This window comes from Pseudonocardia lutea, from assembly GCF_042658055.1.
GTDB classification, from domain to species: Bacteria; Actinomycetota; Actinomycetes; order Mycobacteriales; family Pseudonocardiaceae; genus Pseudonocardia; species Pseudonocardia lutea.
Genome location: NZ_JBHSQK010000004.1, coordinates 1 through 43,423, shown reverse-complemented (window position 1 = coordinate 43,423; position 43,423 = coordinate 1). Strand labels below are relative to the sequence as shown.

General features: G+C 75.2%; 37 protein-coding genes. 14 read left to right on the top strand and 23 right to left on the bottom strand.

Translation table 11 applies throughout. From position 1 onward, the window contains the following. Positions 1 to 97: 97 nt before the first annotated feature. Positions 98 to 514, bottom strand: coding sequence for an ester cyclase (locus ACFQH9_RS01290; protein ID WP_379563256.1), 417 nt, complete (start codon positions 512 to 514; stop codon positions 98 to 100). Between the two features lie 250 nt (positions 515 to 764). Between ACFQH9_RS01290 and ACFQH9_RS01285 the strand changes: the two genes are divergently transcribed. Next, entirely contained in the window at positions 765 to 1,880 is a 1,116-nt protein-coding gene (locus tag ACFQH9_RS01285; protein WP_379563254.1) for an NDMA-dependent alcohol dehydrogenase, read from the top strand. A gap of 3 nt (positions 1,881 to 1,883) precedes the next feature. On the opposite strand, the gene ACFQH9_RS01280 is transcribed toward ACFQH9_RS01285, so the two are convergent. Then, positions 1,884 to 2,522 (bottom strand): biliverdin-producing heme oxygenase, encoded by a 639-nt coding sequence (locus tag ACFQH9_RS01280; protein WP_379563252.1) that lies wholly within the window; start codon positions 2,520 to 2,522, stop codon positions 1,884 to 1,886. A 66-nt stretch (positions 2,523 to 2,588) separates the two neighbouring features. Beyond that, positions 2,589 to 3,191 carry a TetR/AcrR family transcriptional regulator gene (locus ACFQH9_RS01275; RefSeq protein WP_379563250.1) on the bottom strand — a complete coding sequence of 201 codons (603 nt, stop codon included), beginning with the start codon at positions 3,189 to 3,191 and terminating at the stop codon, positions 2,589 to 2,591. A gap of 180 nt (positions 3,192 to 3,371) precedes the next feature. Between ACFQH9_RS01275 and ACFQH9_RS01270 the strand changes: the two genes are divergently transcribed. Then, positions 3,372 to 3,740: an STAS domain-containing protein gene (locus ACFQH9_RS01270; protein ID WP_379563248.1), complete on the top strand. Its 369-nt coding sequence runs from the start codon at positions 3,372 to 3,374 to the stop codon at positions 3,738 to 3,740. A gap of 96 nt (positions 3,741 to 3,836) precedes the next feature. Here the strand turns inward: ACFQH9_RS01270 and ACFQH9_RS01265 are convergent, their stop codons facing one another. After that, positions 3,837 to 4,544, bottom strand: a complete 708-nt coding sequence (locus tag ACFQH9_RS01265; protein ID WP_379563246.1) for a dienelactone hydrolase family protein — start codon at positions 4,542 to 4,544, stop codon at positions 3,837 to 3,839. Positions 4,545 to 4,985: 441 nt separating this feature from the next. Here ACFQH9_RS01265 and ACFQH9_RS01260 point away from each other — a divergent pair, with 441 nt between their 5' ends. Continuing rightward, positions 4,986 to 5,879 carry an acyl-CoA desaturase gene (locus ACFQH9_RS01260; RefSeq protein WP_379563258.1) on the top strand — a complete coding sequence of 298 codons (894 nt, stop codon included), beginning with the start codon at positions 4,986 to 4,988 and terminating at the stop codon, positions 5,877 to 5,879. A 3-nt stretch (positions 5,880 to 5,882) separates the two neighbouring features. Here the strand turns inward: ACFQH9_RS01260 and ACFQH9_RS01255 are convergent, their stop codons facing one another. The 4 genes from ACFQH9_RS01255 to ACFQH9_RS01240 all read right to left on the bottom strand — a co-directional run bounded on the left by ACFQH9_RS01255 (position 5,883) and on the right by ACFQH9_RS01240 (position 8,753). Then, positions 5,883 to 6,125: a hypothetical protein gene (locus ACFQH9_RS01255; protein WP_379563244.1), complete on the bottom strand. Its 243-nt coding sequence runs from the start codon at positions 6,123 to 6,125 to the stop codon at positions 5,883 to 5,885. A 71-nt stretch (positions 6,126 to 6,196) separates the two neighbouring features. Next, entirely contained in the window at positions 6,197 to 7,348 is a 1,152-nt protein-coding gene (locus ACFQH9_RS01250) for a polysaccharide pyruvyl transferase family protein (RefSeq protein ID WP_379563242.1), read from the bottom strand. 35 nt (positions 7,349 to 7,383) lie between these two features. Continuing rightward, positions 7,384 to 8,181, bottom strand: coding sequence for an SDR family NAD(P)-dependent oxidoreductase (locus ACFQH9_RS01245; RefSeq protein WP_379563240.1), 798 nt, complete (start codon positions 8,179 to 8,181; stop codon positions 7,384 to 7,386). Between the two features lie 68 nt (positions 8,182 to 8,249). Further along, the gene (locus ACFQH9_RS01240) at positions 8,250 to 8,753 is read right to left on the bottom strand and encodes a mycothiol transferase (protein WP_379563238.1); all 504 of its coding nucleotides are present in this window, start codon (positions 8,751 to 8,753) and stop codon (positions 8,250 to 8,252) included. 91 nt (positions 8,754 to 8,844) lie between these two features. Here ACFQH9_RS01240 and ACFQH9_RS01235 point away from each other — a divergent pair, with 91 nt between their 5' ends. The 3 genes from ACFQH9_RS01235 to ACFQH9_RS01225 all read left to right on the top strand — a co-directional run bounded on the left by ACFQH9_RS01235 (position 8,845) and on the right by ACFQH9_RS01225 (position 12,850). After that, a complete protein-coding gene (locus ACFQH9_RS01235) occupies positions 8,845 to 9,474 on the top strand; it encodes an L-threonylcarbamoyladenylate synthase (protein ID WP_379563236.1) in 630 nt (209 codons plus the stop codon). A gap of 430 nt (positions 9,475 to 9,904) precedes the next feature. Continuing rightward, positions 9,905 to 11,515, top strand: coding sequence for a hypothetical protein (locus ACFQH9_RS01230; protein WP_379563234.1), 1,611 nt, complete (start codon positions 9,905 to 9,907; stop codon positions 11,513 to 11,515). Between the two features lie 111 nt (positions 11,516 to 11,626). Then, positions 11,627 to 12,850, top strand: a complete 1,224-nt coding sequence (locus tag ACFQH9_RS01225; protein WP_379563232.1) for a cytochrome P450 family protein — start codon at positions 11,627 to 11,629, stop codon at positions 12,848 to 12,850. A gap of 66 nt (positions 12,851 to 12,916) precedes the next feature. Here the strand turns inward: ACFQH9_RS01225 and ACFQH9_RS01220 are convergent, their stop codons facing one another. The 4 genes from ACFQH9_RS01220 to ACFQH9_RS01205 form a co-directional block, all read right to left on the bottom strand. Next, the gene (locus ACFQH9_RS01220; RefSeq protein ID WP_379563230.1) at positions 12,917 to 14,416 is read right to left on the bottom strand and encodes a CoA transferase; all 1,500 of its coding nucleotides are present in this window, start codon (positions 14,414 to 14,416) and stop codon (positions 12,917 to 12,919) included. Beyond that, on the bottom strand, positions 14,413 to 16,158 hold the full coding sequence (locus ACFQH9_RS01215) for an acyclic terpene utilization AtuA family protein (protein WP_379563227.1): 1,746 nt from the start codon (positions 16,156 to 16,158) through the stop codon (positions 14,413 to 14,415). The genes ACFQH9_RS01220 and ACFQH9_RS01215 overlap by 4 nt, the downstream gene beginning before the upstream one ends. Positions 16,159 to 16,236: 78 nt before the next feature. Next, complete coding sequence (locus tag ACFQH9_RS01210; RefSeq protein WP_379563226.1) at positions 16,237 to 16,974, bottom strand: COG4315 family predicted lipoprotein; 738 nt, start codon at positions 16,972 to 16,974, stop codon at positions 16,237 to 16,239. 264 nt (positions 16,975 to 17,238) lie between these two features. Beyond that, on the bottom strand, positions 17,239 to 18,168 hold the full coding sequence (locus tag ACFQH9_RS01205; protein ID WP_379563224.1) for an RluA family pseudouridine synthase: 930 nt from the start codon (positions 18,166 to 18,168) through the stop codon (positions 17,239 to 17,241). Between the two features lie 122 nt (positions 18,169 to 18,290). On the opposite strand from ACFQH9_RS01205, the gene ACFQH9_RS01200 reads away from it, so the two are divergent. Together ACFQH9_RS01200 and ACFQH9_RS01195 are read left to right on the top strand one after the other, a co-directional pair. Beyond that, on the top strand, positions 18,291 to 20,063 hold the full coding sequence (locus ACFQH9_RS01200; RefSeq protein WP_379563222.1) for a SpoIIE family protein phosphatase: 1,773 nt from the start codon (positions 18,291 to 18,293) through the stop codon (positions 20,061 to 20,063). 50 nt (positions 20,064 to 20,113) lie between these two features. Continuing rightward, entirely contained in the window at positions 20,114 to 21,541 is a 1,428-nt protein-coding gene (locus tag ACFQH9_RS01195; RefSeq protein ID WP_465269507.1) for a cobalamin-dependent protein, read from the top strand. A gap of 191 nt (positions 21,542 to 21,732) precedes the next feature. On the opposite strand, the gene ACFQH9_RS01190 is transcribed toward ACFQH9_RS01195, so the two are convergent. Continuing rightward, on the bottom strand, positions 21,733 to 22,071 hold the full coding sequence (locus ACFQH9_RS01190) for a nuclear transport factor 2 family protein (protein ID WP_379563218.1): 339 nt from the start codon (positions 22,069 to 22,071) through the stop codon (positions 21,733 to 21,735). Positions 22,072 to 22,073: 2 nt separating this feature from the next. Then, complete coding sequence (locus ACFQH9_RS01185) at positions 22,074 to 22,940, bottom strand: helix-turn-helix transcriptional regulator (RefSeq protein ID WP_379563216.1); 867 nt, start codon at positions 22,938 to 22,940, stop codon at positions 22,074 to 22,076. A 236-nt stretch (positions 22,941 to 23,176) separates the two neighbouring features. Between ACFQH9_RS01185 and ACFQH9_RS01180 the strand changes: the two genes are divergently transcribed. After that, complete coding sequence (locus tag ACFQH9_RS01180; protein ID WP_379563214.1) at positions 23,177 to 23,662, top strand: peroxiredoxin; 486 nt, start codon at positions 23,177 to 23,179, stop codon at positions 23,660 to 23,662. A gap of 69 nt (positions 23,663 to 23,731) precedes the next feature. Further along, positions 23,732 to 24,706 carry an NADPH:quinone oxidoreductase family protein gene (locus ACFQH9_RS01175; RefSeq protein WP_379563212.1) on the top strand — a complete coding sequence of 325 codons (975 nt, stop codon included), beginning with the start codon at positions 23,732 to 23,734 and terminating at the stop codon, positions 24,704 to 24,706. Here ACFQH9_RS01175 and ACFQH9_RS01170 read toward each other — a convergent pair whose 3' ends face one another. Genes ACFQH9_RS01170 through ACFQH9_RS01155 form a run of 4 tightly spaced genes read right to left on the bottom strand, consistent with a single transcriptional unit; the run spans position 24,707 to position 31,429 of the window. Then, entirely contained in the window at positions 24,707 to 26,998 is a 2,292-nt protein-coding gene (locus ACFQH9_RS01170) for a DEAD/DEAH box helicase family protein (protein WP_379563210.1), read from the bottom strand. It lies immediately after the preceding gene. Continuing rightward, positions 26,999 to 28,621 carry a site-specific DNA-methyltransferase gene (locus tag ACFQH9_RS01165; protein WP_379563208.1) on the bottom strand — a complete coding sequence of 541 codons (1,623 nt, stop codon included), beginning with the start codon at positions 28,619 to 28,621 and terminating at the stop codon, positions 26,999 to 27,001. A 7-nt stretch (positions 28,622 to 28,628) separates the two neighbouring features. Continuing rightward, positions 28,629 to 30,608: a M13 family metallopeptidase gene (locus ACFQH9_RS01160; RefSeq protein WP_379563206.1), complete on the bottom strand. Its 1,980-nt coding sequence runs from the start codon at positions 30,606 to 30,608 to the stop codon at positions 28,629 to 28,631. Next, complete coding sequence (locus ACFQH9_RS01155) at positions 30,605 to 31,429, bottom strand: LLM class flavin-dependent oxidoreductase (protein WP_379563204.1); 825 nt, start codon at positions 31,427 to 31,429, stop codon at positions 30,605 to 30,607. The genes ACFQH9_RS01160 and ACFQH9_RS01155 overlap by 4 nt, the downstream gene beginning before the upstream one ends. 384 nt (positions 31,430 to 31,813) lie before the next feature. Between ACFQH9_RS01155 and ACFQH9_RS01150 the strand changes: the two genes are divergently transcribed. Together ACFQH9_RS01150 and ACFQH9_RS01145 are read left to right on the top strand one after the other, a co-directional pair. Then, positions 31,814 to 32,719 (top strand): TauD/TfdA dioxygenase family protein, encoded by a 906-nt coding sequence (locus tag ACFQH9_RS01150; protein ID WP_379563202.1) that lies wholly within the window; start codon positions 31,814 to 31,816, stop codon positions 32,717 to 32,719. A gap of 63 nt (positions 32,720 to 32,782) precedes the next feature. Then, positions 32,783 to 33,721: an NADP-dependent oxidoreductase gene (locus ACFQH9_RS01145; protein WP_379563200.1), complete on the top strand. Its 939-nt coding sequence runs from the start codon at positions 32,783 to 32,785 to the stop codon at positions 33,719 to 33,721. Between the two features lie 33 nt (positions 33,722 to 33,754). Here the strand turns inward: ACFQH9_RS01145 and ACFQH9_RS01140 are convergent, their stop codons facing one another. Then, positions 33,755 to 35,464, bottom strand: coding sequence for a flavin-containing monooxygenase (locus tag ACFQH9_RS01140; protein WP_379563198.1), 1,710 nt, complete (start codon positions 35,462 to 35,464; stop codon positions 33,755 to 33,757). A 137-nt stretch (positions 35,465 to 35,601) separates the two neighbouring features. Continuing rightward, positions 35,602 to 36,093: a nuclear transport factor 2 family protein gene (locus ACFQH9_RS01135; protein WP_379563196.1), complete on the bottom strand. Its 492-nt coding sequence runs from the start codon at positions 36,091 to 36,093 to the stop codon at positions 35,602 to 35,604. A gap of 151 nt (positions 36,094 to 36,244) precedes the next feature. Here ACFQH9_RS01135 and ACFQH9_RS01130 point away from each other — a divergent pair, with 151 nt between their 5' ends. Continuing rightward, positions 36,245 to 37,462, top strand: coding sequence for a CoA transferase (locus ACFQH9_RS01130; protein ID WP_379563194.1), 1,218 nt, complete (start codon positions 36,245 to 36,247; stop codon positions 37,460 to 37,462). 92 nt (positions 37,463 to 37,554) lie between these two features. Next, positions 37,555 to 38,601 carry an alcohol dehydrogenase catalytic domain-containing protein gene (locus ACFQH9_RS01125; RefSeq protein WP_379563192.1) on the top strand — a complete coding sequence of 349 codons (1,047 nt, stop codon included), beginning with the start codon at positions 37,555 to 37,557 and terminating at the stop codon, positions 38,599 to 38,601. Between the two features lie 67 nt (positions 38,602 to 38,668). Here ACFQH9_RS01125 and ACFQH9_RS01120 read toward each other — a convergent pair whose 3' ends face one another. The 3 genes from ACFQH9_RS01120 to ACFQH9_RS01110 all read right to left on the bottom strand — a co-directional run bounded on the left by ACFQH9_RS01120 (position 38,669) and on the right by ACFQH9_RS01110 (position 43,421). Further along, positions 38,669 to 40,063 (bottom strand): amidase, encoded by a 1,395-nt coding sequence (locus tag ACFQH9_RS01120; protein WP_379563190.1) that lies wholly within the window; start codon positions 40,061 to 40,063, stop codon positions 38,669 to 38,671. Between the two features lie 219 nt (positions 40,064 to 40,282). Continuing rightward, positions 40,283 to 40,879: a sarcosine oxidase subunit gamma gene (locus ACFQH9_RS01115; protein ID WP_379563188.1), complete on the bottom strand. Its 597-nt coding sequence runs from the start codon at positions 40,877 to 40,879 to the stop codon at positions 40,283 to 40,285. Then, entirely contained in the window at positions 40,872 to 43,421 is a 2,550-nt protein-coding gene (locus ACFQH9_RS01110) for a glycine cleavage T C-terminal barrel domain-containing protein (RefSeq protein WP_379563186.1), read from the bottom strand. The genes ACFQH9_RS01115 and ACFQH9_RS01110 overlap by 8 nt, the downstream gene beginning before the upstream one ends. Between the last annotated feature and the right edge of the window lie 2 nt (positions 43,422 to 43,423).

Here is a 43,423-nt window from a genome sequence, read left to right as displayed (position 1 = left end):
CGCCAGCTGAGCCGGTCAACAACCTGCTGAGTCACCACAACTAGCGCCTCGTCGCTCTCGTTCCCGTCGAGCTTCGGGTCATGGGGCCACTCGCGGATCAGGTCGGGACGACGCCGAGCTGGCGGAGAGCCGACAGAGCGTCCTCCTCGCCCCACTCCTTGACGACCTTCCCGCCGGCCACCTCGACGACGCTGATACCGGACCACCGCACCTCACGGCCGGTGGCCGGGATTCCGAGCAGTTCACCCGTGTGCGTGCCCGAGCCGTCCCAGCGGAAGATCGCTGTGCCGTCCTGGGTGGCCAGGTGCCGGAACGCGAAGGCGAGGTCCGGCATGCCGGCTCTGAACTCGGCCAGGAGCTTCTTGAAGTCGGACGCCCCCTTGACGGGCGCGGGGAACAACGGGTAGTAGACGGAGAAGTCCGGAGCAGCGAGTTCGTCGAGCGTGGCGAAGTCATGTCGATTCCACGCCGCATCGACGAACCGCTCCGCGAGGGCAGTCGTCTCGTCAATCACGATGGACCTCCTCAAATCGGCGTGAGCCGTGTATCCACCCGGCCCCATTCCTTGTCAAGGGATCCGCGCGTCGTGCATCCGACCGGCGGTCATGCGCTCCCCCGCTCCACATGCCCCGCTACGCCTCCCACTGATCGGGCCGACCTTCTCGACGCGGGAGGCGCCCCGCCAGCTCAGCGCCTCGTCCGACCGGCGTGACGCGGGCCGCGGCGCGGGTGGGTCGAGCCCGGACCTGGCGTAGCGTGATCCCGTGTTGACGCGAGGCGCGGTGCTGCGCGAGGTCCCGGGCCGGTTCGAGGTCGTCGAGCTCGAGGTCGACGACCCCCGGCCGGGCGAGATCCGGGTGAGGATGGTGGCCAGCGGGCTGTGCCACTCCGACGACCACCACGCCACCGGCGACCAGAAGGTGGGGATCCTGCCGTTCGCCGGTGGGCACGAGGGGGCCGGGATCGTCGAGGCCGTCGGGCCGGGGACCGCCGGGTTCGCCGAGGGCGACCACGTCGTGTTCTCCTTCCTGCCCGCGTGCGGCCGGTGCCGCTGGTGCGCGCACGGCATGCAGAACCTCTGCGATCTCGGGGCCTCGCTGGCCACGAACGCGCGCTGGGAGGACCCGACGTCGTTCCGGCTCAGCCTCGACGGCCGGCCGGTCGGGCAGATGTGCGGGTTGTCGACCTTCTGCGAGTACACGACCGTCTCCACGGCCTCGGCGGTGAAGGTCGACCCGTCGGTCCCGCTGGAGATCGCCTGCCTGACCGGCTGCGGCGTGGGCACCGGCTGGGGCGCGGCCGTCAACTCCGCGGAGGTCCGGCCGGGCCAGGTCGTGATCGTGATGGGGATCGGCGGGATCGGGATCAACGCCGTACAGGGCGCGGCGCACGCCGGTGCGTCCGCGGTGATCGCCGTGGACCCGGTCGCCTTCAAGCGCGAGCAGGCCCTCGGCCTCGGCGCGACGCACGCCGTCGAGGACATCCGGGAGGGCGCCGACCTCGCCCGCTCGATGACCAACGGGCAGGGGGCCGACGCGTCGATCGTCTGCGTGGGGGTGACCCGCGGCGCGCACGTGGGGCAGGCGCTGCGGGCGGTGCGCAAGGGCGGGACGTGCGTGGTCGTCGGGCTGGGCGACGTGCGCACCCGCGAGGGCGACATCCCGCTGATGGAGCTGACGCTCTACCAGAAGCGGCTGCAGGGCTCGCTGTTCGGCGCCAGCGCCCCGACCGCGGACATCCCGGCGCAGCTGGAGCTCTACCGGCAGGGGGCGCTCAAGCTGGACGAGCTGATCACCACCCGGTACACCCTCGACGAGGTCGCCGAGGGCTTCGACGACATGCACGCCGGGCGGAACCTGCGCGGCGTGATCGTCTTCTGAGGCCTACGCGGCGGCCGGGAGCCCGGTCGCCGCGGCCAGCTCCTCGAACACCGCGATGTTCAGCTCGAAGGCGCGGACCGCCTCGTCCGCCACCCGGCGCTGCTCGATGTCGTCCCACGGGGCGGCGTCGAGCAGCGCGCGGTAGCGCGCGCGGAACCGCGACGGGCTGCCGAGCGCGGAGAAGTCGTAGAACAGGGCCCCGGGGCCGGTGACCCCGTAGGTGCGCTCCAGGACCTTGCCGACGACCTGCCCGCCGGCGAGATCGCCCAGGTACCGGGTGTAGTGGTGGGCCACGAAGACCGGCCCGTCGCCGGCCGCCGCGCCCAGCCGGGCCACGTAGGTCGCGGTCGCGGGCAGCACGCGCGGCGCCTCGACGGAGCCGCCGAGGGCCTCGACGTCCCGGCGCAGCGCGGGCAGCCGGCGGAGCTCGTCGATCACGAACGGGCCGGCGGCGGGGTCGCCGGCCAGCGCGTCCCCCGCGGCCTCGAGCGCGCCGTAGATCGCGAGGTACTGCTCGGCCAGCAGGGTGTAGGCCGACAGCGGGAGGCGCCCCGCGAGCAGGGCGGCCATGTAGGTGGAGCGGTGGGCACGCTCGTGGACCTCGGCCGTGGCCTGGCGCAGACCGGTGGAGAGCTCGCCCATGGGTGTTCCTCCCGCATCTTCCTGACGCCGTGTCAGAAAGATGCTAGGGCACCCGGCCGACTGAGGCTAGCCTAAGTTCGAGGCCCGGACCATACCCAGCACGATCCGCACCGCGGCCTCCACGGAGTCGGCCAGCTCCTCCGCCGGCACGTCCACGATCTGCCGGGCGGACAGCGCGGCGCCGATCATCGCCACCAGGACCGCGGGGTCCTCGGCGGCCATCTCGCCCGCCTCGATCCCCTCCCGCACGATCCGCGCGAGCCGGTCGCCTATCGGGTCCGCGTGCGCCGCGATCCGCCGGTAGGCCTCGGGGTCGAGGGCCCCGGCGAGGCCCTGGCCCGGCGGGAGGTGGAACTCCGCGAGCCGGTGCAGCTGCAGCCGCGCGAACACGGCGAGCCGCTCGGTGGGCGTGGCCGCTCCGGCGAGCGCCCGCTCGAGGTCGGCCACGTACCGGTCCGCCTCGTGCTCGACGAACGCGACGAGCAGCGCCTGCCGGTCGGGGAAGTGGTTGTAGATCGACGTCCGGCCCACCCCGGCCGCGGCGGCGACCCCGGAGAGCGTGACGGCGTCGAACCCCCGCTCGTAGAGCAGCTCGCGCAGGGCGGCGAACACGCGGGCGCGGACCTCGTCGCGATGGGCGGCGAGCGACCCCCCGAGCACCTTCGGCACGCCGGCCTCCTCCCGCCGTCGACGCCCAGGGTAGGGCCGGTGCCGGCAGCGGACACGGGTGTCACGTGTAGCCCGTGCCGCCGTCGCGCAAACGTGGTGATCACGTCACCCACCCGCCGGTTGACCGCCCGCCAACCTGACGGGAAGGTGAGGGCCGGCGGTGAACACGAGGAGGCCACGGTGACCCGGGCTCTGGATCGCTCGCCCAGTACCTTCGCGGCCGAGAGCAGGACCCTGGACCACGGGGTCGTCGCGCTCCGGCTGGTCGGCGAGCTCGACGCGGACTCCGCGGCGCGGCTGCACGACGCCCTGCACGCAGCGGCGGTCGGGGCCCGCGCGGTGGTGGTGGACCTGTCCGAGGTCACCTACCTGGGCTCGGTCGGGGTGAGCGCCCTGCTCGGCGTCTACACCCGCTCCGGCGGCCGGGTGCACCTGGCCGGGCTGCACACGAACCCCGGCGTGAGCCGGGTCGCCGTGCTGCTCGGGCTGGACCGGCACTTCGTGGTCCACCGGGACGTCACGGCGTTCCTGGCGGCCGTGCGGGGCTGACTCCAGACCCGCCGTCCGGAGCAGCCCGGGCGCATCGCCGCCGGACCCGTGCTGCCACGTTGGTCGCACGGGGCGCACAGGACGGCGAGTAGTGCCCTACCGCAGGTGCCGGGCGAGGAACGCGGTGGTGTTTCCCCACGCCTCGGTGGCGGCCTTCTCGTCGTACATCGAGGGGGCGTCCCAGTTGGAGAAGGCGTGCCCGGCGTCGTAGTGCCGGACCTCCACCTGCGGCTTCCCGGCCACCGCCGCCTCGACCCGGGCGATCTGCTCCGCGGGGATGAACGGGTCGTCGTCGCCGTAGTGGAGGAGCGCCGGGCACTCGAGGGCGTCCGCGCGGTCGAGCATGTCCTGGATGCCGGAGCCGTAGTAGGGGACGGCGGCGTCGACGCCGGCGCCGTCGACCCGGGCGGTCGTGGCGCAGAGCCAGGTGAGGGTGCCGCCGAGGCAGAAGCCGATCGCACCGACCTTACCGGTGCACCCGGGCAGCGCGCGCAGGTGGGCGAAGGCCGCGGTGATGTCGCCGGCCGCGGCGGCGAAGTCCAGCCGCTGCACCATGCCCATGCACTCGGCCATGGCGGACTCGTCCTTGCGCTCGAACCGGCGCTCGAGCCGCCAGAACATGTCCGGCGCCAGGGCCACGTACCCCTCGCCGGCGAGCCGGTCGCAGATCCCGCGGATGTTGTCGTTGACCCCGAAGATCTCCTGGAAGACGAGCACGCCCGGGCCCCGGCCGCCCTCGGGCAGGGCGAGGTAGGCGTCGAACTCGTCGCCGTCGGGGGCGGGCACGCGCTCGTAGCGGGTCATGGGCTCCTCCTGGTCACCGGCGGCGGGCCCGATGATCCTGGCACGCCGGCGCCGGTGGACCCGACCCGGTGGATCCGGCACGGGAGGTCCGACACGACGCGTCCGACGGCGCGTCCGACACGGCCCGTTCGACACGGTGGCCCGGCGGTTCCGGGCCGGTGACACGCGAAGGGCGGGCGAATGAGGACTGCCCGTGCGCTCTGCGGGTACAAGGACTACGCCCTTAGGCTTCGGTGAAGGCCGGGCCCGATCCCGGTCCGGCACCGCCCCCGACCCCACGAGGTGACCCGCTTGACCGTCGAGGCCCCCGACCTCCCCGCCCCCGAGCCCGCTCCCGGGCCCGCTCCCGGCACCGCCGCCTCCGCCGCCTCCGCCGCCTCCGCCGCCTCCGCCGCCTCCGCCGCCTCCGCCGCGGACGACGGCCCGCGCGGCGCGAAGCCGATCGTCGGCGAGTACCGCAGCACCTGGCAGCAGGGGCTGGTCTGGGCCTTCGTGGTGGTCCCGGTGCTCGCGCTGCTGGCGACCGTCCCCGTGGCGTGGGGCTGGGGCCTGGGCTGGTGGGACATCGTGATCGCGGCGGTGTTCTACACCGTCGGCATCCTCGGCGTGACCGTCGGCTACCACCGGCACTTCACCCACCGCTCCTTCAAGGCGCGGCCGTGGCTGCGGGTGCTCCTGGCGATCAGCGGCTCGATGGCGATCCAGGGGTCCGTGCTGGCGTGGGTCGCCGACCACCGCCGCCACCACGCCTACTCCGACAAGGAGGGCGACCCGCACTCGCCGTGGCGCTACGGCACGTCCCCCTGGGCCGTCGCGCGCGGCTTCGTCTGGGCGCACATCGGCTGGATCTTCGAGCGGCGCAAGACGAACTGGGAGCGGTTCATCCCCGACCTGCTCGCCGACCGGGTGCTGCGCCGGGTGAGCGGGCTGTTCGGGCTGTGGGTGATCGTGAGCCTGGCGCTCCCGGCCCTGCTCGGCGGGCTGCTCACCTGGTCCTGGACGGGCGCGCTGACCGGGTTCTTCTGGGGCGGCCTGGTGCGCATGGGGGTGTGCATGCACGTGACCTGGTCGATCAACTCGATCTGTCACATGATCGGCGCGCGGCCCTTCCGCTCGCGCGACCGCTCCCGCAACTTCTGGCCGCTGGCGATCCTGTCCATGGGGGAGAGCTGGCACAACCTGCACCACGCCGACCCCACCTGCGCGCGGCACGGCGTCCTCAAGGGGCAGATCGACATCTCCGCCCGGGTGATCTGGCTGTTCGAGCGGCTCGGCTGGGCGCACGACGTCCGCTGGCCGACCACCCGCCGCCTGACCCAGCTGCAGCGGGTCTGACGCTCACCTGCGGGGACAGCGGCGCCGCCGGCCGCTGCGCCCGGTCCGCGGCAGCCGCATCACCTGGCGCCAGAGCACGAGGGCGCGGACGAGGGGATCGGTGTCGTCGAGGCCGCGGCGATCGGTCCTGATCTCCTCGATCAGCCGGTCGTCGGCCGCGACCGGGTCCGTTCGGTCCTCGGGGGCCGGACGCCGCGCGGGCACCGGGACGGCGGCCGCCCCGTGGTCGTTGCTGATCGCGTCCATGCCCGGTCCATCGCCGCGGTCGTGGCGAACGTGTCCCTCCGACCGGGTGATCATCGGCACGTTCGCGCCGCTCACACAGACCGGCGGAGCTCCGGCCCGGCGCGTTTGTACACCCGGTCGGCAAGGGCCGCCTTCCGCTCCCGCAACCCGGCCACGACCTCCCGCGCGAAGCCGCCCGGGGCCGGCCGGTCCGGCGTGGTGTCGAGGTCGGTGACCAGCTCCCAGCCGCTGCCGAGCGTGGTCAGGGAGCGGTGCTTGGTGGGGTAGTAGTCCCCGTTCAGGCTGACGGCGAGCCCGCCGGCGCCGACCGCGGCCGCGACGAGGTGCGGGTGGAACCGGGTGGAGATCCACGTCTGGTCCGCCGCGACGGGCAGCCCGCCGCGCCACACCCGGTCGAACGGCAGGAACCGGGCGCCGGGCAGGTCGTGCTCGAGCAGCGCGTACACCACGCGGTCCTGCCCCGGGATCCCCTCGACGACCGCGATCTGCTCCGGGTCGACCTCCCACCGCCGCAGCGCCCCGAGCACGAAGGTGGCCAGGGCGTCGGCCGGCCGCTCGCTGAGGTCGGACTGCAGGCAGAGCACCACCTCCGGCGCCTCGGTGACGGCGGGGACCGCGGCGGCGGGGAGGAAGGCGTCGTCGAGCCCGAGGGTGCCCGGCCGGTCCAGCAGGCGGGCCGAGGCCTCGTCGCGCACCTCGACCAGGGCGAACCGCTCCAGCAGCGAGCGGAGCTGCGGCCCGGCCCCGTCGGCCTCCGGGGTGAGCCCCTGCCCGGTCGCGACGGCCCGCCCGCCCGAGTGCTCGGTCGCCGCGACCGCGGCGGCGAGCACCCCGGCGTGCCGCGGCCAGAGCCCGTTGACGTACCCGCCGCCGATCACGTGCACGACGTCGGCCCGGCGCAGCAGCTCGACGCCGGCCACCCAGCGGGGCGCCAGGCCCGGATCGGCGATCGCGCCGCACACCCACGCCGCCGTCTCCCGCGGCCCGCCCTCCGGCGCCGCCCGGCACAGCCGCCACACCGTGTCGGTGCAGCGGACCCGCGGGTGCAGCCCGTCGAGCAGCGTCGCGGCGGTGCCGGGGGAGGGGCAGTCCAGCCAGACGTCCGCCTCGGGCGCGGTGCGCGCCAGGTGCCGCAGCCAGCCCGCGGCGATCAGCTCGTCGCCGTAGTTCGGGAACCCCGCGGCCCCGACGAGGTGGTACAGGGGGCGCCGGTCGTCCGCCACGGGCCGAGTATCCCGCCCGGCCCGTCGGGCGAGGGTCAGTAGTAGGTGACCCCCGGCTGCCCGCCCCCGGCCGCGACCGCGTCGCCGTTGATCGCGACGCTGCGCGGCGAGGCGAGGAACGCGACGACGTCCGCGACCTCCTCGGCGGTGATCATCCGGCCGACCGTGGTCGTCCGGCCGAGGGCGCGCTCGGCCTCCTCCTCGGAGGTGCCGTCGGCCTCGGCCTTCGCGGCGATCATCCCGGGGGTCCGCTCGGTGACCGTGAGCCCGGGGTGCACGACCGTGACGTTCACGCCCTGCGGACCCAGCTCGTCGGCCAGGGCGGCGGTCATCGCGGCGACGGCGACGTTGCGCACCGAGCCGACCAGCGACGACGAGCCGCGGGCGTTGAGCCCGCTGACGTTGACGATCCGGCCCCAGCCCTGCGCGGTCATCAGCGGGGCGACGGCGCGGGCGCACCGCAGGTAGCCCAGCACCTTGGTCTCGAACTGCTCCCGCATGAGGTCGTCGCCCGTGCTCGACGCCCCGGCCCCTGCGCCCGCCGACGCGGGCTTGGCGGCCGCGTTGACCAGGATGTCGACGCCGCCGAGCGCGGTCACGGCCGCGTCGACCATGGCGCGCACGGACCCGTCGTCCGTGGTGTCGGCGACCAGGGGCACGATCCGCGTGCCGTGCGCGGCGAGCCGGGCCGCCGCCTCGTCGAGTGCCTCCTTGCCGCGCGAGACGATCGCGACGTCGCAGCCCTCGGCGGCCAGCGCCGCCGCCACCGCGAGCCCGATGCCGCGGCTCCCGCCGGTCACGACGGCCCGTTTCCCGGTCAACTGGAGATCCATGTCCCCACCTCACACGAGGACGCGCGCGGCGGCCAGACCGGGCCGGATCTCGCGGCCGAGCGGTCGGGTCAGTCCGGGAGCAGGCCCCGGACGTACTCGGCCTGCCCGAGGTGCCTGGCATCGTCGTCGACGACCGAGACGAGCCGGACGCCGCGGGTGACCGGCGGGTCCCACCGGTCGTCGATCACCTCGTCGAGCTGTTCGGGCGTGACCTTCGCGATCAGCTCGACGGTCCGCCCGGCGACGGCGGCGTGGTAGTCGGCGAGCAGCTCCGCGGGTGCGCGCACCGCCGCGACCTGCTCGGGGCCGTGCCCGTACCCGGTGTCCGTCGGCGGCAGGTCGAGGCCGAAGCGCTGCTGCCAGCCGTCCGCCAGCCACACCTGCTCGGTGCCGAACGCGTCGGCGAGGTGGTCGTCCTGCACCCGGGTCAGGTGCCACACGAGCCACGCGATCGAGTTGCCCTGGCCGTCCGGCCGCAGCGCGAGCTGCTCCTCGGTCAGGCCCGCGACCACCGCGGGCACGCCTTCGGAGATGCGGCCGAAGGCGTCGGTGAGCAGCTCGGCTGGGGTCACGGCGTCCTCCTGGGGGTAGGCCCGGGTTCCGGTCGCCGACGACGCTAGGCGATTCCCGCCCCGGCGCGCACTCCGGCGATACGCTCCTCCCGTGGCCCGGTACATCGACGTGCACCCGGACAACCCGCAGCGGCGGGCGATCGGCCAGGCGGTGGAGATCGTCCGCGGCGGCGGCCTGATCGTCTACCCGACCGACTCGGTCTTCGCCCTCGGCTGCCAGCTCGGCAACAAGGAGGGCCTCGAACGGATCCGCCAGATCCGCCGGCTCGACGACCGCCACCACTTCACCCTCGTCTGCCGCGACTTCGCGCAGCTCGGCCAGTTCGTGCAGGTCGGCAACGCGGTGTTCCGGGCGGTCAAGGCCGCGACGCCGGGGCCGTACACCTTCATCCTGCCGGCGACCAAGGAGGTGCCGCGCCGGCTGATGCACCCGAAGAAGAAGACGGTCGGCGTCCGCATCCCGGACCACCTGGTCGCCCAGGCGCTGCTCGCCGAGCTCGGGGAACCGCTGCTCTCCTCGACGCTGCTGCTGCCGGACTCGCCGGAGCCGGACGTCCCGCCGACGCAGGGCTGGGAGATCAAGGAGCGGCTCGACCACGCCGTCGACGCCGTCCTGGACTCGGGGGAGTGCGGCACCGAGCCGACGACCGTCGTGGATCTCTCCGGACCGGAGCCCGAGATCGTCCGCAAGGGCGCCGGTGATCCGTCCCGGTTCGAGTGACGGAGGCGAATCCGTGACCTCCGGATCCTGGACGGCCGGGCCGGTGCTGACCTAGCCTCTGTGACCGGGCGCACCGCCGCAGCGTCGCGGACGGGGCGCCTGTCCCGTTCTCGGGCCCCCTGCCCCGGGTCGCATCCGTGCGACGGGCGGCCGCCCCCGGGAGGAATCACCTTCCCCCGTCCGGCGTGTCGGCTTGCCGGTCGCCGCCGGTCCACCTCGGGTCGACCGGTCATCGCACGCCCGCCCGACGGGCGGCCCGGGGCCGGACCGCCGGGTAGTGTCCCGTGGACCTACAGATGTCGGGTCGCAGCTCCCCCGGCGGACGCGGGGCCCGAGGGTGCCCGCCTGCTTCGGTGGGCGGTCGCGCGTGGGGCGGCCGGGTCCGTGCGGCGTCCCGGCCGGATCGGGGTACGGACCAGCGGAGGACAGCGTGGAGCGAGACGTCTCGTCCGCCTCCTGGCTCGGTGAGCCGGGCGGGGGTGCGGCCGACCCGTCCGGGGCCGTCGAGGAGCGGCCGGACCTGCTGCTCGCGGGGCTCGCGCGGCGGATCTGCGGCCAGGCCGAGCGGCAGCTCGTCGTCGCCGAGCGGCTCGGCCCGGAGTCGCCGGAGGGCGCCGAGCTCGCGGCCGGGGCGCGCCGGCTGCTGCGGGACGGCGAGAGCGTCCTCAGCCTGGTCGGCGGCCGGCCGGAGCGGCGCGGCCCCGTCCCCACCGGCATCGGCCGGATTCTCGCGGACACCGCGGCGGGCGCGGAGGACCCGCAGCGCGTGTCCGTGCCGCCCGCCCCGTCGGCCTCGCTCGCCGCCGGCAGCGCGGTGGGCGCCGGGCAGGTGCTCGCCGAGCTGCTCGCGCACGCCGAGCGCACCGTCCCCCGCAGCAGCCGCATCGAGCTCGTCGGCCGCTGGGCGGGCGACGGCGGCGTCACGATCGAGCTGCAGGCCGAGGGTGTGGAGCTGCCGTGGCAGGAGGCCGCGGCGCTGGAGAACGAGATCGCCGGCGGCCCCGGCGGGCCCATCCCGCCGGAGCGGCTCGGCCTGCACCTGGCCGCCCGCCTGGCCCGCCGCTGCGGGGCCCGCCTGGAGCTGCAGGCCCCGCTCGGGGGCCCGGCCACGCCGGGCTTCGGCACGGTCGCGCTGGTCCGCTTCCCGCGCACGCTCGTCGAGCCGGCCGCGGGGGTCCAGGTGCCGCGCGAGGCCGCCCCGGCCCCGCCGCCCACCCCGGCCCCCCGCGCGCCGCGGGACTCGTCCTCGGAGATCACCTGGGAGCCGGTGCGTGCCGGGACCGCGCCCGCGCCCGCCTCGGTCGACGAGCTGTTCGGCTCGTTCGACGCCGGGCTCGCCCGCGCCGACGAGGACCTGGCCGGCACCCCGATCTTCGCCGCCGTCGCGTCGGCCTGGTTCCGCACCAACGACGACCCGGCGCCGGCCCCGAACGGCTGGTCCAACGGACACGCCCTCAACGGGCACACCAACGGGCACACCAACGGGCACACCAACGGGCACGGGACGAACGGGCACACGAACGGCTCCCACGGCGGCGGGCACGGGCTGGCGGACAGCTGGCTGGGCTCGGGCACCTCGCTCGATCCCGCCCCGAGCGCGGCGGAGTGGGGGGCCGGGGACTGGGCGGGCTCGGGCGACGACGAGTGGCGCGCGGCCGCCGAGCGCGCGGCCCGGGCGGACACCGAGCTGCCGACGACCGACAGCGGGCTGCCGCGCCGCCGGCCCGGCCGGCAGATGGTCACGCCCCCGCTGCGCAGCCGTCGGGGCGCGGCGGGCGGGGCCGGTGGGGAGGTCTCCGCCGAGCGGCAGCCCGAGCGCGTGCGCAACCGGCTCTCGACCTACCAACGCGGCCTCGAGGCGGGCCGGCACCGCGCCGCCGACCCGGAGGACGAGCCGTCGTACCAGTCGGGCGGGCCGGACACCGCGGCCGGCACGGCGGACCCGGTACAGGGTCCGCTGCCCGGCCCGACCTTGGAGCGGCGCTTCGAGGAGTCGCGCGACCCGTGGACCGGCGAGGGTCTGTGGGACGACGAGCGGTGAGGCCGCCGCTCCCGGCGGCCGGGCCGGGCTGTCCGTTCTGAGGACGTCTCAGGGCGGGTCGGCCTAGCGTGGGCCCCGCGCCGGGGCGGGCCCGGCCGGGGGGAGGACGCGATGACGGACGCGGAGACCCAGGTCGTCGAGCTGGACGAGAAGTTCTTCGACGACCCGGACGCGCTGTACCGGACCCTGCGCCGCGAGGCGCCGGTGGTGCGGGTGAACACCCCGATGGGCCTGCAGGCCTGGGTGGTCACCCGGTACGAGGACGCGCGGCCCGCGCTGAACGACCCGCGGCTGTCCAAGGACGGCGCGAGGTTCGGCGAGATCCTCGAGCGCCGCTCGGTGGCGCCGGAGCGGCGCATGCAGTTCGCCGACTCCCTCGCCGGGCACATGCTCAACACCGACCCGCCGGACCACACCCGGCTGCGCAAGCTGGTGAACCGGGCGTTCACCGTGCGGGCGATCGCGCGGATGCGCCCGCGGATCGAGCAGATCGCCCACGGGCTGGCGGACCGGATGGCGGCGAAGGCCGCGCGGGAGGGCACCGTCGACCTGCTCGACGAGTTCGCCTACCCGTTGCCGATGACCGTGATCTGCGAGCTGCTCGGCGTGCCGGAGGGGGAGCGGGACGACTTCCGCGGCTGGACCACCACCCTGCTGTCCGCCGCACCGCCGGAGGAGCGCGGCGGCGCCGCCGCCGCGATGGCGGAGTTCCTGGCCCGGCTCGTCGCGGACAAGGGCGCGAACCCGGGCGAGGACATGCTGTCCGCGATCGTCAGGGCCTCCGAGGACGGGGACACGCTCTCGGCGCGGGAGGCGACGTCCATGGCGTTCCTGCTGCTCGTCGCCGGGCACGAGACCACCGTCAACCTGATCGGGAACGGCACGCTGGCGCTGCTGCGCCATCCCGACCAGCTGGCGCTCCTGCGCGCCGACCCGGACCTGGTGCCGAACGCGGTCGAGGAGTTCCTGCGCTTCGACGGCCCGATCAACCTGGCGACCTTCCGCTACACCACCGAACCGGTCGAGATCGGCGGTGCGACGGTCCCCGAGGGCGAGGTCGTGTTGATCTCGCTGGTCTCGGCCAACCGCGACAGCGAGCGGTACGGGGACCCGGCGAGGCTGGACGTGACGCGGGACGCGAGCGGGCACGTCGCCTTCGGCTACGGGGTGCACCACTGCCTGGGCGCCCCGCTGGCCCGGCTGGAGGGCGAGATCGCCTTCCGCACCCTGCTCGGGCGTTTCCCGGGCCTCACCCTCGCCGGCGACCCGGAGACGATCGGCTGGCGGCAGTCCACGCTCATCCACGGCCTGACCCGCCTGCCCGTCCGCCTGTGACCGGCGACCGGCCCGAGCAGGGCGGTCGCCACTGCCGACCGCGAACGACCTGCCGGAACGACCGCGTCAGAGCCAGGCCGGCCGGGAGCTCCCGCGCGGTATCAGCACCGTGCGGTAGCGCCCGGGCGTGCCGGACATCCGGACCTGGTCGGTCACGCCCTGGTAGAGCCCCAGCGGGGTGTCGGCGGTGAAGGTCTCGGGATCGAGGTAGGCGTGCTCCTCCCCGGTCCCGGCGACCGACCGGGCGTAGTCCAGGTCGAACACCCCGAGCTCGAGGATCCACAGCGCCACGCGGCTCAGCGACACGTGGACCCTCCAGCTGCCGCCCTCCACCGCGCGGCGGCGCAGCGCGGCGACGACCCCGGCCGCCGTCAGCCACGAGACGATGTAGTCGTTGACCACGAGGATCGGCGAGAGCCGCGGCGCCACCTCGGGCGAGACGCCGCCCGCCTCCAGGTCGAACATGCCGGTGAGTGCGCCGGCCGTCTGGTCGAAGCCGACGCGGTCGCGCCACGGGCCGCGCTCGCCGTGGAGGGTGTTCGTGGCGTACACGATCCCGGGCCGCGCCGCCGCGGCGTCCTCGGCCGACAGCCCGATCGACGGCAGGTAACCCGGCCGGCGGTTGGCGTAGAAGACGTCGGCGCCGGCCAGCAGCTCCCGCACGATCCGCGGTCCGTCGCCCCGGGCGGGGTGCACGGTCGCCGACCGCACACCGACGTTCGCGGTCACGTAGGTCGTGTCGTGCTCGAACTCCGTCGGCCGCCACAGGTTCAGCACGTCCGCCCCGTGCAGCGCCAGGGCCCGGCCCGTCCCGGCGCCCGCGATCACGTGCCCCATGCCCAGCGCCCGGACACCGTCGAGCGGCTGCTCCGCACCGCCCGGCAGCGGCTCGGGGTCGGCGTCGCCGATCCGGGTGATCTCGATCAGCGGGGTGTCCTCGAGGACGGCGTGCTGCTCGGTGGCGAGGAACTCGGCCGGCGTGCGGACCAGCGGCATGACGACGCCGGCCTCGGCGCCCGCCCGCTCCAGCCCGGCGCCGTCCCAGCGGGCCACCGCCCGCTCCACCGCCTCCGGGGTGTCGGCGCAGTCCAGCAGCCGCTGGGCCGCGACCTTCAGCGCCGGGTAGCCGTTGAGCGGCATGACCCAGCGCCCGTCGCCGGTGCGGTAGAAGCGGAACCCGAAGGCCGGCGAGGGGTTGGCCGGCGAGGCGACCGGATAGCCGCCCAGCAGCTCCCAGCGCCGGTCGTAGAAGGGGCAGAGCCGGTGCGGGGCACTGCGCAGGTCCGCCGTGACGTCCTGGCCCGCGCCGCCGCGGTCGCGGTGCAGCGCCGCGACCGCGACCGACTTGGCGGCCAGCGCGAGTGCCGCCGCCCCGCCGAGCCGCAGTGCGCTGGGCACGACGGGATCGGCGCCGAGGAAGCTCACCCGGCCGCCGGTGTCCGCCGCGGACAGCCCGATCCCGCCGAGCAGCGCGTCGAGCTCGCCGTGGACGTCGAACGCGTCGTCCGTCGCGGGGTTCGCGACGGTCGCGCGGATGCGCTCCCCGAGGCCGAGGACGGCCGTCACAGCAGCTCCTCCGGGATGGTCACGTGCTTCGACCGCAGGTACTCGCCCACGGACTTGCCGATCTGGTCCACCCGCAGGTTCGACGAGCCGCCCGTACCCAGCAGCCCCTTCAGCACCACGTGCACCGCACGCAGGTGCGGGAGCTCGTGCCGCACGATCTCGCAGTCCTTGGCCTCGGGCAGCAGCTCCCGGATCGCCGAGGTGCCGAGCGTGGACCGCAGCCACTCCCAGTGTGCGGGATCGGGAACCCAGACGCCGACGTTGGAGTTGCCGCCCTTGTCGCCGGCGCGGGCGTAGGTGAGCGTGCCGAGCGGCATCCGCCGGCCGGAGGTCGAGGCGGCGGGCGGCTCCGGCGAGCGGCCCTGCGCCAGCTCCTCGGGGGTCGCCCAGCGCGAGGAGACCGGCGCTTCGAGGCGCGTCCCGTCGGCCAGCACGGCGGTGTTCGGCACGAGCTCGGCGGGCAGCAGCGCGGGCCAGTAGTCGATCCGCGGCCACGGTTGGCGGACCGGCAGGGCGCCGCCGTCGTGGTGGAAGCCGGGGAAGCCCTGCAGGTAGAGGCTGCCGACCGCGGCGGGGAAGAGCGTGAGCGGCTCCGGCGCGCGGGCGGTCGCCATGACCCGGATCGGGACCGTGGCCTCCCACTGCGAGTGCGGGTCCTCCGCGGCGGTGCCGAGCGGGGTGACGTCGAGCTGGTCGACGTGCCCCTCCAGCTGCAGGCGGAGCTGGTCGCGCAGCATCGCCACCTTCTCGGCGACGTTCGGCGAGGTGCAGAACAGCATCTGCGAGATCTGCCAGCCGATCTGCGCGAACACCGCCACCTTGGCCGTGGGCGGGGGCGGCGAGCCGACGACCGGCCCGATCGCCACCCGGTCCTTCCCGACCTGCTCCAGGCGGATGGTGTCGAAGTGCACCGTGGCGTCGGGGTTGAGGTACCGCGGGCCCTGGATCTCGTAGAGCAGCTGTGCGGTGACCGTGTCGACGGTGACCATGCCGCCGTCGCCGCTGTGCTTGGTGATCACGCACGAGCCGTCCGCCGCGATCTCGGCGATCGGGAAGCCGCACTTCACCACGCCGGGTACCTGGGTGAAGCCGGAGAAGTTGCCGCCGGTCGCGTGCGCCCCGCACTCGATCACGTGCCCGGCCGTGATCGCCCCGGCGAGCGGACCCCAGTCGTCGGGCGTCCAGCCGTGCCACCACGCCGCCGGCCCGGCGGTCAGCGACGCGTCGGTCACCCGCCCCGTGACGACGATGTCCGCGCCGGCCTTCAGGGCCTCGGCGATCCCGAAGCCGCCGAGGTAGGAGTTGGCCGCGATGGGCTCGACGCCCCAGTCCTTGAGCGGCGCCCCCGAGTCCAGGTGCTCCATCGCGTGCCCGTCGGCGTGGAACCCGTCGAGCCGGTCCAGCACGTTGTCGCCCTCGACGTGCGCGACGGTGAGGTCGACCCCGGCCGCGGCGACGTCCTCCCGCAGCGCCGCCGCGAGCCCGGCCGGGTCGAAGCCGCCCGCGTTGGTGACGATCTTGATCCCGCGCTCGGCGACGGTGCGCAGGTGCGGCTGCAGCTGCTTGCGGAAATAGGCGACGTAGCCACGGCGGTCCGCCGCGAGCGACGCCAGGGTCACCTCGGCGAGGTAGTCGCCCATGAGGACGTCGACGGGATCGCCCGCCAGCGCCTCGTCGATGGCCGTGAACCGGTCACCGAGGTAGCCCGAGAAGTTCCCGATCCTCACCGATCGTTCGTTCATGAGCACCGACGATAGTCCCCGGGAGGCGATTCGAGGAGGGGTCGGTGATGCACGTGCATCCCCGACCCCTCCCGGGTTCTAGTGCCCGCCGGTGGCCGTGCTGGTGCTGTGGGCCACGTTGCCGACGGCCGGGACACGCGTGCTCGCGGTGCCGCCGGTCGTGCCGGCGGTCGTGCCGCCGGTCGTGCCGCCGGTCGTGCTGCCTGTCTTCGGCGTCCCGAGGCCGAGCGACCCGGCGGGGACGGAGGCCGGCGCCGCGGCGGGGCTCGCGCCCGGGCCGTTGGCGGCGGCGGTGCCGTTGACGCCCATGGCCTGCCACGTCCCGCCGACGCCCTCGCCCTTCGCGTCGCCCGGCTTGGTGTCGCCGGAGAAGCGGTAGAGCGGCCAGCCGTTGAGCGTCAGCTGCTGGGTGCCGTCGGGCCGGCCGACGGTGCCGACCAGGCCGGACGGGATGCCCTGCAGGGCGGGCTGGCCGTCGCCCTGCACCGGCGGCCACTTCTTGGCGCAGTCGCCGGTGCAGGTGGCGGCGGAGGGGTCGTTCCGGTCGTTGGCGAACTTGTAGACGGTGAAGCCGTCCGTGGTCACGACGGTGCCGACGGCGGTCACGCCGGTGCCGAGGCCGCCGGTCGGGGCGACGGTGGTGCCACCGGTGCTCCCGGTCGTGCCGCTGCCCGTGCCGCCCGCGGGCAGTGCGTCGCCGGCGTCGACGAAGCCGGAGGAGCCGCAGGCGGACAGCGCGGTCGCGGCGGCGAGGGCCGCGGCGGCCGTGAGGACGGGTCGGAGGCGGGCATGCCGGAGGAGACGGGGGAGCGTCATCTCGGTGTTCCTTCGGTTCTTTCGCGGGGAGCGAGTCGTGCGGATCCCGCCCGTGCGGCGGGGGGCGGTGCGCCCGGGCGGGAACCGCTGCGCCAGACCCTACGAAGCCGCGGGGGGCGGACGTTGCCACACTGAGAGACGATCACGGCACGCGACGGGGCCGGAGCGCCGAGCGGCCCGCGTCTGCTGCCGTTGCGCACCGCCGCTGCTCCGAACGCCGCACCGCGTCCTCAGGATCGAGGACGGAGCGGGCGTGCGAGCCGCTCATCCGCCCGTCCGACCGCTCTCCGGCCAGGCCCGCAGCGGCAACCGGCTGTCGAACCGCCGCTCCTCGCCGCTCACCGGATCGGTGAACTCCAGGGTGCGGGCGAGCAGCTGCAGCGGCGAGGAGAAGTCGTCGAGCGGGGTCTCGTGCAGGTCCGGGTAGAAGTCGTCGCCGACGATCGGGATGCCGAGCCCGGCGAGGTGCAGCCGGAGCTGGTGGGTGCGCCCGGTGAGCGGGTACAGCCGGTAGCGGGCGAGGTCGCCGCGCCGTTCGACGAGCTCGACGCGCGTCTCGGCGTTCGGCTCGCCGGGCACCTCGTAGGCGCGGATCACGCCGCGCTCCTTGACGATCCGGCTGCGCACCGTGCGCGGCAGCTCGAGGTCCGGCCGGTACGGCGCGACGGCCTCGTAGGTCTTGCGGACCCGCCGGTCCCGGAACATCGTCTGGTACCGGCCGCGCAGCTCGGGCCGCACCACGAACAGCACCAGGCCGGCGGTGACCCGGTCGAGCCGGTGGGCGGGGGACAGCTGCGGCAGGTCCAGCCGGTGCCGCAGCCGCACGAGCGCGGTCTCCACCACGTGCCGCCCGCGCGGGATCGTCGCCAGGAAGTGCGGTTTGTCGACGACCAGGATGTCCTCGTCGCGGTGCACGATCCCGATCGCGAACGGGACCGGGACCTCCTCGGGCAGGTCCCGGTGGAACCAGACGAACGAGGCGGGCACGAAGGGGGCGTCGACGGTCAGCGGGCCCTCGCTGCCGACGATCCGCTCCTCGCGCAGCATCTCCTCGATCCGGCCCGGGTCCACCCGCGGCAGCCGCTCGACCAGGTGCTCGCGCATGGTCCGCCACGGGCCCTCGTCCGGGGTGCGCAGCCGGACCGGGTCGAGCCCGTGCCGCTGGGGGAGCGGGGCCGGTCGGCGTCGTCTCACCGGCCGAGGATACGGAGGCCGGGGACGGGGTCGGGAACGCCGGCCGGGGAGGGGCCGGCGAGGCGCGGGCCGGCTCCGGTCCTGCGCGGACGGCCGCGGAGAACGAGTTAACCTCACGGGAGGTGCGTGCGCGCCGCGACCGGCGCGCTCGTGTCCGGGAAGGGGCCGGGAAGGTCCGGGACGGGGAGGCCGACATCCGCAGCAAGGAGCCCGACGCGGGCCGCCTGACGGCCGGGATCGGTGGCGGTTCCGTCGACCCGGCCACGCCGGTGGTGCCGGGGCCCGCCGCCCCGGCCGAACCGGGCCTCGCCGACCGGCTGCTCGACGGCGCGGAGGTCGGCGTCCTCGCGCTCGACGAGCGCGGCCTCGTCCGGCGGGTCAACCCCGCCGCCCGTCGCCTGCTGGGGGTGCGCGAGGCCGAGCTGCTCCCCGGACCCGTGGCCGCCACGCTCGCCGCCGGTGCGTCGGACGGCCCGGTCGAGCTGGACCTGGACGGCCGGGCCCTGCGTGCCCGCCGCCAGCCGCTGCCGGACGGGTGGGTCGCCTGGCACGTCGAGGACGTCACCGAGCACCGCAGGCGGCTGGACAACCTGCTCGCCGAGCGCGCCCGCTCGCGCTTCCTCGCCGCCGCGAGCCGCCGGCTCGGGCTGTCGCTGCACCCGGGCCGCACCGCGCGGGCGGTCGTCGAGCTGGCGTCGTCGGAGCTGGCGGACCTCGCGGTCGTCGTGCTGCCGGTCCGCGGCGGCGTGTCCGAGTGGTACGCCTGCGACGCCGACCGGACCGTCCGCAGCGGCCGTACGGACGTCGCCGACATGCCCGCCGAGCTGCGGGACGCCCTGGCCGGCATCGCGACCGGACCGCGCCCGCTGCTCGCCGACGACCTCGCCGGGCAGCCGTGGGCCACCGGCGCACCCGGCGCCGCCGGGCTGATCTCCCTGCCGGGCAACGGCGTCCCCGCCGGTGCGCTGGTGCTGCTGCGGCAGGAGACCGACTGCGCCGCCGCACCCGGGGTGGACGCGGCGCTCACCGAGGAGTTCGCCCAGCGCTCCGGGCTCGCGCTCGCCGCCGCGTCCCTGTACGCCGGTCAGGCGGGGACCGCCGCGGTGCTCAAGCGGAGCCTGCAGCAGCCGGAGCTGCCGCGGGTGCCCGGGATGGCCTTCGGCGCGGCGTACCGGCCCGCCGAGGAGGGCCTGCTCATCGGCGGCGACTTCTACGACGTGCACGTCGGGCCGGAGGGCTCGGCGTTGTTCGTGCTGGGCGACGTGTGCGGCAAGGGCGTGCACGCCGCCGTCAGCACCGGGCAGCTGCGCCAGACAGTGCAGGCGCTGCGCCGGCTCGACCACGACCCGGTCAACCTGCTGCGGCTGCTCAACGAGACGATGCTCGAGTCCGCCGACCCCGAGGCCGATCCCGGCTTCGCCACCGTCGTGCTCGGCACGGCGACGCCGCAGCCGGGCGGGGGCCTGGAGCTGGAGCTGGCCGGCGGCGGGCACCTGCCCCCGCTGGTCGTGCGCCGCGGGGGCGTCGAGGAGGTCGAGATCGGCGGCATGCTGGTCGGCGCCGTGCCGTCCGCCCGGTTCGCGTCGCGCACGGTCCGGCTCGCGCCAGGTGAGGCCTGCGTGCTCTACACGGACGGCGTCAGCGAGGCCCGCGGGGGCGTCGGCGGCCGGGAGACCCTCGGCGAGGCCCGGTTGGCCGGTCTGCTGGCGGGGGCCCACGTGATGCCGGCGTCCGCGATCGCCGAGCGGGTGGAGCAGCACACCACGCGCTGGCTCGCCTCCGGCGCGCACGACGACATCGCCGTCCTCGTCGTCCAGGCGCCCTCGGCCCTGTCCGACCCGGGCGGCCCCACCGCTCCGACCACGGCGGATCCCGCCGCGGAGGCGCGCCCGTGAGCCCCGAGCACACCCCGGACCCGCGCGTCGCCGCCCGGCGGCCCGAGTTCATGGCCGCGCTCGGCCGGGCCGACGAGGAGACCGCCGTCGCGCTCGCCCTCGCGCTGGTCGACGCCGGTGTACCGGCCCGCGCGGTCCTCCTCGAGCTGGTCGCGGGCACGCAGGAGGAGGTCGGGCTGCGCTGGCAGCGCGGGGAGTGGAGCGTGGCGCGGGAGCACGCCGCCACCGCCGTCAACGAACGGGTGGTCGCGGCGGTCGGCCGCCGGACCCGGCCCGGCACCCGCGGCCACGTGGTGCTCGCGTGCCTCGACGGCGAGTGGCACGCCCTGCCCGGGCGGATCGTGGCCGAGGTGCTGCGGCTCGCGGGCTGGCACGTGACCTTCCTCGGCGCCAGCGTGCCGGCCGGCGAGCTGGTGTCCTACCTGCACCAGGAGGGCCCGGACGTGGTCGCGGTGAGCTGCGCGCTGCCCGTCCACCTGCCCGCGGCGCACCGCACCGTCGTCGCCGCGCAGCGCACCGGCACGCCCGTGCTCGCCGGCGGGCCGGGCTTCGGCGCCGACGGCCGCTGGGCGCGGCGGCTCGGCGTCGACGCCTGGGCGCCCGACGCCGTCGAGGCCGTCCGGCTGCTCGACGAGCTGCCGTGGCCGGACCCCGAGCCGGACCAGGTCGGCGACGGGGCGGGGCCCGAGTACGCGGGCCTGCGTGCGCGGCGCGGCGACCTGGTCGCCGCCGCGACCCGGGTGCTCGACGGCCGCCCCGCACCGGGCGCACCGGAGGGCGTCCTCGACGCGGGGCTGGAGGACGACCTGTGCCAGGCCGTCGACTTCCTCGCCGCGGCGGTCTACCTCTCGGATCCCGAGGTCTTCGGCGGCTATCTCGGCTGGCTGGCCGACCTGCTCGACGCCCGGGGCACCGGGACGGACGCGGCACGCGCCGTCCTCGCCGAGTTCCACGCCGGCCTGCACGACTTCCCGTTCGCCCAGGAGTGCCTGCGGCGCGGGGCCACACAGCTGGAGGAGCGTCCGGCCGCACCCGGCGACGGGNGACGGGGCCCCCGCCGTCAGGGAGGCCACGGCATGAACACCAGTTCGGGGGTGCACCGCGACCCCACCCGGCCCCAGCCGCTGCGCGTGCACGCGCGCGCCGAACCGACGCAGCTGACCCTCGTGCTGGTCGGGGACCTGACCTTCGGCACGGCGCCGAGCGTGGAGGAGCATGTCCGCGCCGTCGCCGAGGAGGCCGGCGCGGACCTGCCGGCGGACCTGGTGGTCGACGTCGCGGGCCTCGACTTCTGCGACTCCGCCGGCCTGGCCGCACTGATCGGCCTGCAGCGTCGCGCCGCCCGCCGGGCCGGCACCGTCACCCTCACCGGGGTGAGCGGCTCCCTGCGCCGGGTCCTGCGCGTGACGGGCGCCGAGATCCTCTTCACCCTCCAGGACCCCGCCGGCGAGGTCGGGTCCGAGGGGCAGGCGGGGTAGGCGCTCCTCACGGGCGCAGGCGAGCGAGACCGACGCGCCGGCCGATCCGTTCGCGGTCTGTGAACGCGCCGTCCGGGCCCGCTCGGCCGACACACCGCTCCTCGCGGCCTCGGCGCCGTCGGGTGAACGTCATCGTCGAGCCGGTGCGCCGACGGTCGTCGCGGCAGCCGCCGTCGCACCGGCACGACGACCTACGGGCAGATCGTGAGGGCGGCGATCCCGTCGTCCGTCGAGGTGAAGTGGTGGTGCAGCACCACCGGGCTGCCGGGGAAGTCGCCGGCGACCTCCACCGCCACCACGGTGGCCGGCCCGACGCCCCGGACCGACCGCACGGTGCGGGTGAGCGTGTAGGCGGAGGCCACGCCCTCCGCCCAGGCGCGGATCGCCGCGGTCCCGACGTGGTCCCGACCTTCGTCGTGCACGACGGCGTCGGGGGCGAAGCAGCCGACGACGGAGTCGACGTCCGTGTTCGTCTTGGCGCGGAGGTAGGCGGTGACGGCCGCGGGGGCGTCGACCAGGGTCTCGGTCATGGTCATCTCCCTGAGGGGTCGAGGTGGGTGAAGTCCTCCGGCCCGACCACGCGCAGCAGGCCGAGCCTGCCGGCGGTGCCGGTGCCGGGAGCGGGGGTGAACAGCAGCAGGCGCTGGTCCTCGGCGGTGGTGCGCAGGACCACGCTGTCGAGCTCGAGCAGGCCGACGGTGGGATGGTGCACGCGCATGCGGCTCTCCCGGCGCACGGCGACCTCGTGCTCCTCCCACAGCGCGGCGAACTCCGGGCTGTCCCGCCGGAGCCGGGCGAGGAGCGCCTCGCCCTCGGCGTCCCGGCCGCCGGCCTGCCGGCGGCGGGCGAGCGCCGCCCGCAGGTCGGCGACGTGGACCCGGCTGAGGCGCTGGCACTCCTCGGGCGGGTGCGGGGCGCGCACGGCGGGCTCGGTGAACCAGCGCCACACGACGTTCCGCCGGTCCCCGGTGACCGTGCAGACCTCGCCGAACAGGGTCTCGGCCATGCGGTTCTGCGCCAGCAGCGTGCCCAGCTCGTCGACGAGCTGTGCGGGCGTGTCGACCAGCGAGTCCAGCAGGTGCAGCAGCCCGGGTTCGACGTGCCCGCCGCGCGGGCCCGCGGGCGGTCGGTGTCCGGCGAGGACGAACAGGTGGTCCCGCTCGTCCCCGGACAGCCGCAGGGCACGGGCGAGGGCGGCGAGCAGCTGGGTGCTGGGCTGCGCGCTGCGCCGCTGCTCCAGCCGCATCACGTAGTCGCTGCTGACGCCCGCGAGCTGGGCCACCTCCTCGCGCCGCAGCCCCGGGGTCCGTCGCCGCGCGCCGTGCGGCAGCCCCACCTCCTCCGGCTGCAGGCGCTCGCGCGCCCGGCGGAGCAAGCCGGCCAGCTCGTCCCGGTTCACGCCCCCGATCATGGCCCCGGCCACCGACGAGAACCACGGAGCGTCGCTCCTAGCCTGGCCCGTGCCCTGCTCGAGGCCGAGGAGGGTGCACCGAGCCGGGGTGTGCCCCAGCGCGCGGCGGTCCGCCCGCACCCCGGCCGGGGGCTCACCGGAAGGTGGGGCGTGCGGGACCCGGCCGGCGACGAGCGGCGCTAGCGTGGGCACGCCCACGATTCCCTGGCTGCGAGGAGCTCGGCGTGACCCTCTCGATCGGCGACACCGTCCCGGACGTCACCCTCACCACCGTCCGCGACGGCGCCCCGACGCCCGTGCAGAGCGCGGAGGTGCTGGGATCGGGCACCGTCGTGCTCTTCGGCGTGCCCGGCGCCTTCACCCCCGCGTGCTCGGACCAGCACCTGCCCGAGTACGTGCTGCGGGCGGACGAGCTGAAGGAGAAGGGGGTGGACACGATCGCCTGCATCGCGGTCAACGACGCGTTCGTCATGGACGCGTGGGGCAGGTCCCGGGAGGTGGGGGACAAGGTCCTCATGCTCGGCGACGGCAACGGCGACTTCGCGAAGGCGGTCGGCCTGACCCTCGACGGCACGGGCTTCGGCCTGGGCCTGCGCTCGCAGCGCTACGCCGCCGTCCTGAAGGACGGCGTGGTCGAGAGCGTCTGGGTGGAGGAGAAGCCCACCGACGTGACGGTCAGCTCCGCCGACGCGGTGCTCAAGGCGCTCTGAGCCGCGCCCGGGACGTGGCCGTGCTCACGCCCGGGCGACAGTGGACGGTCGAACCGTCAGGGTGGACCGATGCTGCGCGTCGTCTGCACCGAGTTCGGCGATCCGGGACTGCTCACCGTGGTCGAGGAGCCCACCCCGGCCCCCGGCCCGGGTGAGGTCCTCGTCGAGGTCGGCGCCGCCGGCGTCAGCTTCGTGGACGGGCTGATCGTCCGCGGCGGCTACCAGGTGAAGCCGCCGCTGCCGTTCACGCCCGGATCGGCGGTCGCGGGACGGGTCGTCGCGGTCGGCGAGGGTGTGGAGACCTGCCCGGTGGGGACGGCCGTGGCCGCCTCGGTGACCGGGTTCGGCGGCTTCACCTCGCACGTCACCGTCCCCGCCCCGCTCGCGGTCCCGCTGCCCGCGGGCGTCGACGCCACCGTCGCGGCCAGCGCGATGGAGAGCTACGCGACGCTGGTCTTCGCCGTCACGCAGCGGGTCACGATCGAGCCCGGCGAGCGCGTCGTGGTGCTCGGCGCGGGCGGCGGGATCGGCCTGGCCGCGGTCGACGTGGCGCGCAGCCTGGGTGCCCGGGTCGTGGGCGTGGCGTCCTCGGAGGAGAAGCGGGCGGCGGCGAAGGCCGCGGGCGCCGAGGTGACGATCGACTACACCGACCTCAAGGACGCCGTCCGCGCGGCGACGGACGGCGGTGCCGACGTCGTGATCGACCCCGTCGGCGGGCCCGCGGCCGAGTCGTCGTTGCGGGCGCTGCGCGCGGGCGGCCGGTTCTGCGTCCTCGGCTTCGCGTCCGGGGAGATCCCCCGCCTGCCCGCGAACATCGTGCTGCTGCGCAACCGCTCGGTGATCGGGGTGGACTGGGGCGACTGGGCGCGCGAGGTCGGGGGTCCGGAGGGCAACGCCGCGCTGCTGGCCGACGTCCTCGGCCGGATCGGGCGCGACGAGCTGCACCCGCCGCGCCCGTCGGTCGCGCCGCTCGACGAGGCCGGGGCCGTGCTGCGGCTCTACGCCGAGCGCCGGGTCACCGGGAAGTACGTCCTCGTCCCCTGATCACCGGGCGTGGACGGGGCGGTCCACGTCGGCCGGCGGCCGGTGTGACGACAGGTACACGACCTCGCCCGCGACGTGCGCGGTCCGCGGGCTCACCGGCCCGAACGGGGTGTCGACGCTGAAGGCGCGCGGCAGCTCGGCCCGCTCGCCCCGCACCGCGTCGGCGGGCCGCAGCTCTCCGGCGACCACCTCGAGCACGGCCGGCAGCTGCGCCCGCAACCCGCCGAGCAGGGCGGACACGGCCCGGTCGAGCACGGCCGTCGGGTTCACGGCCACGCAGCCGAGCAGCCCGGCCTCGTCCAGCACCCGGCCCACGGTCGCGCGGGTCAGCCCGGTGCGCACCTGCACCTCGGCGACGACCTCCGCCTCCGTGAGGCCCGCGTCGGCCTCCAGCGCGTAGGCCGGGCCCGCCACGGACTCGCCGGTGGCGTGATCGGTGGTGCGCACGCGGACCAGCGGCGGCGTGACCGGGCCGGCCTCCCGGAGCACCCGGACGGCACCGCGCACCAGCTCGCCGGTCGACAGCGGCAGCCGCGCCCGCAGACCCTGCCCGACCCGCGCCCACAGCGCGGCGAACTCCGCCCCCTGCAGGGCCCCGTCGGGGTCGCCGGCCCGCCGCACGACGATCTCGCGCCCGGTGTCCGCGCGGTACTCCTCCTGCAGGGTGCGCGCGAACTCGTCGTAGGCCTCGTTGGCGATCACGGTCAGCCGCGCCACCCGCGGGTCCCGGACCCGGCGGCCCGGGCCGTCGACGGGGAGCCGCAGCCCGCGCCCGATCTCCTGGCGCTTCCGGTCGGGCGAGCGGGTCTCGTTGAGGGTGCAGATCTGGAAGACGTTCGGGTTGTCCCAGCCCTCGCGCAGCGCGGAGTGGCTGAACAGGAACCGCATCGGCTCGGCCGCCGAGAGCAGCCGCTCCCGGTCCCGCATGATCAGGTCGAAGGCCGAGGCGTCCGTCTCGCCGCCGTCGACGTACCCGGTCCGCGGGTCGCCGGCGAAGTAGCCGCCGTGCACCGCCCCGACCGGCGGCAGGTCCAGCTCCGGGTACGCGGGGGCGAGCCGGGTGTAGGCCTCCTCGAACCAGCGCCCGGCCTCGCCGAGCCCGCCGTCGGGCGCCCGGTAGCTCGCCACCCGGTCGACGAAGAACAGCGACAGCACCTTGATCCCGCGGGGCGCCAGCTGGCGCTCCCGGTCGAGGTGCCGGCGAACGGTCTCGATCACCTGGGCGCGGCGGACGCCGGCGTCGTAGGTCCCGGCCGGGGCCGCGGGCGTCACGACCAGGCCGCCGGAGAAGCGCACCGAGGGCTCCCGGAACCCGATGTCGGCGACGGCGAAGCCGTGCGCGTACTCCCGACGCCCGCCGGACAGCGCCGCGAGGTCGTCGCCGAGGCGCACCCACAGGCTGCGTTCGCGCTGCCCGTGGTGGATCGTCAGCCGGGCGCGGGAACGGTCGGCGTCGACCGCGAGGAGCCGGACGAGGGGTTCCGACGCCCGCCCGTCCGGCACGACCGACGCCACCTCGATGCCCTTGACCAGCCCCTGCTCCCGCGCCTCGACGGGATCCAGCCGGTGCACCAGCTCGTGCGGGTCCCGGTGGGTCGCCGAGTAGCGCAGGGTGCAGAAGGGGTTCAGCTTGGCGATGGCCGCGGCGGCGCCCTCGGACTCCATGTTCTGCGGCTCGTCGAGGATCACGACCGGGCGCGTCGAGGCGACGACCTCGATCGGCCGCCGCCCCGCCATCTGGTCCTGCGCCCGGTGGACGACGTTGCCGCCCCGCCCGGCGACGTCCCGGCGGAAGGCCTGCAGGGTCATGACCAGGAACTGCACGCTGCCGGAGGTGGCGAAGCGGCGCACGCGGCCGAGCCGGCGGGCGTCGTGGGCGACGGCGTCGAAGGGCTCGGCGTAGAGCGCGGTGAGGTGCTCGCGCAGGGCCTCGATGCTCGCGAGCACGCCCTCCCGCACGGCCACGCTCGGCACCACGACCACGAACTTCCGGAAGCCGTACGCCCGGTGCAGCTCGAACGCCGTCCGCAGGTAGACGTAGGTCTTCCCGGTCCCGGTCTCCATCTCGACGGCGAAGTCGCGGGTGCGGCCCCCGGTCAGGGGGAGGCCGTGCCGCTCCTGGACGGCCCGCAGGTTGGCCGGGAGCCGGGCGTCGAAGCCCGGGCCGGGCGGGTTGGCGACGCCGGTCTCGGTGAAGGCCGGGTGCGGCGCGCGGGGCAGCCCGGCGAACAGGTCGACGACCGCGGTGATCGCCGCGGTCTGGTGGGGGAGCGTCGCGTCGAAGCGGAGCATTCACACCACCTGGAGCGCGAGGTCGACGCCCCGCCGGTTGCGTTCGCGGACGGCGTGCAGGGTGTGCAGGCGCAGGGCGTCGTCGCCGCCGAAGCCCGCCTCGGTCACCGCCAGCACCGCGGGTTCGCGCGCCAGCATCGCCTCGACGACCTTCTCGGTGAGCGGGGTGAGGCAGGCGAGCAGTGCGCCGCCGGCGACCGACCAGCCGGGGACGCCGGCGAGGTCGACCTCCTCGACGGGCGCGGTGAGCGGGTGCCCGGCCGCCAGCACCAGGCCGGTGAGGTCCGCGCCGCCCCCGGCGACGAGCCGGTAGGCGCGGAAGCCGAGGTCGGCGCCGGGCGGCGCGCCCGGGCGCAGCGCCGCGCCGGCCCGGCGTACCCGCTCCCGGGTCACCTCGGCGATCGACGAGTAGGCGGTGCCGGGGGTGGGCTCGGGCAGCTGGACCAGCAGGAAGTTCCGCTGCTCCCCGCTGGCCAGGTTCTCGGCGAAGACGGCGTGCCCGAGCGTCCCGGAGCCGGCGAAGAAGTCGAGCACGAGATCGCCGGGCCCGGTCCCGATCTGGAGCATCCGCCGGACCAGCCGGGTCGGCTTGGGCGTGGTGAACGGCTCGTCCGCCCCGAACAGCGCGACGACCTCGCGCTTGGCCTCCTGGTTGTGCCCGGTCTCGTCGTGCCGCCACCAGGTGTCCGGCACGATCCCGGCCTGCACCTCGCTGCGGAAGCCCTTGACCCGCGGCGGGTGGTCGCCGTCGCGGCCGAACCAGATCCGGCCGTCGGCGCGCAGCTCCTCGTACCGGGTCCGGTCGCCGTTCCAGTGCCGCCCCGCGGGCGGCCACACCTCGCGGCCCGACGGCAGCGTGACCGGGTACCGGTAGGTCCCCGCCCGCTCCACGCCTTCCGAGCGCACCGAGAACGAGACGCTCTGCCAGGGCCCGCGCGGGTCGTCGTCGGGGTTGCCGAAGGCCTTCTCCTGCGCCGCGCCGCGGGGCAGGAGCCGGCGGTCCCACGCCTCGACGTCGCGTGCGTAGACGAGCACGTGGTCGTGGCTGCCGGAGATCAGCGCCCGGTTCTTCTTCGCGAACACCTTCTGCCAGGCCACGGTGGCGACGAAGTTCTCCTCGCCCCAGATCTCGTCCATGATCAGCCGCAGGTGCGCGACCTCGGTGTCGTCGATCGTCACGAAGATGGCGCCGTCCGGGCGCAGCAGCTCGCGGGCCAGCACCAGCCGCGGGTACATCATCGACAGCCACCGCGAGTGCCGGCGCCCCGCGGTCTCGACGGCCGCGTGCGCCCGCCGCCCGGACTCGTCGACCTGGCCGGAGAAGCGCAGGTAGGCGGCCATCGGGTCGGCGAAGTCGTCCGGGTACAGGAACTCCCGGCCGGTGTTGTACGGCGGATCGATCGTGATCAGCTTGACCGCGCCGTGGTAGGCCCGGGACAGCAGCTTGAGGACCTCGAGGTTGTCCCCCTCGACGATCACGTTGCCGGTGCCGTCCCAGTCCACGGACTCGGCCGGCACCGGCTCGAGCGCGCCGGTGGGCGGCTCGCCGATCACCCGCAGGCACTCCGCCCGGCCGGGCCAGGTGAGCCCGAAGCGCTCACCCGGCCCGTCGGTCAGGGTCACCGCAGCGTCACCAGATGCGCACGCGCGCCTCGGGGGCGGTGAACAGCGCGTCGGACTCCTGGACCGCGAACGCCTCGTGGAAGGCGTCGAGGTTGGTGACCACGGCGTTGCACCGCAGGTCCGGCGGCGAGTGCGGGTCGATCGTGAGCCGGCGGATCGCCTCCGCGTCCCGGGTGACGGCCCGCCACACCTGCGCCCAGCCGATCAGCACCCGCTGCAGACCCGTGAAGCCGTCGATCACCGGCGGCTCCGTGCCCTCGGTCGCGATCCGGTACGCCTTGATCGCGATCGTGAGGCCGCCCAGGTCGCCGATGTTCTCGCCCACGGTGAGCGCGCCGTTGACCTTGTGGTCCGGCAGGCCGGCGGGGGAGAGCCGGTCGTACTGGTCGATCAGCGCCTTGCTCCGCCGGTCGAACTCCGCCCGGTCGGCGGGCTCCCACCAGTCGGTCATGTTGCCGTCGCCGTCGTAGCGCGAGCCCTGGTCGTCGAAGCCGTGCCCGATCTCGTGCCCGATCACCGCGCCGATGCCGCCGTAGTTGGCCGCGTCGTCCGCCTCGGGGTCGAAGAAGGGCGGCTGCAGGATCGCGGCCGGGAAGACGATCTCGTTCATCCGCGGGTGGTAGTAGGCGTTGACCGTCTGCGGGGTCATCAGCCACTCGTCCCGGTCGACCGGGCCGCCGATGCGGTTCAGGTCGTAGTCGAAGTCCCACTCCGCGGCGCGCAGGACGTTGCCGAGCAGGTCGTCGGGCCTGATCTCGAGCGCCGAGTAGTCCTTCCACCTGTCCGGGTAGCCGATCTTCGGCGTGAACTTGCCGAGCTTCTCCAGCGCCCGCTCGCGGGTGGCCGGGCTCATCCAGTCCAGCGTCGAGATGCTCTGCCGGTACGCCTCGACGAGGTTCGCGACCAGCTCGACCATCCGCTCCTTGGACGAGGCCGGGAAGTGCCGCTCCACGTAGAGCTTGCCGACGGCCTCGCCGATCGCGCTCTCGACCACCGAGACGCCGCGCTTCCAGCGCTCGCGCAGCGCGGGGGTGCCGGAGAGGGTCCGGCCGTAGAAGTCGAAGTCCTCGTCGACGACGGCCTCGTGGAGGTAGTCCGCCGCCGCCGAGGCGGTACGGATCGACAGCCAGGCCTGCCACTGCTCCAGCGGCAGCTCCGCCCACAGCTTCGCGGCGGCCAGCACGAACGCGGGCTGCCGGACGACGACCTCGTCGAAGGCCCCGTCCGGCGCGCGCAGCGCGGCGTGCCAGGACCCCCACGGGAACTCCGGCGCGTTCGTCTGCAGCGCCGGCCAGGTCATCAGCGTGTAGGTCTTCTCCGCGTCCCGGTTGGTGACCCGGTCCCACGAGACGGCCGCGAGCGCCGTCTCCAGCTCCATGACGCTCGCCGCCAGGCCCGCCGGGTCCGCCAGCCCGACCAGGCCGGCCAGCTTCTCCAGGTGCGCCACGTACTTCGCGCGGATCTCGGCGTACGCGTCCTCGCGGTAGTACGACTCGTCCGGCAGCCCGAGGCCGGACTGCGACAGGTGCACCAGGTAGCGCTCCGAGTCCTTCGAGTCCGTCGAGACGTGGACGCCGAACAGGGAGGCGCGGCCCTGCCGCTGCCGGCGGCCCAGCACCGCGGCGAGCTCGGCCTTGTCCGCGGCGTGCGCGATCTCGGCGAGCAGCGGGCGCAGCGGCTCGACGCCCGCGGCCTCGATCGCCGCGGTGTCCATGAACGACGCGTAGAGGTCGGCGATCTGCCGCGCCTCCGGCCCGTCGAGGTCGCGGGCGCCCTCGACGATCGCCCGCACGTCCTCCTCGGCCCTGTCCCGCAGGTCGCGGAAGGCGCCGTCCTGCGCGCGGTCGTCCGGGATCGCGTGGCTGGTCAGCCACCGTCCGTTGACGTGGCCGAACAGGTCGTCCTGGGGGCGGGTGCCGGGGTCGACCCACCGCAGGTCCAGACCGCTGCGGCGGGCTCCGTTCGTCGTGTCCGGGGAGGTCGTCACGCCGTCCATCCTGCCGTCCGCCGCGGCCCGGCCGCCACGGGTTCGCGCACGGCGGAGACCGCCTCCGCCGCGACGGCCAGGGTGCGCAGGTGACCGGCCAGGTCGGTGCGGCTGGGCTGGGTCTGCACCAGCAGCGCGCTCGCCCAGGGCAGCGCGGGGTCCGCGCGCAGCCGGGCCGCGACCTCCGCGGCGGGCTCGCCCACCCGGATCAGCCGCGACACCGCGACCCGCGGCTCGGCGACCGCGCGGGCCCAGTACCGCTCCAGGTCCGGGGCCGCGCCCTGCGGACGCCCGCTGATCACGCCGATCCCGCGGGCCGCGGCGGCGTCGACCCCGCGCCGGGAGCCGGTGGCCCACCACATCCGGTCGAGCAGGCCGGGCGCGTCGGGCACGAGCGTGGGCCCGCCGAGGAGCTCCCGCAGCTCGTCGACGACCGCGGCGCAGTCGGCGTGCCGCCGCTCGTGGTCGCGGTCGAACAGGGCCGACGCGGCCGGGTCGGAGCCCGCGCCGACACCCAGCTCCAGCCGCTCGCCGGACAGCACGTCGAGCACCGCGGCGTCCTCGGCGAGGCGCAGCGGGTCCTCCAGGGCCGCCGCGATCACGCCGGTCCCGAGCCGGATCCGGCTGGTGGCCTGCGCGACGGCACCGAGCAGGACGAGCGGGGAGGGCAGCTGCCCCTGCGCCTCGCCCGCGTGGTGCTGGGCGACCCAGAAGGAGGTGAACCCGGCCGCCTCGGCCGCGACGGCCAGTTCGACGGTGTCGCGGTAGGTGTCGCGCGGGGAGCCCGGGCCCCCGACGTGCGTGAGGTAGCCGAGCTCCATGCGCGGACGGTACCGAGTGCTCGACGCTGCGTAGTCGAAGCCCGCGGGTGACGGCGGACACGCGCGCCAGCACCTTGCGTGACGCGGCCCACGGCGCGACCATCCGAGGGTGACCCCGGACCTCCGACTCGTGGCTCGGCTCTACGTCGACCTGTGTCGGACGAACGTCGCCCTGTGTCCGGTGGACGTCGACCTCTTCTGGACGGGGTCGGCGACGCGCTGCTGGTTCGGTTGAGTGCCGCGGCCCCTCGGCCGCCCTCACCTCACGTCCGCCCGCACGAACACCTGCCACGGACGCCCCAGCCCGTCGACGACGTCGTCACCCCTGTCGATCTTTCCCGGTCGCGGCGTGAGCGCGCCGCGCCGACGTCCCCGGAGCCACCCATGTCGCCTGCATCCCTGTCCGCCCTGCCCACCCCCGGCGCCGCGATCCTGAACCTCGAGCCGCTCGGCCCGCGCTTCGGCGCGATCGTGCACGACGTCGACCTCGCCACCGCCCCGGACGAGCAGGTCGCCGCCATCCGCGCCGAGCTCACCGCCCGCAAGGTGCTGTTCTTCCGCGGCCAGCACACCCTCGACCCGACCGGCCAGGTCCGGCTGGGCAACCGGCTCGGCGAGCTCACCGCGTCGCACCCCGTGGTGCCGGGCATCGACGACGCCCACACCGAGATCTACGCGCTCGACTCGGCCGACGACGGCTACGCCGACGTCTGGCACACCGACGTCACCTTCATGAAGCGCCCGCCGCTGGGCTCGATCCTGCGCGCGGTCACCCTGCCGCCCGCCGGCGGCGACACGAACTGGGCGGACCTGGAGCTGGCGTTCGAGTCGCTCGCCCCGCCGGTGCAGCGGCTCGCCGAGCAGCTCGACGCGGTGCACGACGGCACCAGGGACTTCGGCTACTACCTCGCCCAGCGCCGCCAGGGACGGGGCAGCGAGTGGGACGGCGAGACGGTGACCAGCCTCGACCCGGTCGTGCACCCCGTGGTGCGGGTGCACCCGGAGACCGGGCGGAAGTCGCTGTTCGTGAACCCGGGCTTCACCGTGCGGATCGACGGCGTGTCGGAGGCGGAGAGCCGGCACCTGCTGGACCTGTTCTTCGCGCACCTCACCAAGCCCGAGCACATCGTCCGACACCGGTGGGCCGAGGGCGACGTCGCCATGTGGGACAACCGGGCCACCGCGCACTACGCCAACCGCGACTACGGCGACGCCCGGCGCGTGATGCACCGCGTGACGCTGCGCGGCGACGCGCCCGTCGGCGTCGAGGTGCTCCGGAACGCCGGCTGAGACCCGGCACTCGTTCGGGGTCCCGGGCGCGCCGCCGCGCGGCGCGGATGGGAGTCTCGGGGCATGCGCGCGATCGGGGTGAACCACTACGGCGGGCCTGAGGCCCTCGAGGTCGTCGAGCTGCCGGAGCCGCACGCCGGGCCCGGCGAGATCCGGGTGCGGGTGCACGCGGCGGCGGTCAACCCGACCGACACGTACGTCCGGGACGGGTCGCGTGCCGAGTGGCAGCGCAAGGACCCGCCGCCCTACGTGCCGGGGATGGACGCCGCCGGCGTGGTCGACGAGATCGGCGAGGGTGCCGGGGGCGGGCTCGACCTCGGTGACCCGGTGATGGCGGTCGTCGTGCCGGACGGCGCCCACGGCGCCTACGCGGAGTACGTCGTGGTGCCGGTCGGGTCGGTCGTGCGCGCACCCGCGGGCGCCGACCACGCGCACGCGGCCACCCTGCCGATGAACGGGCTGACCGCCCGCCGGACCCTGGACCTGCTCGACCCCGAACCCGGCGCCACCCTCGCCGTCACCGGCGCGGCCGGGGCCTACGGCGGCTACGTGGTGCAGCTGGCGAAGGCGGCCGGGCTGCGGGTCGTCGCCGACGCCTCCGACGCCGACGTGGAGCTGGTCCGCAAGCTCGGTGCCGACGTCGTCGTCCCCCGCGGCGACGACGTCGCGGCGAGGATCCGCGAGGCGGTCCCCGAGGGCGTCGACGTGCTGGCCGACGGCTCGGTCCAGGGCGACCTGCTGCTCCCGGCCGTCCGGGACGGCGGCCGCATCGCCACCGTCCGCGGCTACAGCGGCCCGGAGGAGCGCGGCATCACCTGGCACCCGGTGCGGGTGCGGGAGATCGCCGAGGACCGCGAGCGGCTCGACGCCCTGCGCGTGCTCGCCGAGTCCGGCGCGCTCACCCTGCGGGTCGCCGAGACCTACCCGGCCGAGCGCGCCCCCGAGGCCCACGCCCGCCTGGAGCGGGGCGGGACCCGGGGGCGGCTGGTGCTGCTGTTCTAGGCAGGCCGGCGACGAGGGCGTGTGAGGCTTTCGCTAGGACGCCGTGGCCTCCTCGGCGAGCTCCCGGTACCGGGCCCGCGCGACCCCGCTGAACCTGCCGTTCGTCGCTGCTCCGCTCTTGCCGCGGGCGAACCCGTCGTAGTCACGGGCGGCGACCTCGTCGCAGAGCAGCCGGTAGACGCCCACCCCACCCGCATACGGGTACAGCCTTCGCGGCTTGCCGGGGATGTTCGCGCCCACCCACCACGAGTTCGCCCGCGGCAGCAACGTCGTCGCGGTGACCTCGTCGTGGTGGGCCACCCAGTCGTCCTCCGCCTCGGGCAGCGCCTCGATGGTGTCGTACCCCTGCTCGCCCAGCCGGCGGAGGCAGTCGGTGATCCAGTCAACGTGCTGCTCGATCGACACCGGCATGTTGCTCAGCACGGACGGACTCTGCGGGCCGGTGATCATGAACAGGTTCGGGAAGCCGTGGGTGGCGAGGCCGAGGTAGGTGTGGGGTCCGTCGGCCCACCTCTCCTCGAGGCCGAGCCCCTCGCGGCCGCGGATCCCGAGCTTGAACAGGGTCCCGGTCATCGCGTCGAAGCCGGTCGCGTAGACGATGACGTCGACCTCGTACTCGGCCTCCGCGGTCCGGACCCCCGTCGGGGTGATCTCCCGGATCGGCGCCGCTCGCACGTTCACCAGCGTGACGTTCTCGCGGTTGAACGTCTCGTAGTACCCGTTCTCCAGCGGGGGGCGCTTGGTGAAGAACGGGTGGTCGCGGGGCGAGAGCAGCTCGGCGATCTCCGGGTCGGTCACGCGCTCGCGGATCCGGGCCCGCAGGAACTCCGCGGCGGTCTCGTTCGCCTCCTCGTCGAGCAGGAGGTCGTTGAACGTCGTGCCGAGCCGGAACCCGCCGCGCTCCCAGGCCTCGTGGAAGATCCGCTGCCGCTCCTCGTCCGAGACCGACAGGGCGGTACGGGGCGCGACGTCGTAGGGGAAGCCGAACGCCGTCTCGCGCGTGGCCTTCCAGATGTCGCGGTACTCCGCCTTGATCTTCCGACCGTCCTCGGCGTCCATCGGCCGGTTGCCGCCGGCGATGTCGTAGTTCGCGGTGCGTTGCAGGACGTAGACGTGCGCCGCGTCCTGGGCGATCTCCGGCACGGCCTGCACCGCGGTCGCCCCGGTGCCGATGACCGCGACCCGCTTCCCGGTGAAGTCCACGCCCTCGTGGGGCCAGGCGCCGGTGTGGTACCACTCGCCGCGGAAGCTGTCGCGGCCCGGGAAGTCGGGCAGGTTCGTCGTCGAGAGGCAGCCGACCGCGGTGATCAGGAAGGTCGCCGTGACCTGCTCGCCGTCGTCGGTGCGGACCGTCCACCGGCCGGTCGCGTCGTCGTACTCCGCGCCGACGACCCGGGTGCCGAACCGGATGTCCTTGCGCAGGTCGTACCGGTCGGCGACGTGCTGCAGGTACCGGAGGATCTCGGGCTGGGCCGCGAAGCGCTCGCTCCAGGTCCACTCCTCCAGCAGGTCCTCCGAGAGCCGGTCCGAGAAGCTGTAGAAGTAGCTCTCGGAGTCGCACCGGGCACCCGGGTACCGGTTCCAGTACCAGGTTCCGCCGACGTCGTCGCCGGCCTCGAACACCCGGGCCGAGAGGCCGAGCGTGTCGCGGAGCCGGTGCAGCATGTACAGCCCCGAGAAGCCGGCGCCGACGACGACGGCGTCGAAGTCCTCCTGGACCTGGTCGGTGTGCGCGTGGGACATGGTCCTCCGTCCGGTCGGTCTCCGTTGACCCGCCGTGGCGCCGCCCGTGTGACGACGGCGTCACATCCGGACTAACGATCGTAAGGTCCCGCGCAAGAGGTGGGGACCGCCGATCCAGCGGTCGTGTGCGCCCGCGGTCACCCCCGGTCCAGGGCCGCCTCCGCGGGTGGGAAGCCGACCTTGCCCTTGTCCCAGCCCCCGGTCAGCGGGGTCCAGTAGAAGAACGTGACGACCCGCTCGGCGAAGCGCCAGGTCCCGTCGGCGCCGCGGGTCATCCGGTCGCGGTAGCGGCCGGCCGCGATCTGGGCCTCGCCGTCGACCACGCACGGCTGCCAGAGCCAGGTCTCGCCGGTCGCGGTGTCGCCGTCGATCTCCACGGTCTCGTTCGCGCTGTAGTGCCACCACGCGGTGAGCGGGCCCTCCTGCAGGCCGCCGAAGAAGGTCTCGAGCTCCGCGGTGCCGCGCGCGGTCGCGAGACCGGTGAACACGCCGTCGGGGGTGAAGAGCGCGGCCAGCTCGCCCCATCGGCCGTCATCGAGGTACTGGCAGTATCGGGCGCGCAGCTGGGCGATCTCGTGGGCGTCCTCGAGGCGGCGCAGGCGGGCCTCGGGGGTGCTGGTGTCCGGCACGGGGGACCTCCACGGTGAGGGTACGAACGATCGTTCGTACCCTAGGCGGGTCTGCGCCCGGGGTCCACGGGCGGCAGGATCGGGCCCCGAGGGTCGGGCCACGAGGACCGGCTCGGGAGCACGGGCCGGAACGCGAGCCGGGGAGGAACGAATGAGCCGTCCGCTGGAGGGCCTGCAGGTCGTGGAGTGCGCCAGCTTCGTGGCGGGTCCGACGGGTGGGATGACGCTCGCGCAGCTGGGCGCCGGCGTGATCCGGGTCGACCCGATCGGCGGCAACACGGACCACCGGCGCTGGCCGGTGGTCGGCAACGGGACCGGCCCGGCCGACGCCGAGTCGTACTACTGGGCCTCGCTGAACAAGGGCAAGCGCTCGGTCACCGTCGACATGCGCTCCGACGAGGGCCGCGAGCTGGTCGCCGCCCTGATCACCGCGCCCGGCACGGATCGCGGGGTGCTCGTCGACAACGTCGTCGGGCGCCGCTGGATGGCCAACGACGTGCTGGTCGCGCGCCGCCCGGACCTGATCCACGTGCGGGTCCAGGGATACCCGGACGGTCGCCCGGCGGTGGACTACACGGTCAACGCCGAGGTCGGGATCCCGCAGATCACGGGCTCGGAGGAGGGCGGCGCGCCGGTCAACCACGTGCTGCCGGCGTGGGACCTGGTGACCGGGCTGAGCGTGTCGACCGGGGTGCTCGCGGCGCTGTACGACCGCGCGCGCTCCGGCCGGGGCGCCTATGTCGAGCTGGCCCTGGCCGACGTCGCGCTGGCCGGGGTGGCGAACCTGGGCTGGCTGTCCGAGGCCGCGGAGCGGGGCCGGGAGCGGCCGCGGCACGGCAACCACGTCTACGGCTCCTTCGGCGTCGACTTCGCCTGCTCGGACGGGGCACGGGTGATGGTGGTGGCGCTGACCGAGGGGCAGTGGGCGGCGCTGCGGAAGGTGACCGGCACCGAGGAGGTGTTCGCGGCGCTGGAGCAGGCGCTCGACGCCGACCTGACCAAGGAGTCCGAGCGCTACCGGCTGCGCGAGACCATCGCCGCGGTGCTGAAGCCCTGGTTCGCCGCGCGGGATCTCAAGACCGTGTCCGACGAGCTCGACGCGGCCCGCGTGCTGTGGGGTCGCTACCAGGGGATGACCGAGGTCGTGGCCGCGCACCGGGAGGGGCGCCACCCGGTGCTGGCCGACCTGACCCTGCCGGACGGCACGGCGTCGATCACGGCGCGGTCCCCGCTGCGGTGGGGCGGGGAGCACGGCCCCGCGGGCGAGGCCCCGGTGCTGGGCCGCGACACCGACGAGGTGCTGGCCGAGGTCCTCGGCCTGGGCGCGGCCGAGATCGGCGGGCTGCACGACCGCGGCGTGGTCGGCTGAGCAGCGTCCGCCGGTCGCAGACTGAGACACCTGCCTGTGACGAGCACCACTAACGTCCTCCTGCGGCGGTAACCGACCGAGGGAGGGCACGGATGAAGGCGCTCGTCTACCACGGACCGGGTTCCAAGGCGTGGGAGGAGGTCCCCGACGCGGCGGTCCAGGAGCCGACGGACGTCGTGGTCAGGGTGGACACCACCACGATCTGCGGCACGGACCTGCACATCCTCAAGGGCGACGTCCCGGCGGTGACGGACGGCCGGATCCTCGGCCACGAGGCCGTCGGCACGGTCACCGAGGTGGGCTCGGCCGTGACCGGGTTCCGGGAGGGCGACCGGGTGCTGGTCCCGGCGATCACCCGTTGCGGCCGGTGCGCGTACTGCCAGCGCGGCATGCCGTCGCACTGCCAGACCGTCGGCGGCATCGGCTGGATCTTCGGGCACCTGGTCGACGGCACCCAGGCCGAGTCGGTCCGCGTGCCCTACGCGGACACCTCGCTCTACGCCGTCCCGAACGACGTCACGGACGAGCAGGCGATCTTCCTGGCCGACTCGCTGCCGACCGGGTACGAGGTCGGGGTGCTGGCCGGGCAGGTCCGGCCCGGGGACACGGTCGCCGTGGTGGGCGCCGGTGCGGTGGGGCTCGCCGCCATCCTGACGACGGGTCTCTGGGGCGCGTCACGGGTGATCGCCGTGGACACCAACAAGTTCCGGCTGGGCAAGGCCGTCGAGTTCGGCGCGACCGACACCGTCGAGGCGGGCCCGGACGTCGTCGAGGCCGTCACGGCGATGACCGACGGGCTGGGCGTCGACGTCTCCATCGAGGCGGTCGGCTACCCGGAGACGCTGCGCACCGCGGCGGCGCTGGTGCGCCCCGGCGGGCACATCGCCAACATCGGCGTGCACGGCGTCCCCGTGGAGCTGCCCCTCGAGCAGATGTGGATCCAGAACGTCACGCTGACCATGGGCCTGGTCGACACCGTCTCGATCCCGACCCTGCTGAAGATGGTCGCGGGCGGCAAGATCCCCGCGGAGAAGATGGGCACGCACACCTTCGGCTTCGACGAGATCGACCGCGCCTACGAGGTGTTCGCCGACGCCGCCGCCAACGAGGCCCTCAAGGTGGTCATCAAACGCGCCTGACGCCGCCCGATGGGCGACGGCGCTCTCGCTCGCCTCTGGTGAACGAGAGCGCCGTTCGCCCACGGGCTTAGACGGCGGGCCAGGGGCGCTGCGGCGGGCGGAGCTCCTCGTAGGCCAGCGCGAGGGCGAGCACGCCGGCGTCGTCGAACCGCCGGCCCACGATCTGCAGCCCGATCGGCAGGCCGCCGGCGGTGTAGCCGCAGTTCACCGAGATCGCGGGCTGGCCGGACATGTTGAACGGCAGGCTCGTCGCGATGTGCTCGAAGGGGCGGGCCGGGTCGTCGAAGGCCGAGGCGTACTCGACCGGGAAGGGCGGGATCGGCGCGGTCGGGAGCAGCAGGAAGTCCAGCCCGGCGAGGGCGCGGTGCGCGGCGACGGCCATCGCGTCCATCTGGCTGTAGCCGTGGAAGACCTCGGCCCCGGTCAGGTCCGCGCCCGCCGCCGCCCACTCGAGGATCGCCGGCAGGACCTTCGCGCGGCGCTCCTCGGGCAGGGCCCCCAGATCGGACCAGGCGCGGGCCCGCCAGAAGCGGTCCATGCCGTCGAGCATCTCCCGCGTCAGGAACGGTGCCACCGGTTCGACGACGGCACCGGCGCCCTCGAGCGCGCGCGCCGCCTCCTCGACGGCCCGGCGCACGACCCGCTCGGTCGCGAGCCCGACGCCGACGTCGGGGAGCAGCCCGATCCGCCGGCCCCGCACCGGGCCCGGCGCGTCCGGCCAGCCGATGTCCGCCCCGGGCAGGGCGGTGTGGTCGCGCTCGTCCGGGACGGCGATCACGGACATCAGCAGCGCGACGTCGGCCACCGCCCGGCACATCGGCCCGACCACCCGGCCCGCGTACGGCGGCACCACCGGCACCCGGCCGAAGGTCGGCTTGAGCCCCGCGATGCCGTTCCAGCCGGCGGGCTGGCGCACCGAGCCGCCGATGTCCGTGCCCAGGTGCAGCGGGCCGTAGCCTGCCGCCGCGGCCGCCGCCGCGCCGGAGCTCGACCCACCGGGGGTACGCGTGAGGTCCCAGGGGTTGCGGGTCACCGGGTGGAAGCTCGACTGCGAGGACCCGAGCATCCCCAGGTCCGGCATGGTGGTCTTGCCGAGGATCACCGCGCCCGCCTCGCGGACCCGGGCCGCCGCCGGGGCGTCCCGCTCGGCCGGGACCAGCTCGGTCGCCGCCGTCCCGACGGGCGTGGGCACCCCGCGGGTGGCGATGTTGTCCTTCAGCGTGACCGGGACGCCGTCGAGCGGGCGGGCCTCCCCGGCCCGCCAACGCGCGGCCGAGTCCACGGCGGCGATCCTCGCCCCGTCCGGATCGAGCGCGTAGGTCGCGTGCAGCCGGGGCTCGTCGGCCTCGATCCGGGCAAGGACGTCCTCGACGACCTCGACGGGGGAGAGGGTGCCGGCGCGGTAGGCGGCGAGCAGCTCGTGGGCGGTCAGGTCGGCGAGCCGGGTGGCGGTACGGGTCAACGAGCCCTCCTGACGTCGGGTGCACGGCCGGGCCGACGGCACGTCCCCGCACGATCCGTCCGGGACCGGGCCGCGCGCAACCGCTGCCGGCCCGCGCAGCACTCGACGACGGTCGGGGCCGGCCCGCCGCGGCTCGTCGACTTGCCGCCCACGACCTCGGCCGGCATCGCCGCGGCCCTCGAGCGGGCCGGGCCGACCTCGCCCTGGCACCTCAGCTCGTCATCGCCACTCGGTCGCGGCGTCGAGCAGCCACTCCGCGAGGTAGGCGGCGAAGGAGGACCGCACCACGATCCGGTAGTCCGACGGCCCGAGGCCGAGCAGCACGACACCGGCCTGGCCCAGCAGCGTGACCGCCGCCGACCCGGCGCCGAAGGAGCGCGGGTGCAGGTCGATCGCGCAGCCCGTCTCCAGGACGTCGCGGGCGTGGGCGCCGCGCAGCCGGAGCGTGGTGCGCTGGGCCGAGACGTCGACGACGGCGAGCCGTGCCTCGGGCACCGCGGCGGCGCCCGCCTCGCGGGCCGCCGCCTCGAGCTCGGCCGGCGTGCAGAAGGGGCTGGTCAGCAGCCACTCGTCGGGACCCAGCCAGATCGCGGTGACGCGCTCGCCGCCGCGCCACGCGTTCGGCCCGGGCAGCGGGGCGCCGACCAGGCCCTCCAGCGCGGCGGGATCGGTCGTGCGGGCGTCGACCATCGCGTGGAAGGGCTCGGCCAGCAGCGACACGGAGTCGGGCAGCTCGGCGAACCGGCCGGCCCAGCCGTCGAGCGCGCCGACCGGGCGCAGGGTCGTCTGCCAGGTCTGCAGGGTCGTCTCACTCACCGGGCTCACCATCCCGTCGGGACCCCTCGGGGTCGAACAGCACGGAACCGGTCACCTCGACGGGCACCAGCGCCCCGTCGACCGGCACGGTCAGGCGCTCGCCGATCCGCCCGTGCCCGCCCTTGACGAGGGCGAGCGCGAAGGTGCGGCCGAGCGCGGCACTGCGGTAGCTCGACGTGACGTGGCCGAGCATCGGGACGGGAGGCGGCGGCAGCGCGTCGGTCAGCTCGACGATCTGCGAGCCCTCCGGCAGCTTCAGGTCGGGATCGACCGGCAGCAGACCCACGAGCTGCTTGCGCAGCGGGTCCCGGTTGGCCGGGCGGGCGAACGAGCGCCTGCCCACGAAGTCCGGCTTCTTCTTCGACACCGCCCATTCCATGCCCAGGTCGTGCGGGCTGACGGTGCCGTCGGTGTCCTGGCCGATGATCGGGTAGCCCTTCTCGGCGCGCAGGACGTGCATGGTCTCGGTGCCGTACGGGGTGATCCCGTACGGCGCGCCGAGGTCGAGCAACCGCCGCCAGAGGGCGGCCGCGTGCCAGCCGTCGACGCTGACCTCCCAGGCCAGCTCGCCGGAGAAGCTGATCCGCGCCAGCCGCACCGCGACTCCGTCGACCTCGGTGTCCAGCCAGGTCATGAAGGGGAAGGCCGCGTTCGAGACGTCGACGTGCGGGGCGAGGGCGCCGATCACGTCGCGCGACCGCGGCCCGACGACCGGGAAGGTCGCCCACTGCTCGGTCACCGAGGTCAGCGTGACGCGCAGCTCCGGCCACTCGGTCTGCAGCCACTCCTCGAGGTGGTCGAGGATCGGCGCGGCGCCGCCGGTCGTGGTGTAGACGAGGAAGCGGTCCTCCGCGATCCGCAGCACCGTGCCGTCGTCGATCACCATGCCGTCGAGGCCGCACATCACGCCGTAGCGGACCCGGCCGGGCTTCAGCGACGACATCAGGTTCGTGTAGACCCGGTCCAGGAAGACCCCGGCGTCGGGACCCTGGACGTCGATCTTGCCGAGGGTGGAGCCGTCGAGGATGCCCACGCCGCCGCGGACCGCGGCGCACTCGCGCAGCACGGCGGTCTCCATGTCCTCGCCCGGCCGCGGGTAGTAGCGGGCGCGCTTCCACTGCCCGACGTCCTCGAACACCGCGCCGGCCTCGACGTGCCAGGCGTGCAGCGCGGTCGTGCGCTCGGGGTCGTAGAGCGCCCCGCGCTCGCGGCCGGCCAGGGCGGCGAAGGCGACCGGGGTGTAGGGCGGGCGGAAGGTGGTGGTGCCCAGGTCCTCGACCGGCACGCCGAGCAGCTCCGCGGTGATCCCGGAGGCGATCACGCCGGAGGTCTTGCCCTGGTCGTGGGCGGTGCCGATGGTGGTGTAGCGCTTGACGTGCTCGACGCTGCGCATCCCCGCGCCCACGGCGCGGGCGATGTCGGCGACGGTGGAGTCGCGCTGGAGGTCGACGAACTGGCGGGCCCGGTCACCCTCGGTGCGCCACAGGACCTGGGTGGTGGGGGGCTGCGGCTCGGGTGTCTCGCCGGTGCCGTCTCCGCGGCCTTCGGCCAGGCACCCGGCGAGGTCGAAGGTCCCGTTGGCGGCCCCGACGACGGTGACGCCGTCGACGACCTCGCCCGGCCGGAACGCGCCGAGCTCGGGGTCGTACCGGAGCGCGCCGCGGACGTGCGAGAACAGGTGCGCGGTCGGGTTCCAGCCGCCGGAGAGCAGCAGGGTGTCGCAGGGGAGCACGGTGCCGTCGTCGAGCGTGACCGCGGTGATCGCGCCGTCCGTCGAACCGTGCGCGCTCGTCCCCACCACCCGTGCGCGATGCGGGGTGCACCGTCCACCCACAGGGGCGGGGCGCGGGTCGACGACCGTGACGCGCGCGCCTGCGGCCTCGAGGTCGGCGGCGGCCGCATACGCGGCGTCGTCGGTCGTGAACACGACGATCTCCCGCCCGACCAGCACGCCGTAGCGGTGCAGCAGGTCGCGGGCCGAGGCGGCCAGCATGATCCCCGGGCGGTCGTTGTCCTCGACGACGATGGGCCGCTCGTGCGCGCCGGTCGCGACGACGACGTGGCCGGCCCGGATCCGCCAGACCCGCTGCCGGGACACGTTCCGCGGCGCCGCCGCGCCCAGGTGGTCGGTGCGCCGCTCCAGGGCCAGGACGAACCCGTCGTCGTAGTGCCCGAAGGCGGTGGTGCGCGGGAGGATCCGCACGTCCGGGTTCACCCGCAGCTCGGCCACGGTGTCCGCGACGAACTCGAAGGCGCTCCGCCCGCAGATCCGCTCCGGGCCGAGCAGCGCACCGCCGGCGGCGGGCCGGTCGTCGACGAGCACGACGCGCTCGCCCCGGCGGGCGGCGGTCCGCGCGGCGAGCAGCCCGGCGGGCCCGGCGCCGATCACCAGCGTCTCGCAGTGCGCGTACCGCCGGTCGTACCGCGCGGTGTCGGGGACCTCCGCGAGGCGGCCGCGGCCGCCGAGCCCGCGCGCGACCAGGCCGTCGACCAGGTCGATCGTGGTCGCGAGGAGCATCGGCTCGGGGAAGGGCTCCTCGATCT

Coding starts and splice junctions, on each gene's coding strand:
- ACFQH9_RS01140 (WP_379563198.1), bottom strand. CDS start 35,464: ATGTCCCACGCGCACACCGACCAGGTCCAGGAGGACTTCGACGCCGTC.
- ACFQH9_RS01280 (WP_379563252.1), bottom strand. CDS start 2,522: ATGGGCGAGCTCTCCACCGGTCTGCGCCAGGCCACGGCCGAGGTCCAC.
- ACFQH9_RS01170 (WP_379563210.1), bottom strand. CDS start 26,998: ATGCTCCGCTTCGACGCGACGCTCCCCCACCAGACCGCGGCGATCACC.
- ACFQH9_RS01155 (WP_379563204.1), bottom strand. CDS start 31,429: ATGGAGCTCGGCTACCTCACGCACGTCGGGGGCCCGGGCTCCCCGCGC.
- ACFQH9_RS01210 (WP_379563226.1), bottom strand. CDS start 16,974: ATGACGCTCCCCCGTCTCCTCCGGCATGCCCGCCTCCGACCCGTCCTC.
- ACFQH9_RS01150 (WP_379563202.1), top strand. CDS start 31,814: ATGTCGCCTGCATCCCTGTCCGCCCTGCCCACCCCCGGCGCCGCGATC.
- ACFQH9_RS01175 (WP_379563212.1), top strand. CDS start 23,732: ATGCTGCGCGTCGTCTGCACCGAGTTCGGCGATCCGGGACTGCTCACC.
- ACFQH9_RS01190 (WP_379563218.1), bottom strand. CDS start 22,071: ATGACCGAGACCCTGGTCGACGCCCCCGCGGCCGTCACCGCCTACCTC.
- ACFQH9_RS01265 (WP_379563246.1), bottom strand. CDS start 4,544: ATGACCCGCTACGAGCGCGTGCCCGCCCCCGACGGCGACGAGTTCGAC.
- ACFQH9_RS01215 (WP_379563227.1), bottom strand. CDS start 16,158: ATGAACGAACGATCGGTGAGGATCGGGAACTTCTCGGGCTACCTCGGT.
- ACFQH9_RS01225 (WP_379563232.1), top strand. CDS start 11,627: ATGACGGACGCGGAGACCCAGGTCGTCGAGCTGGACGAGAAGTTCTTC.
- ACFQH9_RS01245 (WP_379563240.1), bottom strand. CDS start 8,181: ATGGATCTCCAGTTGACCGGGAAACGGGCCGTCGTGACCGGCGGGAGC.
- ACFQH9_RS01145 (WP_379563200.1), top strand. CDS start 32,783: ATGCGCGCGATCGGGGTGAACCACTACGGCGGGCCTGAGGCCCTCGAG.
- ACFQH9_RS01255 (WP_379563244.1), bottom strand. CDS start 6,125: ATGGACGCGATCAGCAACGACCACGGGGCGGCCGCCGTCCCGGTGCCC.
- ACFQH9_RS01125 (WP_379563192.1), top strand. CDS start 37,555: ATGAAGGCGCTCGTCTACCACGGACCGGGTTCCAAGGCGTGGGAGGAG.
- ACFQH9_RS01130 (WP_379563194.1), top strand. CDS start 36,245: ATGAGCCGTCCGCTGGAGGGCCTGCAGGTCGTGGAGTGCGCCAGCTTC.